The sequence below is a fragment of the Kocuria sediminis genome (assembly GCF_009735315.1).
GTDB classification, from domain to species: Bacteria; Actinomycetota; Actinomycetes; order Actinomycetales; family Micrococcaceae; genus Kocuria; species Kocuria turfanensis.
Genome location: NZ_WOGU01000010.1, coordinates 55253 through 111688 on the forward strand (window position 1 = coordinate 55253; position 56436 = coordinate 111688).

The 56436-nt window shown below is 74.0% G+C and carries 54 protein-coding genes (2 of these 54 only partly in view); 39 read left to right on the forward strand and 15 right to left on the reverse strand.

Going from position 1 to position 56436, the window contains the following annotated elements; all coding sequences use genetic code 11:
• The 4 genes from GMA12_RS12610 to GMA12_RS12625 form a co-directional block, all read left to right on the forward strand.
• Window positions 1-743, forward strand: the 3' portion of a protein-coding gene (locus GMA12_RS12610; protein WP_156269856.1) for an NAD-dependent succinate-semialdehyde dehydrogenase. Its footprint begins 676 nt before the window's first position; only the last 743 of its 1419 coding nucleotides appear in the window; the start codon falls outside the window, past its left edge; its stop codon occupies window positions 741-743.
• Window positions 744-911: 168 nt separating this feature from the next.
• The gene (locus GMA12_RS12615) at window positions 912-1247 is read left to right on the forward strand and encodes a rhodanese-like domain-containing protein (RefSeq protein ID WP_156269857.1); all 336 of its coding nucleotides are present in this window, start codon (window positions 912-914) and stop codon (window positions 1245-1247) included.
• Complete coding sequence (gene pheA, locus GMA12_RS12620) at window positions 1244-2221, forward strand: prephenate dehydratase (protein ID WP_156269858.1); 978 nt, start codon at window positions 1244-1246, stop codon at window positions 2219-2221. The genes GMA12_RS12615 and pheA overlap by 4 nt, the downstream gene beginning before the upstream one ends.
• A 143-nt stretch (window positions 2222-2364) precedes the next feature.
• On the forward strand, window positions 2365-2682 hold the full coding sequence (locus tag GMA12_RS12625) for a hypothetical protein (RefSeq protein WP_156269859.1): 318 nt from the start codon (window positions 2365-2367) through the stop codon (window positions 2680-2682).
• A 43-nt stretch (window positions 2683-2725) separates the two neighbouring features.
• On the opposite strand, the gene GMA12_RS12630 is transcribed toward GMA12_RS12625, so the two are convergent.
• The gene (locus GMA12_RS12630; RefSeq protein ID WP_162459798.1) at window positions 2726-3667 is read right to left on the reverse strand and encodes a diacylglycerol/lipid kinase family protein; all 942 of its coding nucleotides are present in this window, start codon (window positions 3665-3667) and stop codon (window positions 2726-2728) included.
• Window positions 3668-3831: 164 nt separating this feature from the next.
• Here GMA12_RS12630 and serS point away from each other — a divergent pair, with 164 nt between their 5' ends.
• Both serS and GMA12_RS12640 read left to right on the forward strand, forming a co-directional pair.
• Entirely contained in the window at window positions 3832-5136 is a 1305-nt protein-coding gene (gene serS / locus GMA12_RS12635; RefSeq protein WP_162459799.1) for a serine--tRNA ligase, read from the forward strand.
• A 74-nt stretch (window positions 5137-5210) separates the two neighbouring features.
• Window positions 5211-6209, forward strand: a complete 999-nt coding sequence (locus GMA12_RS12640) for an HAD family hydrolase (RefSeq protein ID WP_156269860.1) — start codon at window positions 5211-5213, stop codon at window positions 6207-6209.
• Window positions 6210-6219: 10 nt separating this feature from the next.
• On the opposite strand, the gene GMA12_RS12645 is transcribed toward GMA12_RS12640, so the two are convergent.
• On the reverse strand, window positions 6220-7644 hold the full coding sequence (locus GMA12_RS12645) for a dihydrolipoyl dehydrogenase family protein (RefSeq protein ID WP_156269861.1): 1425 nt from the start codon (window positions 7642-7644) through the stop codon (window positions 6220-6222).
• 149 nt (window positions 7645-7793) lie between these two features.
• Here GMA12_RS12645 and GMA12_RS12650 point away from each other — a divergent pair, with 149 nt between their 5' ends.
• Genes GMA12_RS12650 through GMA12_RS12665 form a run of 4 tightly spaced genes read left to right on the forward strand, consistent with a single transcriptional unit; the run spans window position 7794 to window position 11452 of the window.
• The gene (locus GMA12_RS12650; RefSeq protein ID WP_162459800.1) at window positions 7794-8435 is read left to right on the forward strand and encodes an ABC transporter permease; all 642 of its coding nucleotides are present in this window, start codon (window positions 7794-7796) and stop codon (window positions 8433-8435) included.
• Entirely contained in the window at window positions 8428-9666 is a 1239-nt protein-coding gene (locus GMA12_RS12655; RefSeq protein WP_162459801.1) for an ABC transporter ATP-binding protein, read from the forward strand. The genes GMA12_RS12650 and GMA12_RS12655 overlap by 8 nt, the downstream gene beginning before the upstream one ends.
• Window positions 9663-10475 (forward strand): ABC transporter permease, encoded by an 813-nt coding sequence (locus GMA12_RS12660; protein WP_156269862.1) that lies wholly within the window; start codon window positions 9663-9665, stop codon window positions 10473-10475. The genes GMA12_RS12655 and GMA12_RS12660 overlap by 4 nt, the downstream gene beginning before the upstream one ends.
• Entirely contained in the window at window positions 10472-11452 is a 981-nt protein-coding gene (locus GMA12_RS12665) for a glycine betaine ABC transporter substrate-binding protein (protein ID WP_156269863.1), read from the forward strand. The genes GMA12_RS12660 and GMA12_RS12665 overlap by 4 nt, the downstream gene beginning before the upstream one ends.
• Here GMA12_RS12665 and GMA12_RS12670 read toward each other — a convergent pair.
• The 4 genes from GMA12_RS12670 to GMA12_RS12685 form a co-directional block, all read right to left on the reverse strand.
• Window positions 11410-12072, reverse strand: a complete 663-nt coding sequence (locus GMA12_RS12670) for a hypothetical protein (RefSeq protein ID WP_162459802.1) — start codon at window positions 12070-12072, stop codon at window positions 11410-11412. The two genes, GMA12_RS12665 and GMA12_RS12670, sit on opposite strands and share 43 nt — an antisense overlap.
• A gap of 52 nt (window positions 12073-12124) precedes the next feature.
• Window positions 12125-12796 (reverse strand): hypothetical protein, encoded by a 672-nt coding sequence (locus tag GMA12_RS12675; protein WP_156269864.1) that lies wholly within the window; start codon window positions 12794-12796, stop codon window positions 12125-12127.
• Window positions 12793-16404, reverse strand: coding sequence for a TM0106 family RecB-like putative nuclease (locus tag GMA12_RS12680; protein WP_156269865.1), 3612 nt, complete (start codon window positions 16402-16404; stop codon window positions 12793-12795). The genes GMA12_RS12675 and GMA12_RS12680 overlap by 4 nt, the downstream gene beginning before the upstream one ends.
• Window positions 16405-16812: 408 nt before the next feature.
• Window positions 16813-17340, reverse strand: coding sequence for an inorganic diphosphatase (locus tag GMA12_RS12685; protein ID WP_156269866.1), 528 nt, complete (start codon window positions 17338-17340; stop codon window positions 16813-16815).
• A 211-nt stretch (window positions 17341-17551) separates the two neighbouring features.
• Between GMA12_RS12685 and dacB the strand changes: the two genes are divergently transcribed.
• From dacB to GMA12_RS12785, 20 genes are all read left to right on the forward strand, one after another.
• On the forward strand, window positions 17552-18979 hold the full coding sequence (dacB, locus tag GMA12_RS12690; protein WP_162459803.1) for a D-alanyl-D-alanine carboxypeptidase/D-alanyl-D-alanine endopeptidase: 1428 nt from the start codon (window positions 17552-17554) through the stop codon (window positions 18977-18979).
• Between the two features lie 46 nt (window positions 18980-19025).
• Window positions 19026-20183 carry an Rv3626c family coenzyme F420 biosynthesis-associated protein gene (locus GMA12_RS12695; RefSeq protein ID WP_156269868.1) on the forward strand — a complete coding sequence of 386 codons (1158 nt, stop codon included), beginning with the start codon at window positions 19026-19028 and terminating at the stop codon, window positions 20181-20183.
• A 162-nt stretch (window positions 20184-20345) separates the two neighbouring features.
• Window positions 20346-20825 carry a hypothetical protein gene (locus GMA12_RS12700; protein ID WP_047804727.1) on the forward strand — a complete coding sequence of 160 codons (480 nt, stop codon included), beginning with the start codon at window positions 20346-20348 and terminating at the stop codon, window positions 20823-20825.
• Complete coding sequence (tilS, locus tag GMA12_RS12705) at window positions 20822-21952, forward strand: tRNA lysidine(34) synthetase TilS (RefSeq protein ID WP_370831518.1); 1131 nt, start codon at window positions 20822-20824, stop codon at window positions 21950-21952. Before GMA12_RS12700 ends, tilS begins: the two co-directional genes overlap by 4 nt.
• On the forward strand, window positions 21942-22493 hold the full coding sequence (hpt, locus tag GMA12_RS12710; protein WP_162459804.1) for a hypoxanthine phosphoribosyltransferase: 552 nt from the start codon (window positions 21942-21944) through the stop codon (window positions 22491-22493). The genes tilS and hpt overlap by 11 nt, the downstream gene beginning before the upstream one ends.
• Window positions 22494-22697: 204 nt before the next feature.
• Window positions 22698-24806 carry an ATP-dependent zinc metalloprotease FtsH gene (gene ftsH, locus GMA12_RS12715; RefSeq protein ID WP_156269870.1) on the forward strand — a complete coding sequence of 703 codons (2109 nt, stop codon included), beginning with the start codon at window positions 22698-22700 and terminating at the stop codon, window positions 24804-24806.
• A 204-nt stretch (window positions 24807-25010) separates the two neighbouring features.
• Window positions 25011-25556 (forward strand): GTP cyclohydrolase I FolE, encoded by a 546-nt coding sequence (gene folE / locus GMA12_RS12720; protein WP_370831550.1) that lies wholly within the window; start codon window positions 25011-25013, stop codon window positions 25554-25556.
• Window positions 25557-25560: 4 nt separating this feature from the next.
• Window positions 25561-26493, forward strand: a complete 933-nt coding sequence (gene folP, locus GMA12_RS12725; protein ID WP_370831521.1) for a dihydropteroate synthase — start codon at window positions 25561-25563, stop codon at window positions 26491-26493.
• Window positions 26490-26951, forward strand: coding sequence for a dihydroneopterin aldolase (gene folB / locus GMA12_RS12730; protein ID WP_156269872.1), 462 nt, complete (start codon window positions 26490-26492; stop codon window positions 26949-26951). Before folP ends, folB begins: the two co-directional genes overlap by 4 nt.
• A gap of 1 nt (window position 26952) precedes the next feature.
• A complete protein-coding gene (gene folK, locus GMA12_RS12735; RefSeq protein WP_162459805.1) occupies window positions 26953-27480 on the forward strand; it encodes a 2-amino-4-hydroxy-6-hydroxymethyldihydropteridine diphosphokinase in 528 nt (175 codons plus the stop codon).
• Between the two features lie 12 nt (window positions 27481-27492).
• Window positions 27493-28062, forward strand: a complete 570-nt coding sequence (locus GMA12_RS12740; RefSeq protein ID WP_162459806.1) for a DUF3180 domain-containing protein — start codon at window positions 27493-27495, stop codon at window positions 28060-28062.
• Window positions 28063-28072: 10 nt separating this feature from the next.
• Entirely contained in the window at window positions 28073-28585 is a 513-nt protein-coding gene (locus GMA12_RS12745) for a PH domain-containing protein (RefSeq protein WP_156269937.1), read from the forward strand.
• Window positions 28582-30114, forward strand: a complete 1533-nt coding sequence (locus GMA12_RS12750) for a PH domain-containing protein (protein ID WP_156269873.1) — start codon at window positions 28582-28584, stop codon at window positions 30112-30114. Before GMA12_RS12745 ends, GMA12_RS12750 begins: the two co-directional genes overlap by 4 nt.
• Window positions 30111-31031 carry a Rossmann-like and DUF2520 domain-containing protein gene (locus GMA12_RS12755; protein WP_156269874.1) on the forward strand — a complete coding sequence of 307 codons (921 nt, stop codon included), beginning with the start codon at window positions 30111-30113 and terminating at the stop codon, window positions 31029-31031. Before GMA12_RS12750 ends, GMA12_RS12755 begins: the two co-directional genes overlap by 4 nt.
• Window positions 31028-31885, forward strand: a complete 858-nt coding sequence (panC, locus tag GMA12_RS12760) for a pantoate--beta-alanine ligase (RefSeq protein WP_162459807.1) — start codon at window positions 31028-31030, stop codon at window positions 31883-31885. The genes GMA12_RS12755 and panC overlap by 4 nt, the downstream gene beginning before the upstream one ends.
• Window positions 31886-31951: 66 nt before the next feature.
• Window positions 31952-33478, forward strand: a complete 1527-nt coding sequence (lysS, locus tag GMA12_RS12765) for a lysine--tRNA ligase (protein WP_162459808.1) — start codon at window positions 31952-31954, stop codon at window positions 33476-33478.
• Window positions 33479-33531: 53 nt separating this feature from the next.
• Window positions 33532-33747: a hypothetical protein gene (locus tag GMA12_RS12770; RefSeq protein ID WP_156269876.1), complete on the forward strand. Its 216-nt coding sequence runs from the start codon at window positions 33532-33534 to the stop codon at window positions 33745-33747.
• A gap of 297 nt (window positions 33748-34044) precedes the next feature.
• Complete coding sequence (locus GMA12_RS12775; RefSeq protein WP_062736338.1) at window positions 34045-34389, forward strand: histone-like nucleoid-structuring protein Lsr2; 345 nt, start codon at window positions 34045-34047, stop codon at window positions 34387-34389.
• Window positions 34390-34887: 498 nt separating this feature from the next.
• Window positions 34888-37452: an ATP-dependent Clp protease ATP-binding subunit gene (locus GMA12_RS12780; RefSeq protein ID WP_156269877.1), complete on the forward strand. Its 2565-nt coding sequence runs from the start codon at window positions 34888-34890 to the stop codon at window positions 37450-37452.
• Between the two features lie 131 nt (window positions 37453-37583).
• Window positions 37584-38111, forward strand: coding sequence for an amino-acid N-acetyltransferase (locus GMA12_RS12785; protein WP_162459809.1), 528 nt, complete (start codon window positions 37584-37586; stop codon window positions 38109-38111).
• On the opposite strand, the gene GMA12_RS12790 is transcribed toward GMA12_RS12785, so the two are convergent.
• Complete coding sequence (locus GMA12_RS12790; protein ID WP_156269878.1) at window positions 38095-39069, reverse strand: iron-sulfur binding domain-containing protein; 975 nt, start codon at window positions 39067-39069, stop codon at window positions 38095-38097. The two genes, GMA12_RS12785 and GMA12_RS12790, sit on opposite strands and share 17 nt — an antisense overlap.
• Before the next feature lie 24 nt (window positions 39070-39093).
• On the opposite strand from GMA12_RS12790, the gene GMA12_RS12795 reads away from it, so the two are divergent.
• Window positions 39094-39828, forward strand: coding sequence for a hypothetical protein (locus tag GMA12_RS12795; RefSeq protein WP_240898820.1), 735 nt, complete (start codon window positions 39094-39096; stop codon window positions 39826-39828).
• Window positions 39829-39844: 16 nt separating this feature from the next.
• Here GMA12_RS12795 and disA read toward each other — a convergent pair whose 3' ends face one another.
• From disA to GMA12_RS12810, 3 genes are all read right to left on the reverse strand, one after another.
• Complete coding sequence (gene disA, locus GMA12_RS12800; protein WP_162459810.1) at window positions 39845-40921, reverse strand: DNA integrity scanning diadenylate cyclase DisA; 1077 nt, start codon at window positions 40919-40921, stop codon at window positions 39845-39847.
• A gap of 7 nt (window positions 40922-40928) precedes the next feature.
• Window positions 40929-42356: a DNA repair protein RadA gene (gene radA, locus GMA12_RS12805; RefSeq protein ID WP_156269879.1), complete on the reverse strand. Its 1428-nt coding sequence runs from the start codon at window positions 42354-42356 to the stop codon at window positions 40929-40931.
• A gap of 148 nt (window positions 42357-42504) precedes the next feature.
• Window positions 42505-42879, reverse strand: a complete 375-nt coding sequence (locus GMA12_RS12810; RefSeq protein ID WP_156269880.1) for an ArsR/SmtB family transcription factor — start codon at window positions 42877-42879, stop codon at window positions 42505-42507.
• 84 nt (window positions 42880-42963) lie between these two features.
• Between GMA12_RS12810 and arsB the strand changes: the two genes are divergently transcribed.
• Genes arsB through GMA12_RS12830 form a run of 4 tightly spaced genes read left to right on the forward strand, consistent with a single transcriptional unit; the run spans window position 42964 to window position 46462 of the window.
• Entirely contained in the window at window positions 42964-44058 is a 1095-nt protein-coding gene (arsB, locus tag GMA12_RS12815) for an ACR3 family arsenite efflux transporter (protein WP_156269881.1), read from the forward strand.
• Between the two features lie 25 nt (window positions 44059-44083).
• Window positions 44084-44518, forward strand: a complete 435-nt coding sequence (locus tag GMA12_RS12820) for an arsenate-mycothiol transferase ArsC (protein ID WP_442354868.1) — start codon at window positions 44084-44086, stop codon at window positions 44516-44518.
• Between the two features lie 46 nt (window positions 44519-44564).
• Window positions 44565-45038 carry an arsenate reductase ArsC gene (locus tag GMA12_RS12825; RefSeq protein WP_156269882.1) on the forward strand — a complete coding sequence of 158 codons (474 nt, stop codon included), beginning with the start codon at window positions 44565-44567 and terminating at the stop codon, window positions 45036-45038.
• Complete coding sequence (locus GMA12_RS12830) at window positions 45035-46462, forward strand: FAD-dependent oxidoreductase (RefSeq protein ID WP_156269883.1); 1428 nt, start codon at window positions 45035-45037, stop codon at window positions 46460-46462. The genes GMA12_RS12825 and GMA12_RS12830 overlap by 4 nt, the downstream gene beginning before the upstream one ends.
• Before the next feature lie 101 nt (window positions 46463-46563).
• Here GMA12_RS12830 and GMA12_RS12835 read toward each other — a convergent pair whose 3' ends face one another.
• Window positions 46564-47712, reverse strand: coding sequence for an FUSC family protein (locus GMA12_RS12835; protein ID WP_156269884.1), 1149 nt, complete (start codon window positions 47710-47712; stop codon window positions 46564-46566).
• A gap of 287 nt (window positions 47713-47999) precedes the next feature.
• On the opposite strand from GMA12_RS12835, the gene pstS reads away from it, so the two are divergent.
• From pstS to pstB, 4 genes are all read left to right on the forward strand, one after another.
• A complete protein-coding gene (pstS, locus tag GMA12_RS12840) occupies window positions 48000-49115 on the forward strand; it encodes a phosphate ABC transporter substrate-binding protein PstS (RefSeq protein WP_162459811.1) in 1116 nt (371 codons plus the stop codon).
• Between the two features lie 173 nt (window positions 49116-49288).
• Window positions 49289-50224 (forward strand): phosphate ABC transporter permease subunit PstC, encoded by a 936-nt coding sequence (pstC, locus tag GMA12_RS12845; protein ID WP_156269885.1) that lies wholly within the window; start codon window positions 49289-49291, stop codon window positions 50222-50224.
• Window positions 50224-51357, forward strand: coding sequence for a phosphate ABC transporter permease PstA (gene pstA, locus GMA12_RS12850; protein WP_156269886.1), 1134 nt, complete (start codon window positions 50224-50226; stop codon window positions 51355-51357). The genes pstC and pstA overlap by 1 nt, the downstream gene beginning before the upstream one ends.
• A 61-nt stretch (window positions 51358-51418) precedes the next feature.
• Window positions 51419-52198 (forward strand): phosphate ABC transporter ATP-binding protein PstB, encoded by a 780-nt coding sequence (gene pstB, locus GMA12_RS12855; protein WP_156269887.1) that lies wholly within the window; start codon window positions 51419-51421, stop codon window positions 52196-52198.
• A 99-nt stretch (window positions 52199-52297) separates the two neighbouring features.
• Here the strand turns inward: pstB and GMA12_RS12860 are convergent, their stop codons facing one another.
• The 4 genes from GMA12_RS12860 to glsA form a co-directional block, all read right to left on the reverse strand.
• A complete protein-coding gene (locus tag GMA12_RS12860; RefSeq protein ID WP_370831530.1) occupies window positions 52298-53305 on the reverse strand; it encodes an inorganic phosphate transporter in 1008 nt (335 codons plus the stop codon).
• A 12-nt stretch (window positions 53306-53317) separates the two neighbouring features.
• Window positions 53318-53932 carry a DUF47 domain-containing protein gene (locus tag GMA12_RS12865; RefSeq protein WP_156269888.1) on the reverse strand — a complete coding sequence of 205 codons (615 nt, stop codon included), beginning with the start codon at window positions 53930-53932 and terminating at the stop codon, window positions 53318-53320.
• 283 nt (window positions 53933-54215) lie between these two features.
• Window positions 54216-54860, reverse strand: coding sequence for a hypothetical protein (locus GMA12_RS12870; RefSeq protein ID WP_156269889.1), 645 nt, complete (start codon window positions 54858-54860; stop codon window positions 54216-54218).
• A gap of 43 nt (window positions 54861-54903) precedes the next feature.
• On the reverse strand, window positions 54904-56436 hold the 3' portion of the coding sequence (glsA, locus tag GMA12_RS19580; RefSeq protein WP_162459813.1) for a glutaminase A. Its footprint extends 339 nt past the window's final position; the window shows 1533 of its 1872 coding nt (coding positions 340-1872); the start codon falls outside the window, past its right edge; it ends in the stop codon at window positions 54904-54906.

The window sequence follows — 56436 nt, forward strand, 5'->3', positions numbered from 1 at the left end:
AGGTCGTGCTCGAGCTGGGCGGCTCCGACCCGTTCATCGTGCTCGACGCCGACAACCTCGAGAACACCGTCAAGCACGCCGTGCTGGGCCGGCTCGGCAACACCGGGCAGGCGTGCACAGCCGCCAAGCGCTTCATCGTGGTGGAGGAGGCCTACGACCGGTTCGTCGACGCGTTCGCGCAGGCCATGGACGCGGTGGAGCCGGGGGACCCGACCGACCGGAAGACCCTGCTGGGCCCCCTGTCCTCGGTCGCGGCCCGCGACGGCGTGGCCGCGCAGCTGCAGGACGCCGTGGAGAAGGGCGCCACCGTCCGCGCCGGCGGCACGCCGGTCGACCGCCCGGGGGCCTGGATGGAGGCCACGGTCCTGACGGACGTCACCCCGCAGATGCGCGCCTACGAGGAGGAGATCTTCGGGCCGGTCGCCGTGGTGCACCGGGTCCGGGACGCGGACGAGGCCGTCGAGCTGGCCAACTCCTCGCCCTTCGGCCTGGGCGGGTCGGTGTTCGCCGCGGACGTCGACGCGGCCCGGGAGGTCGCCTCCCGGATCGAGTCCGGCATGGTCTTCGTCAACGAGGTCACGGGCACCGCCCCGGACCTGCCCTTCGGCGGCATCAAGCGTTCCGGCGTGGGCCGGGAGCTCGGCCGGTTCGGCATCGAGGAGTTCGCCAACAAGAAGCTCATCCACGCGCCCCGGCGGGCGGAGAAGCTCCCGCCGCAGGACGAGGAGGTCGTCGCTCCCTGAGCGGGCGCCCCGCCGTGCCGGGCCTCCGGCGCGGCGGCCGTCACCGGGCCGCTCGAGGCCGTCCTGCAACCGTGGCCCGCGGTCCGGGCCGCGGTCCGCGGCCCGGCCGCAGCGGCCGCGGACTAGGCTGGTCAGTGCAGACCCACCCGCAACGAGAGGACCCGCACGATGGACAACCTGGACAGCCTGCCCAGCGCCTCGGTGGAGGAGATCCCCGAGGACGCGCGCATCCTGGACGTGCGCGAGGACGCCGAGTGGGAGGCCGGGCACATCGCCGGCGCCCAGCACATCCCGCTGGGCCAGCTCCCCGAGCGCTACGGCGAGGTGCCCGCGGACGAGGACGTCTACGTGATCTGCCGCACCGGCGGCCGCTCCCTGCGGGCCACGGCCTACCTCCAGCAGTACGGCTTCGACCCGATCAACGTCCTGGGCGGCATGGGGGCGTGGACGGACGCCGAGAAACCCATGGTGTCCGAGACGGGCGAGACGCCGACCGTCCGTTGAGATACGCCTACCTGGGACCCGCCGGCACCTTCACGGAGGCCGCCCTGCTCGGCGTGGAGGGCGCGCGGGAGGCCGAGCGCCGCCCGGTGTCCTCCGTGCCCGTCGCGCTCGCGGCCGTCCGCGCCGGCGAGGTCGACGCCGCGATGGTCCCCATCGAGAACTCCGTGGAGGGCGGGGTGACCGCCACGCTCGACGCCGTGGCCACCGGCAGCGAGCTGCGCATCGTGCGCGAGGCGCTCGTGCCCATCAGCTTCGTCCTGGTGGCCGCCCCCGGCACGGCCCTCGCCGACGTCCGCACCGTGTCCACGCACTCCCACGCCTGGGCGCAGGTGCGCGGCTGGATGGACGAGCACCTGCCGGGCGCCGACTACGTCCCGGCGTCCTCCACGGCGGCCGCGGCCCTGTCGCTGCTGCCCGGTGCGGGAGCGGAGCCCGGCTTCGAGGCCGCGGTCTGCTCTCCCGTGGTCGTCGAGCAGCACCCCGAGCTCGAGGTGCTCGCCGAGGACATCGGGGACAACCGGGCCGCGGTGACGCGCTTCGTGCTCGTGGCCCGCCCGGACGCACCCCTGCCGCCGCGCACCGGGGCGGACCGCACCACGCTGGTCATCCCGCTGTGGGAGGACCGGGCCGGGGCGCTGATGGAGATCCTCGAGCAGTTCGCCACCCGCGGGGTGAACCTCTCCCGGATCGAGTCCCGTCCCACGGGCAACTTCCTCGGGGAGTACTTCTTCAGCGTCGACGTGGACGGGCACCTGCACGACGCCCGCGTGGCCGACGCCCTGATGGGCCTGCGCCGGGTCTGCCCGAGCACCCGGTTCCTCGGCTCCTATCCGCGCGCCGACCACAAGGTCGCCACCGTGGCGCGGCACCACTCCGACGGCGCCTTCCGGGAGGCCGCCGCCTGGGTCGCCGCGCTGCAGGGCCACGGCGACCCCGGCCCCGCGGCGGCGGACGGCGGGCCCGGCCCCGCGTAACGGAACGTCCCGCGCCGCCCCCCGCTTGTTAGCTATTGCGAATACATGCACCATGGGTGGTGCGGGCACGTCCGTTCCCGCGATCTTCAGCCGGTGTCGATCGACCCCCCGGGTCGGTGCCGAGCCCGACCGGAGGTGCCACCATGCCCGCTCCCGCCGCCCGCCGTCTCGCTCTCGCCGCCGCGTCCGCCGTGCTGGCCTGCGCCCTCGCCGTCCCCCCGGCCGCCGCGGGGACCCCGGAGACCTCCGGGGTGGTCCGCGCCGAGACCGGTCCGGCCCCCGCCGCCGGAGACCCGCGGACGGTGGAGGAGCTCGTGCCGGCCGCCCGGGTCGTCCTCGAGCCGGTGTCCTCGTTCCCGGACCAGGGGCAGGGCCCGCTGTTCGCGGTGGGCGGGGCGGTGGTCGCCCTCATGGGCGCGTTCGTGGCGGGCCTGAGCCGCCGGCCGGACCCGGTCGACTGAGCCGGCCGCGCGGGCGGGCCGGACGCCGGGCCGGGCCCGCGCGTCAGTCGGCCTGGGAGGGGGGCACCCGCACCGAGAGCACACCCGGCAGGATCTCGGACTCGAAGCCGGTGATCAGCCCTGTGCCGTCCCCGTCCACCTGGGACTCGATGGGCTCGTGGAACTCCACGCGCACCTTCTTCCCGGCGAAGAACTCGATCACGGGCAGGTCCCGCCGCTGCCGGAACACCACCTTCGCGGCCATCAGCGCCCACTCCAGGGTGCTGCGCGGGGACATCACCACGAGGTCCAGCACGCCGTCGTTGATCTTCGCCTGGGGCACGAGGATCATCCCCGCCGTGAGGATCCCGCAGTTGGCGGCCATCACCGAGCGCACCCGCCGGCTCTGCCACTCGCCGTCGTCGATCCGGAACCGGGCCCACCGCGGCGGGGCGAACAGGTGCCGGACACCGGCCTCCCCGTAGGCGGCCCAGCCGACCAGCTTCTTGAGCTCGTCCTTGGTGTCCGTCATGATCTGCGCGTCGAAGCCGGCCCCGCCCATCACGCAGAAGGCGTGGTCCTCCACCGTCCCGTCGGCCAGCTCCACCCGGAAGCTCGCCATGTCGATGGCCCGCTCCGCGCCGAAGAGCGCGATGTCCACGTTGCGGTGCGGGTCGCCGAGGTCGGCGCCGAGGTTGCGGGCCAGGAGGTTGCCCGTGCCCAGCGGCAGCAGGCCCAACGGGACGTCCCCGTCGACGAGGGTCTCCGCGACGGCCCGCACGGTGCCGTCGCCGCCGGCGGCGAGGACGAGGTCGAAGCCCTGCTCCAGCGCCCGGCGGGCCATGGAGAACCCGGGGTCGTCCTCCTCCGTCTCGAAGAAGACGGGGTCCGGCAGCCCGCCCTTGCGGCAGCCGATGATGATGGCGTCGCGGGCGAGGTCCGCGTCGGCCTTGATCGGGTTGATGACGACGGCGACCCGTTTCGGGCCCACTGGAGTGGCGGTCACGGGAGGACTCCTCGGTTCGGCGGTGCTGGGGGTGGGGCGGCATCGTGCGGTGGCCGCACAGCGCGGCGCGCCCGTCCCGGGGCGCCCGGCGGATCACGGCGGTCCTCCAGCCTAACCCGCCGGCCCCGCCCGGCCCGAGCACGGGTCTTGGGTACCCTGTCAGGGTGATCGACATCAACCAGCTCCGTGAGCACCCCGACGTCTTCCGCGCCTCGCAGCGCGCCCGCGGGGCGGACGTGTCCCTGATCGACCGGATCCTGGAGGCGGACGTCGCGCGCCGCAACCTGATCACCGAGTACGAGAACCTGCGGGCCGAGCAGAACGCGTTCGGCAAGCAGGTGGCCCGCGCCCAGGGCGGGGAGAAGCAGGAGCTGCTGGCCGCGGTCAAGGAGCTGGCCGCCCGCGTCAAGGAGGCGCAGGCGGCCGCCGAGGCGGCCCGTGCCCGGCAGGACGAGCTGGTCTCCGTGGTCGAGAACCTGGTCCTCGACGGCGTCCCCACCGGCGGGGAGGACGACTACGTCGTGCTGCGGACCGTGGGGCAGCCGCGGGACTTCGCCGCCGAGGGCCTCGAGCCCCGGGACCACCTGGAGATCGGCGAGCTCGTGGACGGCATCGACATGGAGCGCGGCGCCAAGGTCTCCGGCGCCCGGTTCTACTTCCTCAAGCGCGACGTCGCCCGGCTCGAGACCGCCCTGCTGCTCATGGGCCAGGACCTCGCCCTGGACAACGGCTTCGTCCCCATGACCACGCCCAACCTCGTGCGCCCCGAGATCATGAGCGGCACGGGCTTCGACATCGCCCACTCGGACGAGATCTACCACGTGGGCAAGGACGAGCTCTACCTGGTGGGCACCTCCGAGGTGCCGCTGGCCGGGTACCACGCGGACGAGATCCTCGACCTCGCCGACGGGCCGCTGCGCTACGCGGGATGGTCCTCCTGCTACCGGCGCGAGGCCGGCTCCGGGGGCAAGGACACCCGCGGCATCATCCGCGTCCACCAGTTCAACAAGCTGGAGATGTTCGTCTACTGCTCCCCGGAGGACGCCGAGGCCGAGCACGCGCGGATGCTCGGCTGGGAGGAGGAGATGCTCACGCGCTGCGAGCTGGCCTACCGGGTGATCGACACCGCCGCCGGGGACCTCGGCGCCTCGGCCGCCCGCAAGTTCGACTGCGAGGCGTGGGTGCCCACGCAGGGCCGGTACCGCGAGCTGACCTCGACCTCGAACTGCACCACCTACCAGGCCCGGCGGCTCAACGTGCGCGAGCGGCTGCCCGGCACCACGGACGACGCCGGCAGGGCCCGCAAGGGCGGCACCCGCACGGTGGCCACCCTCAACGGCACGCTCGCGACCACCCGCTGGCTGGCCGCGATCCTGGAGACGCACCAGCAGGCGGACGGGTCCGTGCGCGTGCCGGAGGCGCTGCGCCCCTACCTGCGCGGTCAGGAGACCATCCCCGTCCGGCGCTGAACCGACGGGTCGCGTTCGACCCGAATTCATCTCATACCGAAATGCTGGTCACCCTGTCAGTGTCATGTGGCACCATGTCCCGCATGACGAAAGAAAAGACGGCTGGCACCGAGGACCAGCACGAACTGATCAGCATCAACTCCACCGTCCCGCTGAAGGTCGATCACTCGGAGGACCTCGGCGACACCGGTGGCACCACCGCCCCCACGCGCTCGGCCGCGGACGTCCGCGTCCCGCTCAAGGTCCAGCCGCCCCGCTCCAACGGGTGGAAGAAGGAGGCGGGGGTCCGCTACCTCGTCGCCCTCGACGTCGACGGCACCCTCGTGGACCACGACGGGCACATGTCCCCGGCGGTGCGCGACGCCGCCCGCGCCGTGCTCCGGGCCGGCCACCACGTGGTCATCTCGACCGGCCGCTCCAAGGGGGCGACCCTGCCCGTGGTCGAGCTCATCGGCCAGGAGCGCGGCTACGCCGTGTGCTCCAACGGCGGCATGACCCTCGAGCTGGACCCGGAGCTGCCCGACTACCACCGGGTCCTCGAGTGCGTCTCCTTCGAGCCCGGCCAGGCCCTCGAGGCCCTCGAGCAGCGCCTGCCCACGGCGAAGTTCGCCCTCGAGACCGAGGACGGGTCCTTCTACTCCACGGAGCGCTTCCAGGACGCCTCCTTCGGCATCGAGGCCGTGGGCGTGGACCTGCACCAGCTCGCCCAGATGCAGGCCGTGCGCATGGTCGTCTACAGCACCGAGCACACCCCGGAGGAGTTCGCCCTCGCCATCGACGAGGCCGGTCTGCACGGGGTCACCTACTCGGTGGGCTGGAGCGCCTGGCTGGACATCGCCGCCAACGGCGTCTCCAAGGCCAGCGCCCTGGAGCAGATCCGCCGCCGGCTCGGCGTGGACCCCTCCCACACGGTCGCGGTCGGCGACGGCCGCAACGACATCGAGATGCTCGACTGGGCCGCCCGCGGCGTCGCCATGGGCCAGGCCCCGGACGAGGTCGCGGCCGCCTGCCACGAGGTCACCCACACCGTCTACGAGGACGGCGTCGCCCGGGTCCTGCGCTCCCTGCTGTGAGGCGTGCGGCTCACAGGCCGTACTCCTCGAGCAGGCGCAGCCACACCTCGCTGATCGTGGGGAAGACCGGCACCGCGTGCCACAGCCGCTCCAGCGGCACCTCGCCGACCACGGCCACGGTCGCCGCGTGCAGCAGCTCCGTCACGTCCGGGCCGGCGAAGACCGCCCCGACGAGCGTGCGGCGGCGCCGGTCGACCACCAGGCGGGCCCAGCCGCGGTAGCCGTCCCGGTGCAGGGAGGCCCCCGCCACGTCGATGTCGTGCTCCACGACGTCCACCTCGAGCCCGTCCGCGCGGGCCTGCTCCGCGGAGCGGCCCACGGCGGCCACCGCGGGGTCGGTGAACACCACCTGCGGCACGGCGCAGGCGTCGGCGGTGGACGCGTACGGCGACCACGCGGGCACGGAGTCCCCGAGCCGCCCGGCGGCGCGGGCCACGAGGGCGTCCCCCACGGCCCGGGCCTCGTACTTGCCCTGGTGGGTCAGCAGCGGGCCGCCCGCGGCGTCCCCCGCGGCGTACAGCCACTGCTCCTGCGGGCCGGCCACCCGCCCCGAGGCGTCGACCCGCAGCGCCGCGGGGTCCACCCCCAGCTCCTCGAGCCCGAGCTCTCCCAGGGCGGGGCGCCGTCCGGTGCTCACCAGCAGCCGCTCCGCGGAGACCGTCGCGCCGTCGTCGAGGACGAGCTCGAAGCCGTCCCCGCCGTGCCGGACGCGGTCCGTGCCCCGCCCCTCGAGGACGGTGACGCCCTCGGCCTCCAGCGCGTCGGCCACCAGGCGTGCGGCCGGCCGCGGGAACGCGCCCAGCAGCCGGCTGCGGGCGACCACGGTGACCCTGGAGCCCAGCCGCGCGAAGGCCTGCGCCAGCTCCGTGCCGGACACCCCGCCGCCGAGCACCGCGAGGGAGCGGGGGACCTCCCGGGCTGCGGTGGCCTCCCGGGTGCCCCAGAACGGCACGTCCGCCAGCCCCGGCACCGGCGGCACGACCGGGCGCGAGCCCGTGGCCAGCACCACGGCGTGGCGGGCCGCGAGCCGCCGCACGTCCCCGTCCCCGGTGGTCACCTCGACCTGCCGCGGCCCGGCCAGCCGCGCCCGTCCCCGGAACAGCTCCACGCCGGCGCCGGCGAGCCACTCGGCCTGGCCCGAGTCGTCCCAGTGCGCGGCGAAGCCGTCCCGGCGGCGCAGCGCCGCGGCCGCGTCCGGGCTCCCGGTGACGGCCTCCGCGGCCCCGCCCACCCCGCGGGCGGCCTCGACCGCAGCACCCGGGCGGAGCAGCGCCTTGGAGGGGACGCAGGCCCAGTAGGAGCACTCCCCGCCCACGAGCTGCGCCTCCACCAGCGCGGCGCTCAGCCCGCCCCGCACCACGCGGCCGGCCGCGTTCTCGCCGACCGGCCCGCCGCCGATCACCACCACGTCGTACGTCTCCGGGGTCCGTGTCATCCCCCGAGTCTGCCAACGGCGGGGGCACCGGACAACCGGTCCCGCCCCGCCCCCCGCGGGTGACCCCGGCCACGTCCGCGGAGGGCAGAGTGGTAGATTCTCTGCTGACCGGGTGACCACGTCATCGCCGACGAGCCGAAAGGCGTGCCGTGATCCAGTACGTGTCCGACCGGTGGGAGCAGATCCTCTTCGCCAGCTGGCAGCACTTCTCCCTGGTGGTCCAGTGCCTGGTGCTGGGCACGGTCCTCGCGGTGGCCCTGGCGGCCCTGTGCTACCGCTCGCCCCGGCTCACCACCGTGGCCAACAACGTCTCCGCCGTGGGCCTGACCATTCCCTCCTTCGCCCTCATCGGCCTGCTCATCGCCCCGCTCGGCTTCGGGGTGCTGCCCGCGGTCGTGGTCGTCACCTTCTTCGCCGTGCTGCCGGTCCTGCGCAACGCGGTGGTCGGCCTGGCGGGCGTCCCGCCGGCCACGGTCGAGGCCGCCCGCGGTCTGGGCATGAGCCGTGCGGCCACGTTCCTGCGGGTCGAGCTGCCCATGGCCTGGCCGGTGATCCAGGCCGGCATGCGGGTCTCGGCCCAGATGGTGATGGGCGTGGCCGCCATCGCCGCCTACGTCCTCGGCCCGGGCCTGGGCGGCTTCATCTTCTCCGGCCTGTCCCGGCTCGGCGGCGCCAACTCCCTGGCCTCGGTCCTCACCGGCGTCGTGGCGGTCGTCGTCGTCGCCCTCATCCTGGACGGGCTGCTCGTGCTGCTCGGCCGACTCACCACATCGCGAGGTATCCGTGTCTGACTCCGCCCCCCGCACCGCCTCCTCCGTCACCGGGGCCCGGATCCTGCTGGAGAACGTCTCCAAGCGGTACCCCGGGCAGCCCAGGGCCGCCGTGGACGGGCTGACCCTGGAGATCCCCGCCGGCAGCACCGTGATGCTCGTGGGACCCTCCGGGTGCGGCAAGACCACCACGCTGAAGATGATCAACCGGCTCATCGAGCCCTCCGAGGGCCGGATCGTGATCGACGGGCAGGACGTCACCTCGATGAACGGCGACGAGCTGCGCCGCGGCATCGGCTATGTCATCCAGGCCGGCGGGCTGTTCCCGCACATGAGCGTGGCCACCAACATCGGCATGGTCCCGAGGATGCTCGGCTGGGACCGGGCCCGCATCGCCGCCCGCGTGGACGAGCTGCTGGAGCTCGTCTCCCTCGACCCGGCTGTGTACCGGGACCGCTATCCCCGGGAGCTCTCGGGCGGGCAGCAGCAGCGCGTGGGGGTGGCGCGCGCGCTGGCCGCGGACCCGCCGGTGCTGCTCATGGACGAGCCCTTCGGCGCCGTGGACCCCATCACCCGGCAGCGCCTGCAGGACGAGCTCATCAACATCCAGCACGAGCTGCAGAAGACCATCGTGTGCGTCACCCACGACTTCGACGAGGCCGTGAAGCTGGGCGACTGGATCGCGGTCTTCGACGAGGGCGCCCGGGTGGTCCAGTACGACGCTCCCGAGCGGATCCTGGCCGAGCCCGCCGACGAGTTCGTGGAGGACTTCATCGGCACGGGCGCCGGCCTCAAGCAGCTGACCCTCACCCGGGTCCGGGAGGTGGACCTCGTCCCCGCCGTGACCGCCCGGCCCGGCGAGGACGTGCAGGCGGTGCTCGCCCGGGGCGAGCAGGCCGGCACCCGGGACGTCGTGGTCCTCGACGACCGGGACCGCCCGCTGTCGTGGCCGGCCCGCCGCCAGCTGGAGCGCTTCAGCACGGTCCCCGGCGACCGCAACGAGCGGCTGCCGCTGGTCGGCACGGGCGCCACGCTCAACGACGCGCTGGACACGATGCTCGTCTCGAGCACCGGCGCGGCCCTCGTGGTGGGACCCCGGGACCGCTTCGAGGGCGTCATCTACGTGGAGACCGTCATGGCCGCCATCACGGAGGCCCGCCGCGCCGTGGACCCCGAGGACGCGCCGCTGGGGCACAACACGGGGGAGATGCCCACCGTGAGCCCCGCCGGACCCGGCGGTGAGGGCCGATGAGCACGCAGACGGACCGGACCGCGGCGGCCGGCCCGGACGCCGCGGACGGCCCGGTGACCCCGGACTCCGCCGCCGACGTCGACCGGAGGACCTGGCGCGGGCTGCTCCTGCAGCCCGTGGCGGTCCTCGCGGCGCTGGGCCTGCTGGCGCTGTGGCTGTCCACCGCGGAGCTGACGGAGACCGAGGCGGTGACCCTGCGCCCGGGAGCGCTGTGGGACCTCACGGTGCAGCACCTGCAGCTGACCGTGGTGGCCACCGTGGTGGTGCTGCTGGTGGCCGTGCCGGTGGGGATCCTCCTCACCCGCGCGCCGCTGCGCTTCCTCACCGGCCCGGTGATCGCCGTGGCGAACATCGGCCAGGCCGCCCCGGCGGTGGGGCTGATCGTGCTGTTCGCGTTCTGGCTGGGCTTCGGCTTCCAGGCCTCCGTGGTCGCCCTGATCGTCTACGCGATCCTGCCCGTGCTGAAGAACACCATGGTCGGCCTCGACGGCGTCGACCGCAGCCTCGTGGAGGCCGGCCGCGGGATGGGCATGAGCGCGCTCGCGGTCCTGCTCCGGGTCGAGCTGCCGCTGGCGGTGCCGGTCATGCTGGCCGGGGTGCGGACCGCGCTGATCCTGGTGGTCGGCACCGCGACCCTGGCCACCTTCGTCAACGGCGGGGGACTGGGCCTGCTGATCACCACGGGCGTCAACCTTAACCTCGTGCGGGTGCTCGTCGCCGGCTCGATCCTCGTGGCGCTGCTCGCGCTGACCATCGACTGGATCGGCCGCGTCGTGGAGCACGTCGCGCGCCCGAAGGGACTGCGATGAGAACCCCCCGCTCCGCGGGCGCCGCCCTGGTGCTCTCCGGCGCCGCGCTGCTGCTGGCCGGCTGCGGGCTGGAGCCCTCCACCGCCTACGTGCCCGCCGCCGAGCCCGGCTCCATCCGGCCCGTCGAGGGCGCCGAGGGGACCGAGGTGAAGGTGACGTCCAAGAACTTCACCGAGCAGCTGATCCTCGGCAAGATCACCGTGCTGGCCGTGGAGGCGGCCGGCTTCGAGACCGAGGACCTCACCAACGTGCCCGGCTCCCAGCCGGTGCGCGAGCTCATGCTGTCCGGGGACGCCGACCTGACCGTCGAGTACACCGGCACGGCGTGGCTCACCTTCCTGGGCCACGAGCAGGGCATCCCGGACCAGCAGGAGCAGTGGCAGGCCGTGCACGACGAGGACCTCGGCAACGGGCTGACCTGGGGGGCCCCGGCCGCGCTCAACAACACCTACGCCATGGCCGTGCGCTCGGAGTACGCCGAGGCCCACGGGCTGCGGACGGTCTCGGACATCGCCGGGCTGCCGGCGGCGGAGCGCACGTTCTGCGTCGAGGCGGAGTTCAACTCCCGCAGCGACGGGCTGACCCCCCTGCTCGCCCACTACGGCCTGGACCGCGGCAGCGAGGTGCCGGAGGACAACATCGGCATCTACGACACCGGGGCGATCTACTCCGCCACGGACAGCGGCGAGTGCAACTTCGGGGAGGTCTTCTCGACCGACGGCCGCATCCCCGCCCTGGACCTGACCGTCCTCGAAGACGACCGGCAGTTCTTCCCGGCCTACAACGCCGCCCCGGTGTTCAGCACGGAGCTGCTGCAGCAGTTCCCGGCCCTGGAACAGGTCCTGGAGCCGGTCTCCCAGGCGCTGACCGACGACGTGATGCAGGAGCTCAACCGGCAGGTGGACGTCGACGGGCGGGAGCCGGCCGACGTCGCCTACGAGTGGATGCTCTCCGAGGGCTTCATCGTCGAGGCCTGAGCCCCCGGGCCGGTCCCGGGCGGCTCGCACAGCTCCAGCAGCCGCGCCGCGGCGGGACGGGCGTCCCACTCCTCCTGCCACAGGGCCCGCGCCACCGCCTTGGACACGGCCTGCGGGGTGATGCCCAGCTCCCCGGCCACGACCTTCTGCTGGCCGCGCGCCCCCGGCACGAGGAGGTCGACGACGCGCCACTCCGCCGCCGTGCGTTGGGCCACGATCCGCCCCAGCAGCCGCAGCACGGACTGGGCGCGGGCCGCGGCCGCGGCGTCCTCCGCGGCCACGCACACCGGGACCCGCCCGGTCCGGGCGGCCGCCGCCGCGGCGCGGTGGGCGTGCACCGTGCCGGGGCCGTCGGCGCGCAGACTTGTGCTCCCGCCGGCGCCGGCCACGGTCTCGAGCCCGACCGGGCCCACCCCGATCCCCACGCTCCACGCCTCGCCGCGCAGCCCGGCCAGGGCCGCGGCCACCGCCGCGGCCGGGTCCGCCGTGATGCCCTGCACCGCGTGCGCCCGGGCGCACTGGAAGGGCACCACGGTCCCGAGGTCCCCGAGCCGGCGCGCCAGGGCCGGCGCGAGGTCTTCCGCCCCGCGGAGGCGCTGGTCCAGGCTCACGACGTACACGCTCCCAGTATCGGTCACCGCGGCGGCCCGGTCCCGGCGGCGCGGCCGGGGCTCACTCCCAGAACCGCGGCTCGATGTCCACGCCGCGGGCGAGCAGCTCGTCCTCCAGCGGCTCCCGGCAGATCAGGGGCAGGCGCAGGCAGCCGATCCGGTCGTCGGGGTCGAAGTAGGCCGTGAGCCGGTCGAAGCCCTGCCGGAACCGGGAGAGCTCCTTGGCGGTGGCGGCGACCTCCGTGAGGTCGGCGTCGGAGGCGAGCACCCAGAAGGACGCCGGGTCGGTGAGCTGCAGCAGCCCCACCGGACCCCCGGCGTCGTTGTTCTCGGTGCCGGCCCAGCCGGGCACGCGCAGCCAGCCGCCGGGTTCGGCCGCGCCCAGGGCCGGCGCCACGGGATCGTACGCCCACGCCCGGGCCCGTTGCAGCCACCACGGCGGGGCGGGCAGGTAGAGCGGGCCGTCCAGGTCCACGGGCCAGCGCGCGGCGGCGAAGGCCCCGGCGTCGACCCGGTCCCAGAAGTGCTCCGCGGTGAGGTCGGTGCCCACGCTGTTCAGGGCCGCGCCCGGATCGTCCCGCTGCATCCCGTGCCAGTAGGTGGGGCGGGTGGACACGCCCGCGCCGCGGAGCAGGGCGTCGAGCTCCTCGAGGTGGGCCGGCTCCCCGAGCACCACCGTCCGGCTCTCGAAGTGCAGGACGTAGGGCACGCGGGCCGGACGCTCGCCGCTCACGGCGCCCCCGGGCCCGCCCCGCGGCGGCACAGCCGGGTGAACCGGCCCAGCAGCTGCAGGCCCTCCGGGGTGGCGGGCAGGTAGTCGGTCAGGGCGGGGGAGCGCACGAGCACGGCGCACCACTGCCCGCGGGAGACCGCCACGTTGAGCCGGTGCGGGGACAGCAGGAACTCCATGCCCCGGTGGCCCTCGGCGGACGAGGCGGCCATGGACACGATCACCACGGGGGCCTCCTGCCCCTGGAACCGGTCGACGGTGCCCACCCGGACCCCGGCGCCCTCCTCGTCCCGCAGCCCCGCCGCGCGCAGCTCCTGGGCCACGAGATCGACCTGGGCGTTGTAGGCCGCCACCACGAGCACGTCCGCGGGGGTCAGCGCCACGGGCGGGGCGTCCGGGCCGGCCCGCCACGGGGTGCCCACGAACTCCCGGGCCAGCGCCACGACCTGCCGGGCCTCCTCCGGGGAGGCCGTGCGGTTGCCGGCGTGCTCGACGTAGCAGGTGCGCAGGCCCGGGGCCACGCCGGTGAGCTCCCGCCGGGACGCGGCCGGGGCGGAGCCCAGCCGCCCGGCGTAGGAGAGCTCGGAGACCGGCTCGCACAGCTCGGGGTGCATCCGCCAGGTGCGGTCCAGGAAGTAGCCGTACTCGGCGGGCAGCGTGGGCGACCCGTGGGAGAGCCAGCCGAGGGCGGACTCGTCGACGGGCAGGGGGTGGGTGCCCTGGGAGACCTGCGGCAGCTGCTGGGGGTCCCCGAGCAGCAGCAGCCGGCGCGCGGCGCGGGACACGGCCAGGGTGTTGGCGAGCGAGTACTGCCCGGCCTCGTCGACCACGAGCAGGTCCAGGGCCTCGTCCTCGAGGTACGCGGCGTTGGAGAAGTCCCACGCCGTGCCGCCGACCACGGCCCCGCCCTCGGCGAGGAAACCGGCGAAGTCCCGGCCCGCGAGCGTCCGCCAGGGCCCGTGCGCGGGGCGCCCGGCCGGCGCCTTCTTGCCGACGCGCTCGGCGGGCACGCCGCCCTTCGCGATCACCCCGCCCAGCAGGTTCTCCACGACCGCGTGGGACTGGGCCACCACGCCGATCCGCCACCCGGCCTCCACGAGCCGGCCGATGACGTGGGAGCCGAGGTGCGTCTTGCCGCTGCCGGGAGGACCCTGGACGGCGAGGAAGCTGCGGTCCAGTGCGCGCAGGGCCTCGACCACGGCGTCGATCGTGCCGCCGGGGCCCGCAACGGGCAGCGGCCCGCCGCCGGCCGGCCGCGGCGGCTCGCGCAGGAGCAGCCGCACCCCCGGCAGCTCGGGCAGCTCCGGAAGGGCGTCGGCGGTGCGGGCGGCCAGCGTCTGCAGCGACTCCTCGAGGGAGGCGGTGGCGATCGGCCGCTCCGGGGTGAGCGCCAGGGGCAGCTCGACCCAGGGCTCGGGGGCGGGGGCTCCGCGGGGGGTGCGCAGCCGCTCCCGCACGGTGAGCACCGCCGTGCCGTCCTCGCGCTCGTCGAGCTCCTCCAGGGCGGCGGTCCAGTCCCCGGCCCGGCCGCTGCCGCGTCCGGCGGCCTCCTCGGCGAGGTGGGCGGGAACGGGCGGGCCGTAGACCAGGAACAGCCCGGTGGCCCCCGGGCGGAGCGTGGAGCCCTCGCCGAACCGCCCCGCGAGGCGCAGCAGCCGGGTGGGGGCGGCGCTGCCGCGCTTGGCCGGGTCCTTCGCCCAGTCCTCCAGCACCTCCGCCCGCTGCACCACGAACACGTCGCGGGTGTCCTCCCAGTCCTCGACCGGGCCCTCCAGGCGGTCGAAGTGGGACCACCAGTACTGCTTGCGCTCGCGGCGGTGGTAGCCGGTGGCGGAGGCGACCATCGCCACGGCGGTGCGCTGCCGGGGCCCGAGGCCGCCGGCGGACCCCGGGCGGTCCAGGAAATCGCGCAGCCGCTGCTCCGCGTCCGTCATGGCGGTCCCGGGGAGCTCCTCGGCGGGCTCGGCCGGGGCCGGGGCGGGCCGGTGCCGCGCGGGGTCGGGGGAGATCCCGGCGAGGCCGAGCAGCCAGTCCCGCAGCCGCAGGGTCGAGAGACAGTCGTAGGCGTTGTAGTCGGCGATGCCCGCGAGGATCCGGTCCGCCTCCTCCGCCCGTCCGGCGTCCCGGGCGGCACAGGAGTCGGCGTAGGCCACCACCGACGCCCCGGCGTCCACCACGTCCCCGGTGCGCAGGCGCCGGCCCATGTACAGCGGCTCCAGCTTCTTGATGGAGTAGGAGTTCTCGGACAGCCGCAGGCTTCCTCGCACGGTGTCGTAGAGGTCCACCAGGACGTTCTCGCGCAGCAGTCGGTCCACGGCGTCCTCGCCCACGGCGTGCACCAGGGAGAGCCGGCGCAGGGCCGCCTTCTCGTAGTCGGCGTAGTGGTAGACGTGCATCCCGGGGAAGCGCTCTCGGCGCTCGGCCACGTAGTCCAGGAACTCCCGCAGCGCGGCGCGCTCCTGGTCCCGCGAGTGGGCCCAGAACGGCCGGAAGACGGGTTCGGCGCCCGGGGCGGGGGGCTGTTCGACGACCCCGAAGAGGTACTCGAGCCCCCAGGACGCCGGGTCCTCGGGATCCTGCCACAGGGGATCGCCCTCGAAGTCGAAGAACACGTCCCCGGGATCCGGGGCCGGCAGCCGCCGCAGCGGCTCCGTGGAGGTGACCCGGTAGGCCGTGCGGTGGGTCCGCCCGTCCTTCGTCCACTCGACGGCCCCGTCCTCGCCGCCGCGGCCCGTCTGCATCGCGGCCTGGTCCCGCAGCCTGCGGACCGCGGCCGGCAGCTGCGGTCCCTCGAGCCCGGCGAGCTCATCGACGGTGCGCACCCCGTGCCGCTCCCGCAGCGTGCGGCGCATCCGCACCGACATGCCGGCGGTCAGCAGCAGGTCCCGGTGCTCGGCGACGGCCCGGGCGCAGTGCCCGCAGCGCCCGCAGCGGCCCACGCGGTCGTCGTGCCACCGGACGGGACCGGTGCCCGCCCGGTGGGCGGCGGCGGCGGCCACGAAGCGCTCCCGGCGCTCGCGGTAGACGGCCAGGTGCTCGGCCACGGGGAAGACGGCCTCGCGCTGGTCTCCCAGGACCAGCGTGACCTCCGGCGCCACGGGAGCCCCCGCCCGCTCCAGCTGGTCGGCGTAGGCGGCGAGCTGGAGCAGGGCGGTGACCTTGGCGTGCCGGGCGAGCTTGGTGTCGTGGACGGCGTAGGCGCCGTCCGGGCGGCGGACGAGGAAGTCGGCGCGGCCGTGGAAGCCGCCGTCGAAGAAGGAGGCCTGGAAGACGACGTCCGCCCCGGCGCGGAGGGCGGCCAGGGACTCCGCGTGCTTGGCCACCAGCCCGGTCCGGTCCGTGCCGCGGGCCGGTTCGACCTCGTAGACGCCGCGGCCGGTCTCCGGGTCCCAGGGGCCGAAGACCGTCCGGTGGGCGGCGAGGACCCGGTGCTCGTGGGCGTCGCCCAGGGCGGCCGTGCGGGCGCGCATCGCGTCGCGCTCCTCGGGGCGACGCGGCGCCCGGCCGAGCAGCTCGTCCAGGACGCTCAGGCTCGCGAACGGGCACTCGGCCGCGCGCACCAGGTCGCTCGCGGAGAAGACGAGGTCCGCCTCGGGGCCCAGCAGGAACATGCGCATCCTTCCGACGGGCCCGGGGCCGTCCCGGGTCCGGGACCATCGAACCACAGGGGCCGGACGGCGTAGGGCGGGGCGGACGGGGATCGGCCGGCAGGTCCGAGGACCTGCCGGCCGACTCCCGGCGGCGGCGGAACCGGTCCGCCGGGATGGGCCGGGAGAGATCGGTGGATCGCGGCGCGGGTGGGGGACCCCCGCCGCCACCGGGCACCTCTCGGGTGCGCACCGGCGACCTCGATCCCGGCCGGCGGCCCGGATGCCATGGGGGGATGCATCCCGGACCGTCGGGCCGGCTGAGCCGGCCGGTCCCAATATAACGAAATTCATGGAGTTGCCACAGGGGTCGGGACGCGGCGGGGGCCGGGGACCGGTGTGGTCCCCGGCCCCCGCCGGTGCGCCGCCCGCTCAGTCGGTGGACGCGGCCTTCTCCTCCGCCTCGGCGGCGGACTCGAAGTGCGACTGCTCGAAGCGCTCGAGAGCCTCCGCAACGAGGCGCTCGGCCGTCTCCCGGCCCTCCCAGCCCTCGCCCTTGACCCACTTGTTCGGCTCGAGGTCCTTGTAGCGCTCGAAGAAGTGCTGGATCTCCTTGAGCTTGAACTCGTCGATGTCGTCCAGGCCCTGGATGTGGTCGTAGCGCTTGTCGGTGGACACGCACAGGATCTTCGCGTCCCCGCCGGCCTCGTCGTTCATGTTGAACACGGCGATCGGACGGGACTCCACGAGCACGCCCGGGACGATCTCGAAGTCCAGCAGCACGAGGGCGTCCAGGGGGTCGCCGTCCTCGCCCAGGGTGTCCTCGAAGTACCCGTAGTGCGCCGGGTACTGCATCGAGGTGAACAGCACGCGGTCCAGGCGCAGGCGGCCGGTCTCGTGGTCGATCTCGTACTTGACGCGCGATCCCCGGGGGATCTCGATGGTGACGTCCAACTCCATGGTGTTTCTCCTCGTGCGTGCGAAGGCCGGCGGAGCCCCGGGTCGTCCGGGGCGGCCGGACAGGGCTGACAGCGGCCGGGCACGGCCGCACCACCCGGCGGGGTGGGGGCAGATCCGCCCCCCACGATAACCGCGGCCCCGCGGGCGGCGGTAACCGCCCGGGCGCGGGACACGCCGGGACGGAGCTGCCGCACGGGCCACAATGGGCACCATGCACACCCCCCGGCGCCCCGCGCCCGGCCGCCGGCGCCGGGTCCTGGCCACCCTGCTGCTCGCGCTCGGCGCCGGCCTGGCCGGCTGGTCCCACCCGGTCTGGCTCCCCGCGCTGCACCCCGGAGGAGCCGTGCCGCCGGCGGCACGAGCCCTCCCCTCGGCCGCGCCCACCCCGCACGGCGCGGTGCCCCCGGACCCGGGCGCGCCGCTGCCCGCCGCCGCCGAGGTGGCGGCGGCGGTGGGCCCGGCGCTCGACGGCGCCTCCGCCGGGCGGCGCTCCGTCCTGGTGGCCGACGCCCTCACCGGTGCCCCGCTGCACGAGCAGGACCCGGACGCCGCCCTCGTGCCGGCCTCCAACCAGAAGCTGGTCACCCTCCTGTCGCTGCTGACCCACGCCGACCCCGGGGAGCGGCTGCGCACCGCCGTCGTCGCGGGGGAGGACCCGGACACGGTCGTGCTCGTCGCCGGGGGCGACACCCTGCTGCGGCCGGGCCTCTCCGACCCGCACGCGGTGCAGGGCCGCGCCGGCGTGCGGACCCTGGCCCAGGACACGGCTCGCGCGCTCGCCGCCCGGGGGACGGGCGCGCCCAGCACCGTGCGGTGGGACGCCGGGCTCTTCGCGGGCCCGGCCCTCAACGAGGCTTGGGCCGCCGGGGACGTCGCCGCCGGGCAGATCGGGCCCGTGGCCCCCATGGCGTTCTGGTCCCACCACGTGCCGGCCGGGGACCTGGCCTCGCCCGCGCGCCCCGGCGACGCGGCGGCGGACGTGGCCGCGGTCTTCGCCGCCGAGCTCCGGGCGGCCCTCGCCGCCGAGGGGGTCGCCGCCCCGCCGTTGCGGCTCGCCCCCGGACCGGCGCCCCGGGGAGCGGCCGAGCTGGCCGCGGTGGAGTCCGCCACCCTGGCCGAGCAGGCCGAGCTGATGATCCAGGACTCCGACAACCACCTCGCCGAGGTGCTGTCCCGGATCGCGGCCCGGGCCGCGGGCCACCCGGGCAGCATCACCGGCGGGCGCGAGGCCGCCGCCGAGGCGCTCGCGGCCCGCGGGATCGACCCGGCGGGCCTCGTGCTCTCCGACGCCTCCGGGATGTCCCTGGACAACCGGATCCCCGCCCGCGCCCTCGAACGGGTGGTGCGGGCCATGGTCGTGGACGGCACCGGCGCGCTGGCCCCGGGGGCCCGCGCGCTGCCGGTGGCCGGCGCGTCCGGCACCCTCGCCGACCGGTTCGACGACGAGGCCGAGACCGCCGCCCGGGGACTGGCCCGGGCCAAGACCGGCACGCTGAACACGGTGGTGTCGCTCAGCGGCCACGTCAGCACGCGGGAGGGACGGCTGCTGACGTACGCCGTGGTGCTCAACGAGGTCGCCGACCCGGCCGCCGCGCGCGACGCCGCCGACCGCGCCGTGGCGGCCCTCGCCGGACTGTGACGTGCGCGCGGCGGGAGCTCCCAGGCGCGTGTGGTTGCATGAGGCCATGACCGCAGCACACCGCATCCCGGAGTCCTCGACGCCCTCGGCGGCGCCGGGGATCGTCCGGTGGGACCTCGCCGCCGCCGCCGCCGCGCGGATCACCCCGCCGGGGCCGAAGATGTCCGCCGGCGCCATGCAGGTCGCGGTCGCGTCGATGCGCCGCCACGCCGAGGCGTCCGTGGACCACGTCCACCGCATCACCGGGCTGGAGGCCGCCCGGGACCTGCGGGACTCCACGGTCCTGGTGGTGGACCGCGCCGGGTGGGCCCGTGCCAACGCCCAGACCTTCCAGCTGCTCATGGAGCCGGCGGTGGAGGCGCTGCGCCGCCGCCGCCCGGAGCAGTTCGGCGCCGCCGCCACCGCCCTCGGCGGAACGGCCACGGCCATGGAGATGGCCGCGGTGCTCGGCTTCCTCTCGTCGAAGGTCCTCGGCCAGTACGACCCCTACGCGGGACTGGTCTCCGCCCTCGCCGCGCAGCGCCACCCGGGCGGGCGGCTGATGCTCGTGGCCCCCAACATCCTGACCGTGGAGCGGGAGCTCAACGTGGAGCCCGAGGACTTCCGGCTGTGGGTCTGCCTGCACGAGCAGACCCACCGGGTCCAGTTCGCCGCGGCGCCGTGGCTGCGCGCGCACATGATGGAGCAGATCGACGAGCTCGCCGACTCGCTCATGGGCCAGGCCGAGACGCTGGGCGCCCGGCTCACGGAGGCCGTCCGGTCCCTGCCGGGGCGGGCCATCGGCCGCGGGGAGTCCCAGCCCTCGCTCGGCGTGGTGGGCCTGCTCATGGGCCGGCGGGAGCGGGAGGTGCTCTCCCACCTCACCGCCGTGATGAGCCTGCTCGAGGGGCACGCGAACTTCGTGATGGACGGGGTGGACGCCTCGGTGGTGCCCACCGTCAGGACGATCCGGCGGCGCTTCGAGCGCCGCTCGGAGCTGCAGGGCAGCCTGGACCGCTTCGTCCGGCGCCTGCTCGGCATGGACGCGAAGATGCGCCAGTACAGCGACGGTCAGCGCTTCGTCTCCGGCGTGGTGCAGGCCGTGGGGCTGGAGGAGTTCAACAGGATCTGGGAGGCTCCGGAGCACCTGCCCACGGAGGCCGAGATCCACGCCCCGGAGCGCTGGGTCGAGCGTGTCCTGGGCGCCGGCGCGCCGCGCGGCTGACCCGTCCGCGCCCACGGCGCCGCACAATGTGCTACACCTCGCCTACCCCGCGCTGACATGCAGTTTCATCGAGTTTTCGGGGTGCGCGGACCGGCGCGACGGCGGCGGTCACAGGCCGACACGCGGTAGGTGAGGATCACCTTTGTGTGACAGTATTTTTACGTGAGCACAGAGAATATCGAACAGCAGGTCAAGCTGTACGGCCAGCCCCTCTCGGAGCGCTTCGGCACCGTGGTGCAGGCCTACGGCATCACGCAACGGCGCCTGGCCGAGGTCCTCGGCCTCTCCGCCCCCATGCTGTCACAGCTCAACAGCGGTCGCCGGATCAAGATCGGCAACCCCGCGGTCTACGAGCGCCTCGTGATGCTGGAGCAGCGCATCGGCACCCCGGACATCGAGGAGACGCTCTCCGCGGTGGAGGCCTCGCAGCCGGTGCTGTCCACCACGCAGATCCAGGCCGGCATCCACAGCGAGACCAACGCCGTGGCCGCCCTGGCCCATGTGGTCCCGCAGCGTGAGCTGGAGGCCGCCCTCGACCTGCTGGGCGACACCGCCCCGACCCTCGCCAAGGTCGTGCGCCTGGCCGTGCGGGAGGCCCAGAACCAGCAGGCCGCGAGCGCCCGCGAGGACGCCCGCCGGTGACCCAGTTCGCCCGCCGCGGCCGGCTGTCCCCGGACGTCGCCGCGGGGCGCCGCCGTGTGCTCGACGCCGTCCGGGAGCACGTCCCCCGGACCCGTCCGGAGCCTCCGCTCGTGCTGGTCGCCTGCAGCGGCGGGCCCGACTCCCTCGCCCTGGCCGCCGCGGCGGCCCACTTCGCCCGCCGCGGCACGCTGCGCGTGGGCGGGGTGGTGGTGGACCACCGCCTCCAGGAGGGCTCCGCCGCGGTGGCCGAGCGCACCGCGCGCACCCTCGAGGACCTGGGGCTGGCCCCCGTCGTCGTGACCGCCGTGACCGTGCACCGGGACGGCGGCGGACCGGAGATGGCCGCCCGCACCGCCCGCTACGCGGGGATCGCGGAGGTCGTGGCGCGCACGGGCGCGGACGCCGTGCTGCTCGGGCACACCCTCGACGACCAGGCGGAGTCCGTGCTGCTGGGCCTCGCCCGCGGCTCCGGCACCCGCTCCCTCGCCGGGATGCCCCCGGTGCGCGCGCTCGACGGCGTGACCTACCTCCGGCCCTTCCTCGACCTCTCCCGCGAGCAGGCCCGGCGGATCTGCGCCGCCGAGCAGCTCGAGCCCTGGCACGACCCCACGAACCGGGACACCTCCCTGATGCGCTCCCGGGTCCGCCACCGGGTGCTCCCGCTGCTGGAGCAGGAGCTCGGGCCCGGCCTCGCCCGCGCCCTGGCCCGTTCCGCGGCGATCCTGGGCCCGGACGCCGACTACCTCGACGCCGCCGCGCGCGAGCTGCTCGAGCGGGCCCGGGCCGCCGCCCCGGAGCTTCCGGGCTCGCTGGCCCTGGACCTGGCGACCCTGCGCGCGGCCCACCCCGCGCTGCGGCGCCGCGCCCTGTCCGCGGCCGTGGTGGCCGCCGGCGGGGAGACCCCCGCCCACGAGCGCCTCGGCGCGCTCGACGCCTTCGCCGAGGAGCACGGGGCCGCGGGGCCCGTGCAGATGGCGGGTAAGGTGTCCGTGTGGCGCCGCCGCCCGCCGGCAGGCACCCGTGGTCCGGGACACCTGGAGCTCGTCCGCCCGCGCACCGCGGCCGGAGCGGGCGCCGCCGGCCCGCATCCGATTGACGCATCACACGAGGAGCGCCGTGAAGGCTGAGGACGTCCAGGGGGACCTCACCGAGGTCCTGTTCAGCAAGGAAGAGATCGAGGCGAAGATCGCCGAACTGGCGGCGGCCGTCGACGCCGACTACCAGGGGCGGGACGTGCTGCTCGTGGGCGTGCTCAAGGGCGCGGTCATGGTCATGGCCGACCTGTGCCGGGCGCTCCAGGGCCAGTACCCCATGGACTGGATGGCGGTGTCCTCCTACGGCTCGGGCACCAAGTCCTCCGGCGTGGTCCGCATCCTCAAGGACCTCGACACCGACCTCTCGGGGCGCGACGTCCTGATCGTCGAGGACATCATCGACTCGGGGCTGACCCTGTCCTGGCTGCGCGCGAACCTGGAGTCCCGCCGCGCCGCCTCCGTGGAGGTCTGCGCGCTGCTGCGCAAGCCGGAGGCCGCGAAGACCGCCATCGACGTCAAGTACGTCGGCTGGGACATCCCCAACGAGTTCGTGGTGGGCTACGGGCTGGACTACGACGAGAAGTACCGCAACCTCGACTGCATCGCCACGCTCGCCCCCCACGTCTACGCGTGAGCGGGGTGCCCGGCGGATGTCCGCCGGGCACCCCCGCCGGCCCGCGTCCGAGCCCGCTGTCCGCTGACAGGGAACTCCCGGCCCGTTCCGGGGGAGACCCGCCGTGCGGGCTGTACATTGAAGGTCTGCGTCCCCTGGACCCCCGGCCCTGGGCGGGCCCCGGCTCGAGGGGCCCGGACAACCATCCACGGGAGGATCAGCGGCTTGGCCACGGCGAAAAAACCCAACAGCTTCTTCAGAGGACCCTGGTTCTGGGTCCTTCTGGCCGTTCTGGTCCTCTTCCCGGTCGTGGGCTCGCTCACGACCGGCGCCGGCAACCGCGTGGACACCAACGTCGGGCTGCAGCTGCTGCGCGACGGGCAGGCCTCCGAGGCCAAGATCTACGACGGCCAGCAGAAGGTCGAGCTCCAGCTCGAGGAGGACCTCAGCCTCGACGGCCGTGACCTCGGGCGCAGCGTCGAGTTCTACTACGTCACCCCGCGCGGCGAGGAGGTCGTCGACGCGATGAACGCGGCCGACCTCCAGGGCTTCACGGACCAGCCGGTCGAGTCCAACTGGTTCACCAGCCTGCTCGGCTTCCTCCTGCCGTTCCTGATCATCCTGGCCATCTTCTGGTTCGTCTTCTCCCGGATGCAGGGCGGCGGCTCGCAGGTGATGCGCTTCGGCCGCTCCCGGGCCAAGATGTTCGACAAGGACAACCCCACGGTCACCTTCGCCGACGTCGCCGGGGCCGACGAGGCCGTCCAGGAGCTGGACGAGATCAAGCAGTTCCTGGTGGAGCGCGACCGCTTCACCGCCCTCGGCGCCAAGGTCCCCAAGGGCGTGCTGCTCTACGGCCCGCCCGGCACCGGCAAGACCCTGCTCGCCCGGGCCGTGGCCGGGGAGGCCGGGGTGCCCTTCTTCTCCATCTCCGGCTCCGACTTCGTGGAGATGTTCGTGGGCGTGGGCGCCTCCCGCGTCCGGGACCTGTTCCAGCAGGCGAAGGAGAACGCCCCCGCGATCATCTTCGTGGACGAGATCGACGCCGTGGGCCGCCAGCGCGGCGCCGGCATGGGCGGGGGCAACGACGAGCGGGAGCAGACCCTCAACCAGCTCCTGGTCGAGATGGACGGCTTCGACGCCACCACCAACGTCATCCTCATCGCCGCCACCAACCGCCCGGACGTCCTCGACCCGGCGCTGCTGCGCCCGGGCCGCTTCGACCGGCAGATCGGCGTGGAGGCCCCCGACATGAAGGGCCGCCTGCAGATCCTGCGGGTGCACGCCCAGGGCAAGCCGCTGGCGGACAACGTGGACCTCGCCGGCGTGGCCAAGCGCACCCCGGGCTTCACGGGCGCCGAGCTCGCCAACGTGATGAACGAGGCGGCGCTGCTCACCGCCCGGTCCCACGCCCAGCTCATCGACGACCGCGCCGTGGACGAGGCGATCGACCGCGTCATCGCCGGTCCGCAGAAGCGCAGCCGGATCATGAAGGAGCTCGAGCGCAAGGTCACCGCCTACCACGAGGGCGGGCACGCGCTCGTGGCCGCGGCCCTGCGCAACACGGACCCGGTCACCAAGATCACCATCCTGCCCCGGGGCCGCGCCCTGGGTTACACCATGGTCATGCCCCTGGACGACAAGTACTCGACCACCCGCAACGAGCTGCTCGACCAGATGGCCTACGCCATGGGCGGGCGGGCCGCCGAGGAGATCGTGTTCCGGGACCCCTCCACCGGTGCCTCCAACGACATCCAGAAGGCCACCGACACCGCCCGCAAGATGGTCACCCAGTACGGGATGAGCGCCCGCGTGGGCTCCATCAAGCTGGGCGGGGACAGCTCCGAGCCGTTCCTGGGCCGCGACGCCGCCGGCGGGGGCCGGGAGTACTCCGAGCACACCGCCGCCATCGTGGACGAGGAGGTGCGGGCGCTGCTCGACCAGGCCCACGACGAGGCCCACCAGATCCTGATGGACAACCGTCCCGTCCTCGACCGCCTGGCCCTGGAGCTGCTCGAGAAGGAGACGCTGAACGAGGCGCAGGTCGCGGAGATCTTCCACGACATCCGCAAGCGGGACCTGCGCCCGGTGTGGCTGTCCAAGGACACCCGCCCGCTCTCGGAGGACCCGCCGGTGGTCACCCAGGCCGAGCGTGAGGAGGCCCGGCGGATCCACGCCCAGGACCCCGCGACCCTGGCACCCCAGGACCAGGCGGCCGCCGCGAAGCCGGAGCACCCCCTGGAGGTCCCCGAGCGCGGCCACTCCGTGCCGTCGGGGGAGGGCACCGGGTCCTCGAGCGCCGCGGAGTCCGCCCCGGGCCCCGGCACGGACTGAGCCGGGCCTAGGATGGAGCGACAGCCGGTCGCGTCCGCCGACCCCCGTCGCGTCCGGCAGACCCGGCAGATCCCGAAGGAGGGCGCGTTGCCCCACGAGGCCCACACGCACACGCACGACCTGGCCGCGGAGGCCTTCGAACCGCCCTACCCCGATCCTGCCCCCGCGCTCGAGGCCGGGGCCGGGGCGGTCGACCAGCGCCGCGTGGCCGCGGCCGTCCGGGAGCTGCTGCTCGCGATCGGCGAGGACCCCGACCGGGACGGCCTGCAGGGCACCCCGGGACGGGTCGCCCGGGCGTACGCGGAGATGTTCGCCGGCCTGCACCAGGACCCCGCCGAGATCCTCGGGACGACCTTCGACATCGGCCACTCGGAGATGGTCCTGGTCAAGGACATCCCCTTCTACTCCACGTGCGAGCACCACCTCGTGCCCTTCCACGGCCACGCGCACGTGGGCTACATCCCCGGCTCCGACGGCATGGTCACCGGGCTGAGCAAGCTGGCCCGGCTGGTGGACCTCTTCGCCCGCCGCCCGCAGGTGCAGGAGCGGCTCACCACTCAGATCGTCGAGGCGATCGTGGAGCACCTGAGGCCCGCCGGCGTGATCGTGGTGATCGAGTGCGAGCACCTGTGCATGTCGATGCGCGGGGTGCGCAAGCCCGGGGCGAAGACCGTGACCTCGGCCGTGCGCGGGCAGCTGCGCGAGACCGCCACCCGCGCCGAGGCCATGAGCCTCATCCTGGGGCGCTGAGCCGGTGACCACGACGACCCGCACCGCGCACGGGCCCCTCGGCTGGGGCACCTACGAGGACCTGCCCACCGGCCGGACCCTGGTCATGGGCGTGCTCAACGTCACTCCCGACTCCTTCAGCGACGGCGGGGAGCACGCCGGGCACGAGGCCGCGATCGCCCACGGGCTGCGGCTGCTCGCCGAGGGCGCCGACGTCCTCGACGTCGGCGGGGAGTCCACCCGCCCGGGCTCGGAGCGGATCACCCCCGCCGAGGAGCAGCGCCGGATCCTGCCCGTGGTGGAGGCCCTCGCCGCGGCCGGGGCGGTCCTCAGCGTCGACACCCTCCACGCCGCCACGGCCGCGGCGGTGCTCGACGCCGGGGCGCACCTCGTCAACGACGTCTCGGGGCTGTCCGTGACCCCGGAGATGGTCGAGCTCGTCGCCGAGCGGCAGGCGCCGTACGTGCTCACGCACGCCCGGGGCACGCCGGCGACCATGGACGGGCTGGCCGACTACGACGACGTCGTCGACGACGTCCTGGCCGAGCTGGAGACGCTGCGGGACCGGCTGGTCGCCGCCGGCCTGGCCCCCGAGCGGATCGTGCTGGACCCGGGGCTGGGCTTCGCCAAGCGCGGGGCCCAGAACTGGGCGCTGCTGCGCGCCCTGCCGCGCTTCACCGCCACGGGCCACCGGGTCCTGGTGGGTGCCTCCCGCAAGCGCTTCCTCGGCGCCCTGCTCGAGACGCACGGCACGGCCCGGCCTCCGGCCGGGCGCGACGCCGCGACCGCGGCGGTCAGCGCCCTCTCGGCCCACGCGGACGCGTGGGCCGTGCGGGTGCACGACGTCCGTGCGAGCGCCGACGCCGTGGCCGTCGCGCACGCGTGGCGCGGCACCGAGCCGGCCGTCCTGCGCCCCGGTGCCCTCCGGGCGGACGCGACCGGGGGAGGGGCCCGATGAGCCGCCTGCCGCGCGAGGAGGCCGACGCCGGGCGCCTGCGCGCCGGGGACCGGGCCGGCCGCCAGCACGTGCCGGCGGCCTCGCCGCGCGTGCCCGACCGCCGGGACCGGATCAACCTGCTGGGCGTCGGCGCCGTGGGCTACCACGGGGTCCTGGACCAGGAGAAGCGCAGCGGGCAGCCGTTCTTCGTGGACCTGGTGATGTACCTGGACCTCTCCCGGGCCGGGGCCGAGGACGACGTCGCCCTGACCGCCCACTACGGCGAGGTCGCCGAGGAGGTGCGGGACATGGTGATCGGCCCCAGCGTGAACCTGCTCGAGACCCTCGCGGACCGCATCGCCCGCCGCCTGCTCGAGCGCTTCCCCCTCGAGGCGGTGGAGGTCACGGTGCACAAGCCGAAGGCGCCCATCGAGGTGACCTTCTCCGACGTGTCCGTGACGATCTACCGGGAGCGCTGACGTGGGCACCCTGGCCGTCCTCGCCCTCGGCGCCAACCTCGGCGACCGGGAGGACACCCTGCGCCGGGCCGCCCTGGACCTCGCCGCCCACCCCCGGATCACCCTGACCCGGGCCTCGCCCGTGGTGCGCTCCAAGCCGGTCGGAGGCCCTCCGGACCAGGGCGACTACCTCAACGCGGTGGTCGAGGTGGACACGGACCTGAGCCCCTTCGGCCTGCTCCGGGCCTGCCAGGAGGTCGAGCAGCTCCACCACCGCACCCGGACGCAGCGGTGGGGACCGCGGACCCTGGACATCGACATCGTCGTCTACGGCGAGCTGCGCTTGGACGAGCCGGACCTGACCGTCCCGCACCTGCGCGCCGCCACGCGGGCGTTCGTGCTGGTGCCCTGGGCGCTGATGGACCCCGCGGCGACCCTGGAGGGGCGCCGGGTGGCCGATCTGGCCCGCGAGGCCGAGGACCTCGGCGGCCTGGGGCCGGACACCGTGCCGCTGCTGCCCGCCGGGCCCGGCGGCGAGGACCGGGACTGAGGAGGCCGCGCCGTGCACGTGCTCACCGTCCCGGCCCTGCTGCTGTGCGCCGCCGCCGCCGGAGCCCTCGGCTGGACCGCCAACCGGCTCTCCACGGGGGCGGGCGGCCCGCTGCTGATCCTGCCGTGGGTCTCGCTCGCGGCCGTCGCGGCCGCCGCCGTGGCCCTGCTCGTGCTGGGCGTGCGGGTCAAGCGCTACCAGGAGGGCGCGCACCCGGAGCGCTTCGACCCCCTGGTGGCGGCCCGCACCGCCGCCGGCGCGCAGGCGGCGGCCTGGGCGGGGGCCGTGCTCACGGGCTGGCACGCCGCCATCGCCGTCGACCAGCTGGCCCTGCTGACGGTGCGCTCCGAGCAGGGACCGCTGTGGGCGTGCCTGGCCCACGCCGCGGCCGGGCTGGTCCTCGTCGTCGTCGGCTGGATCGTGGAGGGCTTCTGCAAGCTCCCGCCGGACGATCCCGACGCCGAGGAGGACGCCGCGTACGGTAGGGGACGGCAGAAGGAGCTCCCCGAGGGAGAAGGTGGTTATGCCCGAGAGATCCGCGAACGGCCCCGGGCGCGGCCCCGCGGCCGGGACGCCCGGTGACCGGGTGCCGCTGAGCAACCGGGCGATCGACCCGGACGGGCTCGTGTGGACCCGGGTCTCCCCCCGGCACGTCACGGTGACCGTGCTGTCCGGGCTGGCGGGCACCGTGTTCTGGCTCGCGGTGGTGGGGTGGCCCGCGGTGCTGGCGGGCACGGGCATCTGGTCCGGGGCCCCGCTGGGCTGGCTGCTGCTGCCGCCCGCGGCGGTCCTGCTGATGGGCGTGCTCTCCGTCCTCCTGGCGCCCCGGCGGGTGCGGGCGATCGGCTACGCCGAGCGCGGGGAGGACCTGCTCGTGCGCCGCGGGCTGCTCTACCAGCGGGTCACCGTCATCCCCTACGGCCGGATGCAGTACGTGGACGTGTCGGTCTCCCCGCTGCAGCGCAGCTTCGGACTGGCCACCGTGAAGCTGCACACTGCGGCCGTCGGCAGCCACGCCGAGATCCCGGGGGTCGAGCACGCCGAGGCGTCGCGGCTGCGCGAGCGGCTCACCGCGCGCGGCGAGGCCCTCCTGGCGGGCCTGTGAGCGCCGCCCCGGGCCCCGCCCCGGCGCCGGCCCCGGCCGATCCGTGGCACCGCGTCCATCCGCTGACCCCGGTGGTGAAGGGGTGGCTGGCGATCCTCGTGCTCGCGGGCGGTTTCGTCAACATCGTGCTCGACGACCTCGTGAGCACCTATCTCGGCGGCCGGGACTCCCCGGCGCAGGACTTCGACCCCGGCCGGGTGGGCGCGGTGTTCTGGTGGGTGCTGGCCGGGATCGTGCTGCTCGTGCTCCTGGCGGCGGGCGCCGTCGTGCTCGTCGCGTGGTGGTTCACCCGCTACCAGGTGACGCCCGAGCACGTGCGGGTGCGCTCCGGGGTGCTCTTCCGCCAGGAGCGCCAGGCCCGCCTGGACCGGGTCCAGGCCATCGACATCCACCGGCCCTTCCTGCCCCGCGTGCTGGGCCTGGCCGAGCTGAAGTTCGAGGTGGCCGACGCCGGGCAGTCCGCGGTGTCCCTGTCCTACCTCACGCACGACCGGGCCCGCGCGCTGCGCGGCGAGCTGCTGGGCCGGCTCGGGCTGGCCGCCGCCGGCCCGGGAGGCCCCGCCGGCCCGGGCGGTCTGCCGGGGGCGCCCGCGCGGCGTGCCGCGCCGTGGGCGGCCACCGGCGACGAGGAGCGCCCGGTGCTCACGGTGCCCGTGCCTCGGCTGCTCGGCTCCGTGCTGGCCTCCGGCTCCGCCGTGGTCCTGGCCGCGCTGCTCCTCGCCGCCCCGGTCGCCCTCGTGCTCGACCCGGTGGCGGGGCCGGCGGTGCTCGCGGCCTGGCTGCCCGGGCTGATCAGCTTCGGCGCGGTGACCTACCGCCGCTTCGAGCAGGGCTACCGCTTCCGGCTGCTGCGCATCCCCGAGGGCATGCGGGTGCGCTACGGACTGTTCAGCGTCCGCTCCCAGACGGTCCCCGCCGGGCGGATCCAGGCGGTCGGGGTGGACCAGCCGCTGCTGTGGCGGCCCTTCGGCTGGTACCGGGTCCGGGTCAACGTGGCCGGCTACGGGCCCGCCGCGGGGGAGAGCGACGCCATGCGCTCGACCCTGCTGCCGGTGGGCACCCTGCCGGAGGTGCGCACCGTCCTGCACCTGGCCCTGCCCGGCGCCCGGGACGGGGACCTCGCGGCCCTGCTCGGGGAGGGCCTGCACGGCCTCGGCGCCCAGGGCCGCTACACCACCTCGCCGGCCCGGGCGCGGTGGCTCGACCCGCTGGTGCACCGACGCACCGGCTTCGCCGCGACGGAGGACGTGCTCGCCGTCCGGTCGGGCCGGCTGAGCCGCCGCACCGACCTGCTCCCGCACGAGAAGACCCAGTCCGTGGCCGTGTCCCAGGGCCCGCTCGAGCGCGCCCTGGGGCTCGCGGACGTCCACCTGCACTCGACCCCCGGCCCGGTGACCGTGGCCGTGGCGCACCTCGACACCGGGGACGCCCGGGCCCTGGCGGCCGCCCAGGCGGCGCACGCCGCCGGCGCCCGTAGACTGGCCGACGCCCCGCGCCACCCCCGAACCCCCCTGCAGGAGAGAGCATGACCCGTCCCTCGGACCGCCCCGGACGCCTCGGGGTGGGGATCGTCAGCGCCGGCAGGGTGGGCGCCGTCCTCGGCGCGGCGCTGCGCGCGGCCGGGCACGCCGTGGTCGGGGTCAACGCGGTCTCCGAGGCCAGCCGTGACCGGGCCGAGGCCCTCCTCCCGGACGTGCCCGTCCTGGACGTGCCCGCCGTCCTCGAGCGGGCCGAGCTCGTGCTGCTCGCCGTGCCCGACGACGAGCTGCCCGGGCTCGTGCAGGGCCTCGCCGACGCGCAGCTGTGGCAGGCCGGGCAGCTCGTGGTGCACACCGCCGGACGCTGGGGCACCGGCGTCCTCGACCCCGCCCGCCGGCTGGGGGCCATCCCGCTGGCCGTCCACCCGGCCATGACCTTCACGGGCCTGAGCCTGGACCTCGCCCGGCTGAGCGACTGTTCGTTCGGGATCACCGCGCCGGCGCCGGTGCTGCCCATCGCCCAGGCGCTCGTGGTGGAGATGGGGGCCGAGCCGGTGGTCGTGGCCGAGGCCGACCGCCCGCTCTACCACGCCGCCCTCGCCCACGGCGCCAACCACCTGATGACCGTCGCCGGGCAGTCGATGCAGGTGCTGCGCGACATCGGCGTGGAGCACCCGGACCGGATGCTCGGCCCCCTGCTGCGCGCGACCCTCGACAACGCCCTGGCCTCCGGGGAGTCGGCGCTGACCGGCCCCGTCGCGCGCGGGGACGCGGGCACCGTGGCCGCCCACCGCGGGGCCCTGGACGAGTACGCCCACGGGCACCAGGGGGACGACGTCCTGCTGGCCTACCTGGACCTCGCCCGCGTCACCGCCCGCCGCGCCCTGGACCGCGGCCTGCTCGACCGCCCCCGCTACGACGCCGTGCTGGCGGCCCTCGACCTCACCGACGGAAAGGACACCCCGTGACCACCTCCACCACCCCCCGCGTCTGCCGGGGCATCGGGGAGTTCCGCACCGCCCTCGCCGAGCGCCTCGCCGCGGTGCCCGGCGAGGCGTCGCTGGGGCTCGTGCCCACCATGGGCGCGCTGCACGAGGGGCACGCCCACCTGGTGCGCCTCGCGCGGGAGGAGAACGCCGTGGTCGCGGTCTCGGTCTTCGTCAACCCGCTCCAGTTCGGCCCGGACGAGGACCTCGAGCGCTATCCGCGCACCCTCGAGGCCGACCTCGAGCTGCTCGCCCGCTGCGGGGCCGACCTCGTGTTCGCCCCCGCCGTGGAGCAGATGTACCCCGACGGGGAGCCGCTGGTGCGCGTGACCGCGGGACCGCTGGGGGCCGTGCTCGACGGCGCCAGCCGCCCGGGCCACTTCGACGGCGCGCTGACGGTGGTCAACAAGCTGCTCAACATCACCGCCCCGCCCGGACCGGTCCCCTTCCGGGCCTACTTCGGGGAGAAGGACGCCCAGCAGCTGCTGCTGGTGCGCCGGATGGTCGCCGACTTCGACCTGCCGGTCACCGTCCGCCCCGTGCCCATCGTGCGCGACGCCGACGGCCTGGCCCTGTCCTCGCGCAACCGCTACCTCGACGCCGGCCAGCGGCACGCGGCGCTCGTGCTCCCGGCCACCCTGCGGGCGCTCGCGGCCGGGGAGCTGGACCTGGACGCCGCCCGCGCCCGGATCGACGCCGAGGACCAGGTCCGGCTCGACTACCTCGTCGTCGTCGACCCCCGCACGCTGGCGCCCGTGGCGCCCGCCCCCGGGACCCTCGCCCTCGTCGCGGCGCACGTGGGCAGCACGCGGCTGATCGACAACCTGGCCCTCTGAGGTCCCCTGCGCGGGCGTTCCCGGACCCCGGGGGAGGATTTGACCCCCGCGATATCCTGGACCACTGTGACCAACGCGCAGAACACCACCCCGACCGTCCAGGACCAGGCCGCCGAGCAGGCCGAGCTCTCGGAGCAGATGCAGTTCCGGCTCGCCAAGCGCGCCCGGCTGCTCGAGTCCGGCCGGGAGGCCTACCCCGTGGGCGTGGAGCGCACGCACACCCTCGCCCAGGTCCGGGAGGCCCACGGCCACCTGGAGCCCGGCGAGGAGACCGGGCAGTTCGTGGGCGTGGCCGGGCGCGTGGTGTTCGTGCGCAACACCGGCAAGCTGTGCTTCGCGACCCTCCAGGAGGGGGACGGCACCCGTCTGCAGGTCATGCTCTCCCTCGCGAAGGTGGGCGAGGAGGCCCTGGCCGAGTGGAAGCAGCTCGTGGACCTCGGCGACTTCGTGGCCGTCCACGGCGAGGTCCTCGCCTCCCGCCGCGGCGAGCTGTCCGTCATGGCCGACGCGTGGTCCATGGCCTCGAAGGCCCTGCGGCCGCTGCCCACGCTGCACAACGAGCTCAACGACGAGACCCGGGTGCGCCGGCGCTACCTCGACCTCATCGTCCGGCCCGAGGCCCGCGACGTCGTGGTGAAGCGGGCGCGGATCATCCAGACGGTGCGCAACGTCCTCGTCGAGCGCGGCTACGTGGAGATCGAGACGCCCATCCTGCAGCTGGTGCACGGCGGGGCGAGCGCCCGCCCCTTCGAGACCCACCTCAACGCCTTCGACCAGGACATGACCCTGCGGATCGCCACCGAGCTCTACCTCAAGCGCGCCGTGGTGGGCGGGATCGAGCGGGTCTTCGAGATCGGCCGGGTCTTCCGCAACGAGGGCGTCGACTCCTCGCACAGCCCGGAGTTCACCACCCTGGAGGCCTACGAGGCCTACGCCGACCAGTTCACGATGGCCGAGCGGATCCGGGAGATCATCCTCGCGTGCGCCGACGCCCTGGGCGTGGACACGATCGAGACCGACCGGGGCACGATCGACCTGCGCGGACCGTGGCGCTGGCTCTCGGTGTACCCCGCGCTGTCCGAGGCCGTGGGCCGGACGATCACCCCACAGACGCCCGTGGCAGAGCTCCGCCGGGTCGCCGAGGAGCACGAGGTCGCCGTGGACCCGGCCTGGGACGCGGAGAAGCACGTGCTCGAGCTGTTCGGGGAGATCGTGGAGCCCACGCTGATCCAGCCGACCTTCGTGTGCGACTACCCGCCCTCGGCGCAGCCGCTGGCCCGTCAGCACCGCTCCGAGCACGGGCTGATCGAGGCCTGGGACCTGATCATCGGCGGCATGGAGCGCGGCACCGCCTTCTCCGAGCTGATCGACCCGGTGGTCCAGCGCGAACGGCTCACCGAGCAGTCCCGCCGCGCCGCCGCCGGTGACGACGAGGCCATGCGCCTGGACGAGGACTTCCTGCGCGCCCTCGAGCACGGCGCCCCGCCCATGGGCGGGCTGGGCCTGGGCCTGGACCGGCTGATCATGCTCTTCACCGACCTGGGGATCCGGGAGACCATCCTGTTCCCCCTCATGAAGCCGGAGCAGGACTGAGCCCGTCCGCGGGCCCTCAGCCTCCGTCCAGACCGTCCCGGGAGAATCGCCCCATGGAATACATCGTCGTCCTGCTGCCCTCCATCAGCATCGGCATCATCTTCTGGTTGATCCTCCGGTCGATCTTCCGCGGCGACCGCACGGAGCGCGCCGCCGAGTCCCGCTCCCAGGAGGACGCGCAGCGCTGGTACGAGCAGATCCGCGAGCGCGACGGCGCCGACGTGCCCTTCGGCCACCGGCCGCGCCGCGGGCGCGGCCCGCGACACTGACCCGGCGCTCCTCCTCTCCGGCGCTTTTCCGATGAATGCGGATCGGTGCCGGGTTTCTTTCCCGAGTTTCTCCCGGGAATCCCACCGGAACGTATCCCCTTTTCCGTGCTGACGAATTGTGCCGCGAAATTGTAGGATAAAGTCGTCAGCACCGGGAACGGGAGTTCCCGGTGCCGCTCGGAATTCATGATCCGGGTCTTCCGTCCCGGCACGGGGGAATCAGCAGCAGTTCAGGTCGCGCCGGACCGGTGCGACCTCAGCAGGACGAACGCCGAAAGGCGGAGGAGAGTTTCAGCCATGGCACAGACCGTGAAGATCATTCTCGAGGACGACCTCGACGGCGGACCGGCCGAGGAGACCGTCCGCTTCGGACTGGACGGGACCCAGTACGAGATCGATCTCTCCGAGGAGAACGCCGCGAAGCTGCGCGACGCCGTGCGGCCCTTCATCGCCAAGGCCCGGCGGGCCCAGAGCAAGCAGTCCCCGAAGCAGGCGCGCTCCGGCGGCGCCCGCCCCACGGGCCGGTCCAACCCGGACACCGCCGCGATCCGGCAGTGGGCTCGCGAGAACGGCCACCCGGTCTCCGACCGCGGCCGCATCCACCAGGACGTGCAGAAGGCGTACTACGACGCCCACCAGTGACCCCGTCCGCACCGGTGGCCGGAGGACGACCCGGCACCGCCGCGGACACCAGCAGGAGGGGCCGGAATTCCGGCCCCTCCTTTTGTGTTCCGGGGGAGTTCCGCCGTGGTCTCGCCGTGGCGTCACCATAATGTTGACATAACACCGCCATAACACCGCCATATCCCGGCCATAACCCCGGCAGTTCTCCGGCGGGGTTCCGCGCGGACGGGTTCTGCGCGTGCCGCGTCCGTTCTGCGCCGGTCCGGGGCTATTGCCGCGCACGGCCCCCGTGCCGCCTCCGGAATAGCCGTGGGCCGGCGCGGGGAGAAGGACGTCGGAATTGCGCCGGTGACGTGCGCTTTCGGCGGTGCGGACGCACATTCCGATATCGGCCGGGCCTTTTCCCCGGCGCGGGCCGAGCCGGTGCCGGCGCCCCGTCTCGCCGGTGGCGAACAGCCCCCCGATCGGGCTCCCGGGTGCGTAGCATCGTCTGCAGACATCGACTGAGGAGTATCCATGTTCGAACGCTTCACCGACCGCGCCCGCCGGGTCGTGGTGCTGGCCCAGGAAGAGGCCAGGATGCTCAACCACAACTACATCGGCACCGAGCACCTCCTGCTCGGGCTGATCCACGAGGGCGAGGGAGTCGCCGCCAAGGCGCTCGACTCGATGGGCATCACCCTCACCGGCGCCCGCGAGCAGGTCCAGGACATCATCGGCCCGGGCCAGCAGGCCCCGTCCGGGCACATCCCCTTCACCCCGCGCGCCAAGAAGGTCCTCGAGCTCTCCCTGCGCGAGGCCCTCCAGCTCGGCCACAACTACATCGGCACCGAGCACATCCTGCTGGGCATCATCCGCGCCGGCGAGGGCGTGGCCGCGCAGGTGCTGACCAAGCTCGGCGCGGAGCCGCAGAAGGTGCGCTCCACCGTGCTGGAGCTGATCTCCGGCTATCAGGGCGGCGGGACCCCCGAGAAGGAGGGCGCCGGCGTGCGCTCTGCCGGGCAGTCCGAGGGCACGCCCGCCGGTTCGGCGGTGCTGGACCAGTTCGGCCGCAACCTCACCGCGGCCGCCCGCGAGGGCAAGCTGGACCCGGTCATCGGGCGCTTCCGCGAGATGGAGCGCGTGATGCAGATCCTCTCCCGGCGCACCAAGAACAACCCGGTGCTGATCGGCGAGCCCGGCGTCGGCAAGACCGCGGTCGTCGAGGGCCTGGCCCAGGCCATCGTGCGCGGCGACGTCCCGGAGACCCTCAAGGACAAGCACCTCTACACCCTGGACCTCGGCTCCCTCGTGGCGGGCTCCCGCTACCGCGGTGACTTCGAGGAGCGGCTCAAGAAGGTGCTCAAGGAGATCCGCACCCGCGGGGACATCATCCTGTTCATCGACGAGATCCACACGCTCGTCGGTGCCGGCGCGGCCGAGGGAGCGATCGACGCCGCGTCGATCCTGAAGCCCATGCTCGCCCGCGGTGAGCTGCAGACCATCGGCGCGACCACCCTCGACGAGTACCGCAAGCACATCGAGAAGGACGCCGCCCTGGAGCGCCGCTTCCAGCCGATCCAGGTGGACGAGCCCTCCGAGGCGCACGCCGTGGAGATCCTCAAGGGCCTGCGCGACAAGTACGAGGCGCACCACCGCGTCTCCATCTCGGACGAGGCCCTCGAGTCCGCCGTCCACCTGGCGGCGCGCTACATCTCCGACCGCTTCCTCCCGGACAAGGCGATCGACCTGATCGACGAGGCCGGCGCGCGGCTGCGGATCAAGCGGATGACCGCTCCGCCGGAGATCAAGGAGCTCGACGACCGCATCGTCGAGGTGAAGCGGCTCAAGGAGGCCGCCATCGACGGCCAGGACTACGAGAAGGCCGCCTCGCTGCGCGACACCGAGCAGAAGCTCATCGCCGAGCGCGACGACAAGGACCGGGCCTGGCGCGAGGGCGGCGACGAGCTCGCCGAGGTGACCCCCGAGGTCATCTCCGACGTCCTCTCCGCCTCCACCGGGGTGCCCGTGTACAAGCTCACCGAGGAGGAGACGGGCCGTCTCCTGCACATGGAGGACGAGCTGCACAAGCGCATCATCGGCCAGGACGACGCCATCAAGGCGCTGTCCCGCTCGATGCGGCGCACCCGTGCCGGCCTGAAGGACCCGAAGCGGCCCGGCGGCTCGTTCATCTTCGCCGGCCCCACCGGCGTGGGCAAGACCGAGCTCGCGAAGGCGCTCGCGGAGTTCCTGTTCGGGGACGAGGACGCCCTCATCACCCTGGACATGTCCGAGTACCAGGAGAAGCACACCGTCTCGCGCCTCTTCGGAGCCCCTCCCGGCTACGTGGGCTACGAGGAGGGCGGCCAGCTCACCGAGAAGGTGCGCCGCAAGCCGTTCTCCGTGGTCCTCTTCGACGAGGTCGAGAAGGCCCACCAGGACCTGTTCAACTCCCTGCTGCAGATCCTCGAGGACGGCCGCCTGACCGACTCGCAGGGCCGCGTGGTGGACTTCAAGAACACCGTGATCATCATGACCACGAACCTCGGCACCAAGGACATCTCGCGGGCCGTGCCCGTGGGCTTCCAGACCGGGGTGGACTCCGCCTCCAGCTACGAGCGGATGCAGGCCAAGGTCCAGGACGAGCTCAAGGAGCACTTCCGCCCCGAGTTCCTCAACCGCGTGGACGAGATCATCGTCTTCCCGCAGCTGACGGAGCCGGAGATCGTCCAGATCGTGGACCTCTTCGTGGCCCGGCTGCAGGAGCGGCTGCGGGACCAGGGCATGTCGATCGAGCTCACCGACGCCGCCAAGGTGTGGGTCAGCCGCCGCGGCTACGACCCCGCGATGGGCGCCCGGCCGCTGCGCCGCACCATGCAGCGGGAGATCGAGGACCGGCTCTCGGAGAAGATCCTCTTCGGGGAGATCAGCTCCGGCGAGAAGATCACGGTGGGCACCGAGGGCGAGGGCGACCAGGAGGTCCTCACCTTCTCCTCCACCCCGATGTACGACCTGACCGGCGACGGCATGGTCGACCCGATGGGCGGCTTCGAGGACGTCGAGGTCGTCCGCGGGGACGGGGAGCGCGGCGCCGAGGGCTGAGCCCCTCCCCGCCGGACGGAAGGGCCCGCTGCGCACTCGCGCGGCGGGCCCTTCCGCGTCCCCCGAAGTGCGGGCGGTCTCGGGGCGACATGCCCGGCGGCCTGCGGAGTTAGCGAGCGTACACTTGCCGCGTGACCGAACTGCGCCTGCGACCCGCCCGCACCTCCGACGTCCCCGCGATCAAGGAGCTGGTGGCCCCGCTGGCCCGGGCCGGGGTGCTGATCAACAAGGACACGGTCGCCTACTACGAGGGCATCCAGGAGTTCCTCGTCGCGGAGAGCGCCGACGACGCCCCGGGGCACCTCGTCGGCTGCGGGGCCCTGCACGTGATGTGGGAGGACCTCGGCGAGGTCCGGACCCTGGCCACCTCCGAGACCTGGCGCGGGCGCGGCGTGGGGCGCACCCTGCTGGCGGGGCTCATCGAGCGGGCCCGGGCCGTGGGGGTCTCCCGGGTGTTCTGCCTGACCTTCGAGGTCGACTTCTTCCGCCGGCACGGCTTCGAGGTGATGCCCAACCAGCAGCAGCTGGACCCGGACGTCTTCGCCGAGCTGATGCGCTCCCACGACGAGGGCGTGGCCGAGTACCTCGACCTGGCCCGGGTGAAGCCGAACACGCTCGGCAACACCCGGATGATCCTCGAGCTCAGCCCGGAAGGCTGATCCCCGCGGGGCCGCGCACCGCCAGACCGTCCTGGACCAGCCCGTCCAGGGCGCGTCGCCGCTGCTCCTCCGGGGCGCCGAGACCGTGCAGGGCGTCCAGGGCGCGCAGGGCCTCCGGGGCCAGCCCGGCGCCGGTCGCGACGTCCACCGGGCCGGTCAGGTGCGGCTCCGGCACGGGGTCGCGCCCGGCCCGCAGCACGGCCATCACGGCGCCGCGGACCTGCCGGTCCGTGCCGTGCCAGCTCTGCCCCCGGGGCGCCTCCGCGGGCTCGGGCCGGCCCGCGGCGACCCACGCGCACGCGTGCCGGACGGGGCACTGCTCGCAGCGCGGCGAGCGGGCGGTGCAGACCACCGCGCCGAGCTCCATCACCGCCTGGTTCCAGCGCACGGCGAGGGCGTCGTCCTCCGGCATCAGCCGCTCGGCGAGCCGGGTCTCCGCGGCCGTCAGGGAGCGGGACGGCAGCGCCCGTCCGGAGACCACGCGGGCCTGCACGCGCCGGATGTTGGTGTCCACCACGACCTGCCGGTCCCCGAAGGCGAACACCGCGATCGCGGCGGCCGTGTAGGCGCCCACGCCGGGCAGGGCCAGCAGCTCGTCGTGCCCGGCCGGGACGCGCCCGCCGTGGCGCTCGGTGATCTCGACCGCGGCCGCGTGCAGGCGCAGGGCCCGCCGCGGATAGCCCAGCCGGCCCCAGGCCCGCACCGCCTCACCGGTGCTCGCGGCCGCGAGGTCGGTCGGGCCCGGCCAGCGCTGCAGCCACGCCCGCCACACCGGCAGCACGCGCACCACGGGGGTCTGCTGGAGCATGAACTCGCTGACCATGACACCCCACGGGGAGCAGTCCGGGTCCCGCCACGGAAGGTCCCGGGCGGCGACGTCGAACCAGCCGGTCACGGCGCGGTGCAGGTCCGGCAGGCCGGGGTCCACGGCGGGGGCGGGGGCGGGAACGGAGCTCATCGCACCCACTGTAGCCTTGGTGGCATGGCGCAGAAGGGTTCCGGGAGCACCCCCCACGGACGGTCTGGAAACGGTCACGACGACGACGGGCGGGCTCCCCGCACCTCCGACCCGCGGCGGGTGAGCCCCGAGGTCTACCGGCGCCGGCGGATCGTCGCCGCGGTCGCGGCGGGCGTGCTGCTGCTGCTCGTGGCCGTGGGGATCGGCACGGCGGTCGTGGCCATGCTCGGCCCCGGCGAGCCGGAGGCCGCCCCCGCCCCGGCGGCGACCACCGCCGCGCCCGCGGTCTCCCAGGAGCCCTTCGCCGACTTCACGCCGCGGCCCGACGAGAGCCCCTCCGCCTCCGCGTCGGCGACCGCCACGGAGGGACCGGCCGAGAAGTGCGGCACCGACCTGGCCGTGCGGGCCTCCACGGACCGGGAGAGCTACTCCGAGGGCGAGGAACCCGTGCTGGTGCTCACCCTGGAGAACACGGGGGACGGGCCCTGCACGGTCAACGCCGGCACCTCGCAGATGGTCTACGAGGTCAGCTCGGGAGCCGACACCGTCTTCGACAGCCGGCACTGCCAGGCCGGCTCCGAGGACGCCGAGCGCACCCTCGACCCGGGGCAGGAGGAGAGCGCCCGGCTGACGTGGAACCTCCAGCGCACCGCCGAGGGCTGCACGGAGGCGGGCGGCGAGGCCCAGCCCGGGTACTACCGCCTGGTGGTCTCCCTCGGGGAGCGCACGAGCGAGCCCGCCGCGTTCGTCGTGGAGTGAGCGGGCCGCGCCCCGCTCACATGAAGCGTTCGAGCAGGCTGGTCTCGGCCATCCGCGAGAGCGACTCGCGGACCGTGCGGGCCCGCTGCTCGCCGATGCCCTCGACCGCCTTGAGGTCCTCGAGATTGGCGGCCATGAGGGACTGCAGCCCGTCGAACTGGCGCACCAGGCGGTTGGCCACCGCCCGCGGCATCGACTTGATGCCCTCCAGCAGCCGGTAGCCGTGCGGGTGCAGGTCCGTCTCGAGGCTGCCCTGCGGCTCGATCAGCCCCACCGACACCGCGATCCGCTGGAGGTCGATGAGCTCCGTGGGAGTGAGCTCCGCGAGCCTCTCCAGCCCCTCGTCGATGCCCTCCGCAGGAGTGCCGTCGGGCAGGTAGTCCCGCAGCACGACGTCGGGCCCCGGGCCCGTGCCCGCGGTCAGCTCCTCGAGCTGCAGGGCGATGAGCCGGCCGTCCACCCCCAGCTCGAGCACGTACCAGCCGATCTCGGAGGAGATCCGCCGCACCATCTCCATGCGCTGCAGGGTCAGCGCCACGTCCCGCACGGTCACGGACGCCTCGATCTCCAGCGAGGAGAGGTTGCCGAGGACCTGCTCCATGCGGTTGCTGTAGTGCTCCAGCGTCTGCAGCGCCTGGTTGGCGCGGGCCATGATCGACTGGGAGCCCTCGATCGCGTAGCGGGTCTCGCCCACGTAGATCGTGATGACGCTCATCGACTGGCTCACCGAGATCACCGGGACCCCGGTCTCCTTGGCGGTGCGCTCCGCCGAACGGTGCCGGGTGCCGGACTCGGTGGTGTCGATCGAGGCGTCCGGCACCAGCTGCACCCCGGCCTTGAGGATGCGGGTGGCGTCCCGGTCGCAGATGATGGCGCCGTCCATCTTGGCCAGTTCCCGCAGCTTGGGCGCGGAGAAGTCGGTGTTGATGTCGAAGCCCCCGGAGCAGATCGCCTCCACGGACCGGTCGAAGCCCAGCACCAGCAGCCCACCGGTGCGGCCGCGCAGGATCCGTTCGAGACCGGTGCGCAGCTCCGTGCCCGGTGCGATGCGGGCCAGCGTCTTGCGCAGTGCGTTCTCAGGGGTCTTCGCCACGGTCACATCATACGGCCGCGGCGGTCTGTCTCTTCTGCCCGGAACCGGCGCCCGACCGGGGGAACAGCAGCTCCATGGCCTCGGTGATCGTGGTCACCTCCCGCACGGTGAAGCCCGCCGGGACCGCGCCCGGTCCGGTCGAGCTGGCCGGCACCACCGCGTGGGTGAAGCCGAGCCGGGCGACCTCCTGGATGCGGCGGCCGATGCCCGGGACGGGCCGCACCTCGCCGGCCAGGCCGACCTCCCCGAAGCACACGAGCCGCTGGGGGAGGGGTCGGTCCTGCGCGGCGGAGGCCAGGGCCATCGCCACGGCGAGATCGGTGGAGGGCTCGGTGAGCTTGACCCCGCCGACCGTGGAGACGTAGCAGTCCAGCCCGGCCAGGTTGACCCCCGCCCGGCGCTGCAGGACGGCGAGCAGCATCGCCACCCGTGAGGAGTCCAGGCCGGCCGTGGCGCGCCGGGGCTGCGCGGTGGCGGAGCGGTCCAGCAGCGCCTGCACCTCGGCGAGGAGGGGCCGGCGGCCCTCGAGCGTGACGGTCAGGCACGTCCCGGAGACCGGCATGGCCGTGCGGGAGACGAACAGGCCGGAGGGGTCCTCGACGCTCGTGATGCCGGTCTCGGTGAGGTCGAAGCAGCCGACCTCGTCGGTGGGCCCGTAGCGGTTCTTCACCGCCCGCAGCAGACGGATCCGGGAGTGCTTCTCGCCCTCGAACTGGCACACCACGTCCACGAGGTGCTCCAGCAGCCGCGGCCCGGCGATGGAGCCGTCCTTGGTCACGTGGCCGACGAGCAGGGTGGTCATGTTCCGCTTCTTGGCCGCGGCGATGAGGGAGGCCGCGACCTCACGCACCTGCGTGACCCCGCCGGCGGATCCCTCGACCTCGGCGCTGGCCAGCGTCTGCACGGAGTCGACCACGAGCAGGCGGGGCGAGATCGTCTCGATGTGGCCCAGGGCGGTGGCGAGATCGGTCTCCGCGGTCAGGTAGAGGGTGGGGGCGATGGCGCCGATCCGGTCCGCGCGCAGCTTCACCTGCGCGGCGGACTCCTCGCCGGTGACGTAGAGGACGTCGCGGGTCCCCGCGCCGGCGCCCTCCGCGAAGCGGGCGGCGACGTCGAGCAGCAGCGTCGACTTCCCGACCCCCGGCTCCCCGGCCATCAGGACGACCGCCCCGGGCACGAGGCCGCCGCCGAGGACCCGGTCCAGCTCCGGCACCCCGGTGGGCGCGGAGGTCGCGACGGTGGCGTCGACCTGGGCGATGGGCTGCGCGGGCTCGGCAATGGAGCGTGCGGCCGTGGTGCGGGCCTTGTGCTCGCCGATCTCCTCGACCGTGCCCCACGCCTGGCACTCCCCGCACCGGCCCACCCACTTGGCCGTGCTCCAGCCGCACTCGGTGCAGCGGTAGGCGGGGGAGTTGCGGCGGGTGCGGGTGCTCATGGCGTCCAGGCTATCGGCCGAGGCGGACGGCCTAAGCGCACCGCCTCAAGCGGGCGGCCACAGGGGACGGGTCCAGCGGACGGCCCCGGCGCACGGCCCCGGCGCACGGCCCCGGCGGACGTTCTCGGCCGCCGGCCGAAGCGCCGGCTCAGCCCAGGTCGAGGAAGGAGCGGAGCTCGGCGAAGGCCTCGGGCACCACGGAGTAGTGCGCCCACTTGCCGCGCTGCTCGCGGGTGACCAGTCCGGCGTCGACGAGCCTCTTCATGTGGTGGCTCACCGTGGGCTGGCTGATGTCCACCACGGCGGTCAGGTCGCACACGCAGACCGCGCCGCAGCCCTGGGCCGCCACGTGCGAGAGCAGCCGCAGGCGGGTGGGGTCGGACAGGGCCTTGAGCCGGCCGGCGATCCGCTGGGCGTCGTCGGCGGTCATGGGCCCGCCGGAGAGCGAGCAGCACTCCGTGCCCGTCGTGCGGGGGGCGCACTGATCGGCAGCGGCGGCCGGAAGATCCGGTGCGAGAGTCATGCCCCCATCCTACATTGACGCATGTCAATATGACCCTTAGGGTTTCCGATAGATCGTCGTCGATGCGAAGGACCGAGCCCGCCCATGAGCGACACCGCCACCGCCCCCGCCACCTCCCAGGGGGTGATGAAGGACCTGTCCTTCCTCGACCGCTGGCTGCCCGCCTGGATCGTCGCCGCGATGCTCGCCGGCCTGCTGCTCGGCCGGTTCGTGCCGGGCCTGGACACCGCCCTCGAGGCCGTGCGGATCGGCGAGGTGTCCCTGCCGATCGCGGTCGGGCTGCTGGTGATGATGTACCCGGTGCTCGCCAAGGTCCGCTACGACGAGACCCACCGCGTGGCGGGCGACCGCCGCCTGATGGGCGCCTCCCTGGTGCTGAACTGGATCGTCGGGCCCGCGCTGATGTTCGCCCTGGCCTGGATCTTCCTCCCGGACCTGCCGGAGTACCGCACCGGTCTGATCATCGTCGGACTGGCCCGGTGCATCGCGATGGTGCTGATCTGGAACGACCTGGCCTGCGGGGACCGGGAGGCGGCGGCGGTGCTGGTGGCGATCAACTCCGTCTTCCAGGTCATCGCCTTCGGCGCCCTGGGCTGGTTCTACCTCCAGGTCCTGCCCGGGTGGCTGGGCCTGCCCACCACGTCCGCGGAGTTCTCCGTGTGGTCGATCGTCGCCTCCGTGCTGGTGTTCCTGGGCATCCCGCTGGTGGCCGGGTTCCTCACCCGCACCCTCGGGGAGAAGGCCAGGGGACGCGCCTGGTACGAAGGCACGTTCCTGCCGAAGCTGGGGCCGTGGGCCCTGTACGGGCTGCTGTTCACCATCGTGCTGCTCTTCGCCCTGCAGGGCGACGCGATCACCTCCAACCCCTGGGACGTGGTGCGCATCGCGTGGCCGCTGCTGGTGTACTTCGTCCTCATGTTCGGCATCGGCCTGCTCGCCTCCCGTGCCCTGGGGCTGAACTACGCGAAGTCCACGACCGTGGCGTTCACCGCGGCCGGCAACAACTTCGAGCTCGCCATCGCCGTGGCCATCGGCACCTTCGGGGTGACCTCCGGGCAGGCCCTGGCCGGAGTGGTCGGCCCGCTGATCGAGGTGCCCGTGCTCGTCGCCCTGGTCTACGTGTCCCTGTGGGCCGGGCGCCGGCTCTTCCCCGGTGACCGCACCGTCCCCACCCGCTGACCCTGTGACGTCCGAGGAGCACCTGTTGAGCACCGAGACCACCAAGCCCTCCGTCCTGTTCGTCTGCGCCAAGAACGGCGGCAAGTCCCAGATGGCCGCCGCCCTCATGGCCCACCACGCCGGAGGTGCCGTGGAGGTGCACTCCGCCGGCACCACGCCCGGCAAGGCGATCAACGCCCTCTCCGCCGAGGTGATCGCCGAGGTCGGCGCCGACATGTCCTCCGGGACGCCGAAGCCCATCGACCCGGACCTGCTGCGCCGGGTCGACCGGGTGGTCGTGCTGGGCGACGAGGCGAAGGTCGAGCCGGTCGAGGGCATGGCCGGCACGATCGAGACCTGGCACACCGACGAACCGTCCGCCCGCGGCATCGAGGGCGCCGAGCGGATGCGCCTGGTCCGCGACGACATCGACACCCGCGTCCAGGCACTCCTCACCGAGCTCACCGGCGGACCCGCCTGAACCCTCCTCCTCGCCTCTTTCCCTTCCGACAGAACGGATGATTCCCATGACTGACGAGACCACCGCGACGACCTCCGCCGGGGCCACGGACAAGCCCAGCGTCCTGTTCGTGTGCGTGCACAACGCCGGGCGGTCCCAGATGGCCGCCGCCTACCTCACCCACCTCTCCCACGGCCGGATCGAGGTCCGGTCGGCCGGCTCCGCCCCGGCCGACGCGGTGAACCCGGCCGCCGTGGAGGCCATGGCCGAGGACGGCATCGACCTGAGCGCCCAGACCCCGAAGATCCTCACCGACCAGGCGGTGCAGGACTCCGACGTGGTGATCACCATGGGCTGCGGGGACGCCTGCCCGTTCTACCCCGGCAAGCGCTACGAGGACTGGGCCCTGGAGGACCCGGCCGGCAAGGTCGTGGAGTCCGTCCGCCCGATCCGCGACGAGATCAAGGCCCGGGTCCAGCAGCTGATCTCCGAGCTGCTGCCCACCGAGCACACCACGGCGCGAAAGGCCGCCCGGTCATGACCAGGACACCTCACCTGCCCGTGGTCGTGGTGGGGGCCGGACCGGTCGGCCTGGCCGCCGCCGCCCACCTGACCGAGCGCGGCCTCACCCCGCTGGTGCTCGAGGCCGGCGATCAGGTGGGGGCGGCGATCCGCGACTGGGGGCACACCCGGCTGTTCTCCCCGTGGCGCTACGACGTCGACGCCGCCGCCGCCCGACTGCTGGAAGTCACCGGCTGGACCGCGCCGGACCCCGGCGTCCTGCCGACCGGCGCCGAGCTGGTGGAGCAGTACCTGGAGCCCCTCGCAGCGGTTCTGGCGGGACGGATCCGCACCGGGGCCCGCGTCGTGGCCGTTTCCCGGGCGGGGATGGACAGGACCCGCACCGCGAACCGGGCGGCCACGCCGTTCCTGGTGCGCGTCCAGCACACCGACGGCGTCCTGGAGGACGTCCAGGCGTCCGCGGTGATCGACGCCTCCGGCACCTGGGCGACGCCCAACCCGCTGGGCCAGGCCGGTCTGCCGGCACCGGGGGAGGGCACGGCTGCGGCCACCGGGCGGATCACCGCCCCGCTGCCCGACGCCACCGGCCGGGACCGGGACCGCTTCGCCGGCCGCCACGTGCTCGTCGTCGGCGCCGGGCACTCCGCGGCCAACACCCTGCTCGAGCTCGGCGCCCTGGCTGAGACCGAGCCGGGCACCCGGATCTCCTGGGCGGTCCGCTCCGCCGACGTCTCCCGGGTCTACGGCGGGGAGGACCGCGACGAGCTGGCCGCCCGCGGCGCCCTCGGCACCCGGCTGCGCCGCCTGGTGGAGTCGGGCGTGGTGGAGGTGCACACCTCCTGCACCATCACCGGCTTCAGCACGCACGACGACGGGCTGACCGTCCGGGCCGCCACTCCGGCCGGAGAGCGGCAGCTGGCCGTGGACCTGCTCGTGCCGGCCACCGGCTTCCGCCCCGACCTCGCCATACTCTCCGAGCTGCGCCTGGAGCTGGACCCGGCCGTCGACGCCCCGAAGCGGCTGGGGCCGCTGATCGACCCGGAGTTCCACTCCTGCGGGTCCGTGGCCCCGCACGGAGAGCGGCTGCTGGCCCACCCCGAGCCGGACTTCTACATCGTGGGCATGAAGTCCTACGGGCGTGCCCCCACCTTCCTGATGGCCACCGGCTACGAGCAGGTCCGCTCCATCGCCGCCGCCCTGGCCGGGGACCGGGAAGCCGCCGACGACGTGCAGCTGGTCCTGCCCGAGACCGGCGTGTGCTCCACCGACCTGGGGGGCTCCTGCGACCTGCCCGCCCCGAGGCCTGCCGACGACCGCGCCGGGGAACAGGGCTGCTGCGCCCCTCCGGCCGCCGAGGAGCCGGCCGACGCCTGCTGCCCGGCCCCGCAGACGGTGGCGCTCGCGCGCGCCCCGCTGCCCCTGCTCCCGACGTCCTGCTGCTGAGCCGGCCCGCCCGCCACCGGCACTCGTCGGGGCCGTCGGCGCCCCCCGGGGCCGGATCCGGGCGCGCCGGCACGGGCGGGCCGCACCGACCGGGGCGGTGCTCAGGCGCGGTCCCAGCCCTCCAGCCGGGGGAGCTGGGCGCGCGCCTCCTCGTGGGTCATGCCGGCCGCCTCGAGCAAGTCCACGACCATCGGCCGCATGTCCAGCACCAGGGTCTCGCCCTCCATGGTGCGCACCCCCATCTCGCGGGGGTGCAGCCGCCCGGCCACGTTCGCCAGCTCGTTGCGGGCCTGGCGCAGGTAGCTCTCCCGGGACCCGGGAGCGGCCACCGCCAGCGCGTTGCCCAGGGTGGTGACCGCGTCCGCGAGGTCGTCGAGGGCGTCGGTCAGGGCGGCCACGGCCTCGTCCGAGAGGGTCACGTGGTTGAGCACCGAGGCGAGCCGGCGGGTGAGCACCCGGGCGTTGCGCACGGCGAGGTCGAGAAAGCGGATGGAGCGCCCGATGGTCTCGATCTCCGCGCGGCGGCCGCGGTACAGCGGGGAGGCCGTGGCGATCTCCACGGCGGACTTCAGCCCGGAGTTCACCGAGTCCACGAGCGGCTGGGTCTGGCGGGAGCGCACGAGGGCGTGCCAGGCGGCAGTGGCGTCGTAGTCCTCGACGGCGCGGCCGGCCTCCCGCAGCACCCCGGAGAACTCGTCGACGAGCGCCCGCAGGTCATGGCGCGGCTGCCGCCGCGGGTCCGTGGGCACGAAGTAGGCCAGGGCCAGGGCGCACGCCCCGCCCACGATGGCGTCGGTGGAGCGGGCGAACACGCCGTCCTGGGAGGGCGGGAGCAGGACCACGAGCACGGACTGCAGGCCCATCTGCGTGGTGAACAGCGTGCCGTTGTCCAGGAAGCGGGCGAGCAGGATCGAGGTCATCAGCACCACCGCGGCCTGCCACACCCCGGCGCCCAGGACGTGGATCAGCGTGTCGCCCACGGCGATGCCGAGGGTGCAGCCGATCGAGACCTCGAGCACGCGCCGGTAGCGCAGTCCGTCCTTGGCGAAGCCCAGGGCCACGAGGGCCGCGGTGGCCGCGAAGATCGGTCCGGAGTGGCCCAGGAGCCGCTCGGCGATCACGTAGGCCCCGACGCTCGCGACCGTGATCTGGAAGCTCTGGAGCAGCCCCGTGCGGACCCGCGTCAGGCCGACCCGGGTGCGGCTGCCCACCGCACGGGCCGCGGCTCGCGCACGGTCGCCTGGCTGCATGGGCCCATCCTAGGGGAGCGGCCGGGGCCACCGGACCGGCCCGGCCGGAACGCCCGGAGGCCCGGCCGCGCTGTGAGATCCGCTACCACGCCCGGCTCCCGGGGCCGGTGTTCACCCCCCGTTCACCTTGCCGGGCCACTCTGGCCACCTGCACTCCTTAGGGTCACTCGGTGAGAGGTCCGCGGGACGACCGCAGATCCACCTCTTGCACCGGCCCGGAGCTCTTCCGGCGCCACGTTGGACATGGGCCCCGCGACGGGCCACGACTGTGATTTGAGGGGCATTCAGTGAAGGCATCCCACCTCGGCCGTTCCGCGGCCGTCCTGGCCATCGGCACGCTCGCGCTCACCGCGTGCGGTTCGGACAACGCCACGGGCGAAGCAACGGGCTCCGGCGAGTCCTCGGCGGCCGGCGCCGGTGTCTCCGGCACGCTCACCGGCACCGGCTCCTCCGCCCAGCAGGCCGCGATGACCGCGTGGCAGAACGGCTTCCAGGAGGCCAACCCCGAGGCCACGGTGCAGTACTCCCCGGACGGCTCCGGCGCGGGGCGCGAGGCCTTCACCGCCGGTGGCACGGACTTCGCCGGCTCGGACGCCTACCTCGACGACGAGGAGTACGAGGCCTCCAAGGAGGTCTGCGGGCCCGAGGGCGGCTTCCACGTCCCCGCCTACATCTCCCCGATCGCCGTGGCCTTCAACCTGCCCGGCGTCGACACCGTGAACATGGACGGGGAGACCATCGCGCAGGTCTTCACCGGGGAGATCACCACCTGGAACGACCCGGCCATCGCCGAGCAGAACCCGGATGCCGAGCTGCCGGACACCGCGATCACCGTGGTGCACCGCAACGACGAGTCCGGCACCACCGAGAACTTCCAGGAGTACCTGGCCGCGGCCGCCCCCGAGGTGTGGACCGAGGAGGTCTCCGGCAACTGGCCCTCCCAGTGGGCCGCCGAGAACAACAAGGGCACCGCCGGGGTGGTCCAGTCCACCAACGGCACCGAGGGCGCGATCACCTACGCCGACGCCTCCGCCGTCGGGGACCTGGGCACCGTGGCCGTGGGCGTGGGCGAGGGGTACGTGAACTACTCCCCGGAGGCCGCCGCGAAGGCCGTGGAGGGCTCCACCCCGGTCGAGGGCCGCGCCGAGTACGACATGGCGATGGACCTGGAGCGCGACACCACCGAGTCCGGGGCCTACCCGATCGTGCTCGTGTCCTACGAGATCTTCTGCCCGCAGTACGATTCTCAGGAGACCGTCGACCTCGCCAAGGCGTTCGGCTCGTACGTCATCAGCGAGGAGGGGCAGCAGGCCGCGGCCGAGGCCGCCGGCTCGGCCCCGATGTCCGAGAACCTGCGCACCTCCGCGCAGGAGGCGATCGACAAGATCACGGTCGCCGGCTGATCCAGTTCTGCTGGTCCCGTTCGGCGCGGGTCCGGGCCCGTGGCCCGTGCTCGCGCCGAACGGGACATTTGTGTGTGAGGCACCTCCGCGTGAGGAGCGTCACCGGACCCAGGCGCCGGGGCACCACCCCGTCCCGGCGCAACCCGTGTCAGGCAATCGAAGGGGCACCCGACATGTCCACCACCGTCACCGCCAGGAAGACCGCCTCCGGCGGCAGGGCCGGCGACTCGATCTTCTCCGGGCTCAGCCTCGGGGCCGGCGTGCTGATCCTCGCGGTCCTCGCCGCCGTGGCCCTGTTCCTGTTCCTGCAGGCGCTGCCCACCTTCCAGGCGCCCGCGGAGGACATCTCCGGCGGCGCCGGATTCTGGTCCTACATCTGGCCCATGGTGATCGGCACCGTGGTGGCCGCCGTCATCGCCCTGGTGATCGCGACCCCGATCGGGGTGCTGGTGGCGCTCTACATCTCCCACTACGCGCCGGCGCGGATCGCCAAGCCCGTGGGCTACGTCATCGACCTGCTCGCGGCGATCCCCTCGGTGATCTACGGGGCCTGGGGCACCACGGTGCTCGCCTCGTCGATGGTGCCGTTCTACGCCTGGCTCTCCGGGAACCTGGGGTTCATCCCGTTCTTCGCCGGCCCGCCCTCCCAGACCGGCAAGACGATGCTGACGGCCGGGGTGGTGCTGGCCATCATGATCCTGCCGATCATCACGGCGATGTCGCGCGAGCTGTTCGTCCAGACCCCGAAGCTGCACGAGGAGGCCGCGCTGGCCCTCGGGGCCACCCGGTGGGAGATGATCCGGATGACGGTGCTCCCGTTCGCCCGTCCGGGCATCGTCTCGGCGGTGATGCTCGCGCTGGGCCGTGCCCTCGGGGAGACCATGGCGGTGGCCCTGGTGCTCTCCAGCGGCCCGCTCACGGCGTCCCTGGTCCAGTCCGGCAACCAGACCATCGCGGCCGAGATCGCCCTGAACTTCCCGGAGGCCTACGGCCTGCGGCTGTCCGAGCTCATCGCGGCCGGCCTGATCCTGTTCGTGATCACCCTGGTCGTGAACATGATCGCCCGCGCCATCGTCGCCCGCTACAAGGAATTCTCGGGAGCCAACTGATGACCACCACCGCCTTCCACAGCCCGTCGCCCGTGCGCCCGCCCTCCCCGCGCCGGTCGACGCTCACCCGCAACCAGAAGCCCGCCTGGCTGGTGCCCGCGATCGGTGCGGCCGCCGTGGTGGTGGGCGCTGCCCTCGCGGCGCTGCTCGGCTTCTCCGTGGCCCTGTGGGCCGTCCTGGCCGCGGTCGTGTTCCTGGTCGCCGCGCCGATCGCCGTGACGGCGGTCGAGGGCCGGCGCAACGGCGCGGACTCCCTGGTGACCTACCTGGTCTACACGGCGTTCGTGCTGGCCGTGGTCCCGCTGATCTCCGTGGTCTGGACGGTGCTGGCCAACGGGCTGCCCGGTCTGACCCCCAACCTGCTGCTGACCTCCATGAACGGTGTCACCGGCGCCACGGACAACGCCGCCGCCGCGGGCGAGACCCCGGTGCTGGGCGGCGCCTACCACGCGATCGTGGGCACGATCTCGATCACCTTCTGGGCCACCCTCCTGTCGGTGCCGATCGGGCTCCTGACGGCCATCTACCTGGTGGAGTACTCGAAGGGCGGGTGGCTGGGACGCGGCATCACGTTCTTCGTGGACGTCATGACCGGCATCCCCTCGATCGTGGCCGGTCTGTTCGCCGCGGCCCTCTTCGGCCTGCTCTTCGGCCCGTCCACCCGCTTCGGCTTCGTCGCGGCGGTGGCGCTGACCGTGCTCATGATCCCCACGGTGGTGAAGAACACCGAGGAGATGCTGAAGATCGTCCCCAACGAGCTGCGCGAGGCGGCCTACGCCCTGGGCGTGCGCAAGTGGCGGACCATCCTGAAGGTCGTCATCCCCACCGCGATCTCCGGCATCGCGTCCGGGGTGACGCTGGCGATCGCCCGCGTGATCGGCGAGACGGCCCCGCTGCTGGTGACCGCCGGCTTCGCCACGGCGATCAACTGGAACTCCTTCTCGGGCTGGATGACCACCCTGCCCACGTTCATCTACTACCAGATCATGACCCCGACGTCCCCCACGAGCCCGGACCCCTCGCAGCAGCGGGCGTGGGCGGCGGCGCTGATCCTGATCCTGATCGTGATGCTGCTCAACCTCGTGGCCCGTCTCATCGCCCGGGCGTTCGCCCCCAAGACCGCCGGCCGCTGAGCCGGTCTCCCGCACGCACCTCCGCACACACCTCTGCGAAGAAAAGAGCAAGGAACACACCATGTCCAAGCGAATCGACGTCGACCACCTGAACGTCTACTACGGCGACTTCCTCGCCGTGGAGGACGTGAGCATGGGGATCGACGCCCGGTCGGTGACCGCGTTCATCGGTCCGTCCGGATGCGGCAAGTCGACCTTCCTGCGCACCCTCAACCGCATGCACGAGGTGATCCCCGGCGCCCGTGCCGAGGGCCAGGTGCTCCTCGACGGCGACGACCTCTACGGCCCGGGCGTGGACCCGGTCGTGGTGCGCTCCATGATCGGCATGGTCTTCCAGCGCCCGAACCCGTTCCCCACCATGTCCATCCGCGACAACGTGCTCGCGGGCGTGAAGCTCAACAGCAAGCGGATCTCCCGCGGGGACGCCGACGCCCTGGTGGAGAGCTCCCTGCAGGGCGCCAACCTGTGGAACGAGGTCAAGGACCGCCTGGACAAGCCGGGCTCCAGCCTCTCCGGCGGCCAGCAGCAGCGTCTGTGCATCGCCCGGGCGATCGCGGTGAAGCCGGAGGTGATCCTCATGGACGAGCCCGCGTCGGCGCTGGACCCGATCTCCACCCTGGCGATCGAGGACCTGATCAACGAGCTCAAGCAGGACTACACCGTGGTGATCGTGACCCACAACATGCAGCAGGCCTCCCGCATCTCGGACCGGACGGCGTTCTTCAACATCCAGGGCACGGGCAAGCCCGGCAAGCTCATCGAGTACGGCCCCACCTCGGAGATCTTCTCCAACCCGAAGCAGCAGCAGACCGAGGACTACGTCTCCGGCCGCTTCGGCTGAGCCGCCGCGCCGACGACGACGGGCGCCGCCCCCACCGGGGGAGGCGCCCGTCGTCGTCCGTGCCGGGCCCGCGGGGGCGCCGGCCCGGCCGCGGGAGCGCTACAGCAGGGGCGAGAGCGCCAGCAGGAGCGTGGCCGAGACGGCCCCGCAGACCGGGACCGTGACGACCCACACGAGGATCACCCGCCGCACCACGCGGACGTTGACCGTGTGGAAGCGCTGCTGCCGCCCGGCCCCGAGGATCGCCGCAGCGGTCGTCTGGGAGGTCGACATCGACACCGGGATGAGCGTCCCGCCCAGGAACAGCAGGGACCCCGCCACGCCCTGGGCCACGGCACCGCGGAAGGGGTCGATCGTGATCATCCGGGAGGACAGCGTGTAGGCGATCCGCCAGGCCCCGAACAGGGTCCCCACGGCCAGCCCCGCCGCGACGACGACGAGGACCCACGGCTCAGGGGCCCGGACCGAGACGGGCAGGCCCGCGCAGAGCAGCAGCGTGGTGAACACCCAGACCGCCCGCCGCCCGTGGGTGAGGCCGTGGCCGAAGGCGATGGCGGCGGCACCGGTGGCCTGGACCACCTGGGAGCGGAAGGTGGTGGTCGAGGGCTCCGAGTGGCGCAGCAGGTGCAGCAGCGGGACCACCAGCGCCCAGGCCAGCCCGTAGGCCAGCAGGGGGGCCACCAGCAGCGGGACGGCGAGCTGGGACAGCGCCGCCGCGGTCAGGGGGTCCTGCTCGGTCAGGTCCACGGCACGGGCCCCCAGCAGCGCCCCGAGCAGCCCGCCCAGCAGCGCGGTCGTGGAGGAGGACGGCATGCCCAGCCACCAGGTGAAGACGTTCCAGGAGATCGTGCTCGCCAGGGCGCACACCAGCGCCGCCGAGCCCACCGCGTTCAGCGGCACGGGGGTGGCGGGGATGATCCAGTCGGACAGCAGCCAGCCGGCCGTGAACACCCCGGCCGCGTTCACCAGGGCGCTCAGCACCAGCCCGACCTTCGGGGTCAGCGCCCGGGAGCGGACCGGCAGCGCGAGGGCGTTGGGGGCGTCGTGGAAACCGTTGACCACCACGTGGACGGCGGCGAGGAGCAGGCCCAGGACCGTGAGCAGCACCAGCACCGTGGCTCAGGACTCCGCCACGACGATGCGGCCCACCTCGGTGGACACGCGCACCAGCGCCCGGGCCGCCTCCACGAAGCGCTGGACGGTCTGCTGCCGGCGCAGGGCCGGGACCGCCTTGTGGTGCTCCAGGAGATAGGCCATGTGCAGCTGGTGGATCCGCTCCGCCTGCTTGCCGAGCCGCAGCATCTCGTACCAGTAGTCGTCGAGGCCCTGCAGCCCGGCGAGGTCGCGCATGGCGCGGGTGGTCAGCTCGGACATGCGCACGATCACCCCGAGCTGGTCGGTGGCGTACGAGGGCGGGCGGGTGAGGCCGTGGGCGACGTGCGCCTCGGCCACGGCCAGGAGCTCCTCGGCGGCCTTGTTGAGCCAGTGCCCCAGCACGTAGACGTCCTGCCGGGGAACGGGGATCACGAAGGTGGAGCGCACCGTGGTCATCACGGAGAAGTAGAGGTCGGTGGAGCGGGCCTCGCACTCCCGGATCGCGTCGAGGGTCGCGACGTCCACCTCGGGGGACCCGATCAGCTCCGAGAGGAGGCGGACGGACTCCGTCACCTGTCCCGACATGTCGGCCAGCAGGTCCAGGACCAGCTCGTCCTCCGGGAAGATGCGAAGCGCCATCTGGTGACCATCCTGGACGTCGGGGCCGGCGCCGCGGAGCACGGCGGGCTTCACTGTACACGGCACAGTTGAACGCCTCGCGGACCCGCGGACGGCGGCGGAGGAGGAGGGAGGGGGCGGTGCCGGACCGGGAGCGCCTCTCGGCGGAAGGCCGCTCGTGGCGGCTATGAGATGGAGCCCGGGGCTGCCGCGGCCCGGCACCTGCAGTCCATGGTAGTCCACCTGCCCCGCAGGCCAAGCCCGGCGGCTGTGGCCTCCCGCACGGCCGCCGGTGGCCGGGGTCTCAGTCCAGGTGCCCCCGGCGCCAGGCGTTGGCCGAGGCCTCGAGCTCCTCCGCGGTGCGCTCGAGGCGCTGGGTCAGGGCCACGGTGCTCGGTGCCCGGAGCGCGTGCTCGTCCACGACCGGCAGCCGGCCCGTGTCGGCCAGCCGGATCCGGCCCAGGGCGATCACGCGGCAGAAGGCCGCGAACCGGTCGAGAGCGACGTCGAACTCGCCGTTGAACGCCCCGGACAGGATGGCGTCCGCCATCGTGGTGATCTCCTCGGCCCCCGGGGGCTCCGCCACGCCGGCGACCACGTGGGAGACCTGCGCGGTGCCCCGGCCCGCGGCGAAGTACCGGCCCATCCGCACGGGGTCCTTCCGCACCCCGGCCCGCAGCGCGTAGAGGCGCCACAGCGCCCCGGGGAGCGAGACCGCCGGTGCCTCCGCCCACATCTCGGCGATGCCCTCCAGGCCCTGTTCGTCGGTGAGCTCGATGAGCCGGCGGCTGATCTCCGGGTCGTCGCTGGCCCGCCCCCGGGAGACCAGGGCGTGGGCGGCGAGGTGCGCCGCCTCCGAGACGCGGGCCGGGTCCGGGCCGCCCTCGTGGGCGTCGAACTGCTCGGGGGAGAACTTCACCGGCTTGTGGTGGCGGGGGACGTCGCTCATGCGTCCAGGGTACGGCCGTGGTTCCCGTCGGGCCACGGAGTGCTCACCAGTCGCTGGCCGAGGCGTGCACCGCCGCGTCCCGCCACTGCTGGTCCGCCCGCTCGAAACCGTCCCGGGCCAGCGCCCGCCACAGCCGCAGCCCCAGTGCCGGGTCCTCCCGCTCGAGCTCCGCCAGCGTCTGCGGGGACAGGACCCGGGCGGTGACGTCGGTGACCGCGCTGAGGGTCGTGTGCTGCTTGTCGCCGGTGCCCAGGGCGAGCTCGCCGAAGCTCATGCCCGGGCCCAGCACCTGCAGCTCCACGCGCTCCCCGGACGGCGTGCGCAGGGACATCGACACGTCCCCGGTCACGATGAGGTGGATGCCGGCGAAGTTCTGTCCGGCGCGCAGGATGTTCTCCCCGGCCGCCCACGTGCGCTCCACGGTGCGGGCCCGCAGCGCGCGGGCGTCCTCGGGCTCCAGCCGGGAGAGCAGCTCCGACTCCACGGGCTTGACCCGGGACGGGGTGCACTCCGGCCCGCCGTGCTCCTCCAGCAGCGCGTCCTCGACCCACTTGATGGCCGCGGCCCGGCTCGGGAAGACCTCCAGCGGCGGATCGCCCCGGAAGGAGCGGCCGAAGTCGGGATTGCCGGCGACCACCACCACGGTGCGCCCGGCCGCGTGCAGTTCCTGCCGGGTCCGGGCCAGCATCGGCATCGCGTAGTCGGCGATGACGTCCACCCGGCGCAGGTCCACCACCACGTAGGAGGCGTCGTAGGCGACGTCGCGGACCGTGCGGATCGCCGTCTCCGTGCCCGTGAACAGCAGGTCGCCCTGCAGCTCGACGACGACGGCGTCCGTCCCGTGCTCGGCCAGCACGGCCTCGGCCTCCGCGTTGCGCCGGACCAGGGACGGGGACTGGTCGATCGGGTAGCTGGCCCGCACCGTGGACCGGGCCACCCGGGCGGTGTGCGTGAAGTGCAGGTCGAGGTCCTGGGAGAGCCGCTCGCACGCGAGCACCCCGCGCACGCTGTTGCCGTGCCGGTCCAGGGCGGGGGAGAAGGTCGCCACCGCCAGCTGGCCCGGCAGGACGGCGATGATGCCCCCGCCCACCCCGGACTTCGCGGGCAGGCCCACCCGCACCATCCACTCGCCGGCGTCGTCGTACATCCCGCAGGAGCTCATGACGGACAGGACCCGGGAGACGGTCCCGGCGTCGAACACCTCCTCACCGGTGAGCGGGTTGGTGCCCGCGTTGGCCAGGGTCGCGCCCATCAGGGCGAGGTCGCGGCAGGTGACCAGCACGGAGCACTGGGCGAAGTAGTCCTCGAGCGCCTGGGTGGGGTCGCCCTCGATGATCCCGGCGGAGGCCAGCAGGTAGCCCAGGGCCCGGTTGCGGTCCCCGGCGTCGTGCTCCTGGGCGAGGACCTCGGGGCTGATGGCCAGGTCCCGGCCGGCGCAGCGGGAGTAGGCCTCCCGGATCCGGTCCCGGCGCAGGTCGCGGTCGCTGTCCGGGACCAGCCACGTCGAGGCGATCGCCCCGGCGTTGATCATGGGATTGGCCGGGCGCCCGGTGCCGGGCTGGAGCGAGATCTCGTT

Coding starts and splice junctions, on each gene's coding strand:
- dacB (WP_162459803.1), top strand. CDS start 17,552: ATGCACACCCCCCGGCGCCCCGCGCCCGGCCGCCGGCGCCGGGTCCTG.
- pstA (WP_156269886.1), top strand. CDS start 50,224: ATGACCACCACCGCCTTCCACAGCCCGTCGCCCGTGCGCCCGCCCTCC.
- GMA12_RS12660 (WP_156269862.1), top strand. CDS start 9,663: ATGAGCACGCAGACGGACCGGACCGCGGCGGCCGGCCCGGACGCCGCG.
- GMA12_RS12625 (WP_156269859.1), top strand. CDS start 2,365: ATGCCCGCTCCCGCCGCCCGCCGTCTCGCTCTCGCCGCCGCGTCCGCC.
- GMA12_RS12790 (WP_156269878.1), bottom strand. CDS start 39,069: ATGAGCTCCGTTCCCGCCCCCGCCCCCGCCGTGGACCCCGGCCTGCCG.
- GMA12_RS12645 (WP_156269861.1), bottom strand. CDS start 7,644: ATGACACGGACCCCGGAGACGTACGACGTGGTGGTGATCGGCGGCGGG.
- GMA12_RS12770 (WP_156269876.1), top strand. CDS start 33,532: ATGGAATACATCGTCGTCCTGCTGCCCTCCATCAGCATCGGCATCATC.
- GMA12_RS12865 (WP_156269888.1), bottom strand. CDS start 53,932: ATGGCGCTTCGCATCTTCCCGGAGGACGAGCTGGTCCTGGACCTGCTG.
- GMA12_RS12695 (WP_156269868.1), top strand. CDS start 19,026: ATGACCGCAGCACACCGCATCCCGGAGTCCTCGACGCCCTCGGCGGCG.
- GMA12_RS12830 (WP_156269883.1), top strand. CDS start 45,035: ATGACCAGGACACCTCACCTGCCCGTGGTCGTGGTGGGGGCCGGACCG.
- pstC (WP_156269885.1), top strand. CDS start 49,289: ATGTCCACCACCGTCACCGCCAGGAAGACCGCCTCCGGCGGCAGGGCC.
- pstB (WP_156269887.1), top strand. CDS start 51,419: ATGTCCAAGCGAATCGACGTCGACCACCTGAACGTCTACTACGGCGAC.
- GMA12_RS12835 (WP_156269884.1), bottom strand. CDS start 47,712: ATGCAGCCAGGCGACCGTGCGCGAGCCGCGGCCCGTGCGGTGGGCAGC.
- GMA12_RS12665 (WP_156269863.1), top strand. CDS start 10,472: ATGAGAACCCCCCGCTCCGCGGGCGCCGCCCTGGTGCTCTCCGGCGCC.
- GMA12_RS12615 (WP_156269857.1), top strand. CDS start 912: ATGGACAACCTGGACAGCCTGCCCAGCGCCTCGGTGGAGGAGATCCCC.
- GMA12_RS12795 (WP_240898820.1), top strand. CDS start 39,094: ATGGCGCAGAAGGGTTCCGGGAGCACCCCCCACGGACGGTCTGGAAAC.
- GMA12_RS12780 (WP_156269877.1), top strand. CDS start 34,888: ATGTTCGAACGCTTCACCGACCGCGCCCGCCGGGTCGTGGTGCTGGCC.
- radA (WP_156269879.1), bottom strand. CDS start 42,356: ATGAGCACCCGCACCCGCCGCAACTCCCCCGCCTACCGCTGCACCGAG.
- folB (WP_156269872.1), top strand. CDS start 26,490: ATGAGCCGCCTGCCGCGCGAGGAGGCCGACGCCGGGCGCCTGCGCGCC.
- GMA12_RS12825 (WP_156269882.1), top strand. CDS start 44,565: ATGACTGACGAGACCACCGCGACGACCTCCGCCGGGGCCACGGACAAG.
- GMA12_RS12810 (WP_156269880.1), bottom strand. CDS start 42,879: ATGACTCTCGCACCGGATCTTCCGGCCGCCGCTGCCGATCAGTGCGCC.
- GMA12_RS12685 (WP_156269866.1), bottom strand. CDS start 17,340: ATGGAGTTGGACGTCACCATCGAGATCCCCCGGGGATCGCGCGTCAAG.
- GMA12_RS12870 (WP_156269889.1), bottom strand. CDS start 54,860: ATGAGCGACGTCCCCCGCCACCACAAGCCGGTGAAGTTCTCCCCCGAG.
- GMA12_RS12755 (WP_156269874.1), top strand. CDS start 30,111: ATGACCCGTCCCTCGGACCGCCCCGGACGCCTCGGGGTGGGGATCGTC.
- GMA12_RS12640 (WP_156269860.1), top strand. CDS start 5,211: ATGTCCCGCATGACGAAAGAAAAGACGGCTGGCACCGAGGACCAGCAC.
- GMA12_RS12775 (WP_062736338.1), top strand. CDS start 34,045: ATGGCACAGACCGTGAAGATCATTCTCGAGGACGACCTCGACGGCGGA.
- arsB (WP_156269881.1), top strand. CDS start 42,964: ATGAGCGACACCGCCACCGCCCCCGCCACCTCCCAGGGGGTGATGAAG.
- GMA12_RS12680 (WP_156269865.1), bottom strand. CDS start 16,404: ATGTTCCTGCTGGGCCCCGAGGCGGACCTCGTCTTCTCCGCGAGCGAC.